The sequence below is a fragment of the Streptomyces sp. NPDC102462 genome, assembly GCF_044765425.1.
In the GTDB taxonomy this organism is placed as follows: Bacteria; Actinomycetota; Actinomycetes; order Streptomycetales; family Streptomycetaceae; genus Streptomyces.
In genome coordinates, this window is sequence record NZ_JBIWKB010000019.1 from 1 (window position 1) to 53,362 (window position 53,362).

Annotated in this window: 58 protein-coding genes, 1 tRNA gene, 1 pseudogene and 1 riboswitch; of the genes and pseudogenes, 23 read left to right on the forward strand and 37 right to left on the reverse strand. The window is 70.4% G+C overall.

The genetic code is table 11. The annotated features are described in order from the left end of the window. Nucleotides 1-235 precede the first annotated feature (235 nt). The 7 genes from ACIRFL_RS18235 to ACIRFL_RS18265 all read right to left on the reverse strand — a co-directional run bounded on the left by ACIRFL_RS18235 (nt 236) and on the right by ACIRFL_RS18265 (nt 6,993). Nucleotides 236-430, reverse strand: coding sequence for a hypothetical protein (locus ACIRFL_RS18235; RefSeq protein ID WP_404029474.1), 195 nt, complete (start codon nt 428-430; stop codon nt 236-238). A gap of 199 nt (nt 431-629) precedes the next feature. Further along, nucleotides 630-1,814 (reverse strand): helix-turn-helix domain-containing protein, encoded by a 1,185-nt coding sequence (locus ACIRFL_RS18240; protein WP_404029476.1) that lies wholly within the window; start codon nt 1,812-1,814, stop codon nt 630-632. A gap of 246 nt (nt 1,815-2,060) precedes the next feature. Continuing rightward, the gene (locus ACIRFL_RS18245) at nt 2,061-3,092 is read right to left on the reverse strand and encodes a glycoside hydrolase family 6 protein (protein WP_404029478.1); all 1,032 of its coding nucleotides are present in this window, start codon (nt 3,090-3,092) and stop codon (nt 2,061-2,063) included. 141 nt (nt 3,093-3,233) lie between these two features. Further along, nucleotides 3,234-3,947 (reverse strand): sortase domain-bontaining protein, encoded by a 714-nt coding sequence (locus tag ACIRFL_RS18250; protein WP_404029479.1) that lies wholly within the window; start codon nt 3,945-3,947, stop codon nt 3,234-3,236. Nucleotides 3,948-3,958: 11 nt separating this feature from the next. After that, entirely contained in the window at nt 3,959-4,507 is a 549-nt protein-coding gene (locus ACIRFL_RS18255; protein ID WP_404029481.1) for a hypothetical protein, read from the reverse strand. Between the two features lie 91 nt (nt 4,508-4,598). Beyond that, on the reverse strand, nt 4,599-5,378 hold the full coding sequence (locus tag ACIRFL_RS18260; RefSeq protein ID WP_404029483.1) for an HAD-IIA family hydrolase: 780 nt from the start codon (nt 5,376-5,378) through the stop codon (nt 4,599-4,601). Nucleotides 5,379-5,778: 400 nt separating this feature from the next. Further along, the gene (locus ACIRFL_RS18265; RefSeq protein WP_404029485.1) at nt 5,779-6,993 is read right to left on the reverse strand and encodes an ROK family protein; all 1,215 of its coding nucleotides are present in this window, start codon (nt 6,991-6,993) and stop codon (nt 5,779-5,781) included. Here ACIRFL_RS18265 and ACIRFL_RS18270 point away from each other — a divergent pair. From ACIRFL_RS18270 to ACIRFL_RS18280, 3 genes are all read left to right on the forward strand, one after another. After that, nucleotides 6,992-8,071: a Gfo/Idh/MocA family oxidoreductase gene (locus tag ACIRFL_RS18270; protein WP_404029487.1), complete on the forward strand. Its 1,080-nt coding sequence runs from the start codon at nt 6,992-6,994 to the stop codon at nt 8,069-8,071. The genes ACIRFL_RS18265 and ACIRFL_RS18270 overlap by 2 nt on opposite strands. Next, nucleotides 8,068-8,571 carry a heme-degrading domain-containing protein gene (locus ACIRFL_RS18275; protein WP_404029489.1) on the forward strand — a complete coding sequence of 168 codons (504 nt, stop codon included), beginning with the start codon at nt 8,068-8,070 and terminating at the stop codon, nt 8,569-8,571. The genes ACIRFL_RS18270 and ACIRFL_RS18275 overlap by 4 nt, the downstream gene beginning before the upstream one ends. Nucleotides 8,572-8,663: 92 nt before the next feature. Then, nucleotides 8,664-9,539, forward strand: coding sequence for an LLM class F420-dependent oxidoreductase (locus ACIRFL_RS18280; protein ID WP_404029491.1), 876 nt, complete (start codon nt 8,664-8,666; stop codon nt 9,537-9,539). A 143-nt stretch (nt 9,540-9,682) separates the two neighbouring features. Here the strand turns inward: ACIRFL_RS18280 and ACIRFL_RS18285 are convergent, their stop codons facing one another. From ACIRFL_RS18285 to ACIRFL_RS18300, 4 genes and pseudogenes are all read right to left on the reverse strand, one after another. Continuing rightward, the gene (locus ACIRFL_RS18285) at nt 9,683-10,393 is read right to left on the reverse strand and encodes a YidC/Oxa1 family membrane protein insertase (protein ID WP_404029493.1); all 711 of its coding nucleotides are present in this window, start codon (nt 10,391-10,393) and stop codon (nt 9,683-9,685) included. 144 nt (nt 10,394-10,537) lie between these two features. Beyond that, the gene (locus ACIRFL_RS18290; protein WP_404029495.1) at nt 10,538-10,846 is read right to left on the reverse strand and encodes a DUF6412 domain-containing protein; all 309 of its coding nucleotides are present in this window, start codon (nt 10,844-10,846) and stop codon (nt 10,538-10,540) included. A gap of 79 nt (nt 10,847-10,925) precedes the next feature. Beyond that, a pseudogene (locus ACIRFL_RS18295) lies at nt 10,926-11,141 on the reverse strand (transcriptional regulator); the annotation flags it as partial. A gap of 428 nt (nt 11,142-11,569) precedes the next feature. Beyond that, nucleotides 11,570-12,373 carry a class E sortase gene (locus ACIRFL_RS18300; RefSeq protein ID WP_404029496.1) on the reverse strand — a complete coding sequence of 268 codons (804 nt, stop codon included), beginning with the start codon at nt 12,371-12,373 and terminating at the stop codon, nt 11,570-11,572. Between the two features lie 146 nt (nt 12,374-12,519). Here ACIRFL_RS18300 and ACIRFL_RS18305 point away from each other — a divergent pair, with 146 nt between their 5' ends. From ACIRFL_RS18305 to ACIRFL_RS18325, 5 genes are all read left to right on the forward strand, one after another. Next, entirely contained in the window at nt 12,520-12,879 is a 360-nt protein-coding gene (locus ACIRFL_RS18305; RefSeq protein WP_404029498.1) for a hypothetical protein, read from the forward strand. A gap of 70 nt (nt 12,880-12,949) precedes the next feature. After that, complete coding sequence (locus ACIRFL_RS18310; protein WP_404029499.1) at nt 12,950-13,969, forward strand: hypothetical protein; 1,020 nt, start codon at nt 12,950-12,952, stop codon at nt 13,967-13,969. 239 nt (nt 13,970-14,208) lie between these two features. Then, nucleotides 14,209-15,171, forward strand: coding sequence for a NaeI family type II restriction endonuclease (locus ACIRFL_RS18315; protein WP_404029501.1), 963 nt, complete (start codon nt 14,209-14,211; stop codon nt 15,169-15,171). Between the two features lie 12 nt (nt 15,172-15,183). Further along, nucleotides 15,184-15,942 (forward strand): NgoMIV family type II restriction endonuclease, encoded by a 759-nt coding sequence (locus ACIRFL_RS18320; protein ID WP_404029502.1) that lies wholly within the window; start codon nt 15,184-15,186, stop codon nt 15,940-15,942. Nucleotides 15,943-15,956: 14 nt separating this feature from the next. Next, on the forward strand, nt 15,957-16,454 hold the full coding sequence (locus ACIRFL_RS18325) for a very short patch repair endonuclease (protein WP_404029668.1): 498 nt from the start codon (nt 15,957-15,959) through the stop codon (nt 16,452-16,454). Here ACIRFL_RS18325 and ACIRFL_RS18330 read toward each other — a convergent pair whose 3' ends face one another. Continuing rightward, nucleotides 16,455-17,672 (reverse strand): DNA cytosine methyltransferase, encoded by a 1,218-nt coding sequence (locus ACIRFL_RS18330; protein WP_404029504.1) that lies wholly within the window; start codon nt 17,670-17,672, stop codon nt 16,455-16,457. 164 nt (nt 17,673-17,836) lie between these two features. Here ACIRFL_RS18330 and ACIRFL_RS18335 point away from each other — a divergent pair, with 164 nt between their 5' ends. Next, nucleotides 17,837-18,586, forward strand: a complete 750-nt coding sequence (locus ACIRFL_RS18335) for an HNH endonuclease (RefSeq protein ID WP_404029505.1) — start codon at nt 17,837-17,839, stop codon at nt 18,584-18,586. Here the strand turns inward: ACIRFL_RS18335 and ACIRFL_RS18340 are convergent. After that, complete coding sequence (locus tag ACIRFL_RS18340; protein ID WP_404029508.1) at nt 18,583-19,086, reverse strand: ATP-binding protein; 504 nt, start codon at nt 19,084-19,086, stop codon at nt 18,583-18,585. The two genes, ACIRFL_RS18335 and ACIRFL_RS18340, sit on opposite strands and share 4 nt — an antisense overlap. Nucleotides 19,087-19,421: 335 nt before the next feature. Between ACIRFL_RS18340 and ACIRFL_RS18345 the strand changes: the two genes are divergently transcribed. The 4 genes from ACIRFL_RS18345 (at nt 19,422) to ACIRFL_RS18360 (ending at nt 21,529) form a co-directional block, all read left to right on the forward strand. Then, on the forward strand, nt 19,422-20,267 hold the full coding sequence (locus ACIRFL_RS18345; protein WP_404029510.1) for a helix-turn-helix domain-containing protein: 846 nt from the start codon (nt 19,422-19,424) through the stop codon (nt 20,265-20,267). Further along, entirely contained in the window at nt 20,268-20,480 is a 213-nt protein-coding gene (locus tag ACIRFL_RS18350; protein ID WP_404029512.1) for a DUF397 domain-containing protein, read from the forward strand. Between the two features lie 53 nt (nt 20,481-20,533). Then, nucleotides 20,534-21,076, forward strand: coding sequence for an MOSC domain-containing protein (locus ACIRFL_RS18355; RefSeq protein ID WP_404029514.1), 543 nt, complete (start codon nt 20,534-20,536; stop codon nt 21,074-21,076). 150 nt (nt 21,077-21,226) lie between these two features. Next, nucleotides 21,227-21,529: a hypothetical protein gene (locus tag ACIRFL_RS18360; RefSeq protein WP_404029516.1), complete on the forward strand. Its 303-nt coding sequence runs from the start codon at nt 21,227-21,229 to the stop codon at nt 21,527-21,529. Between the two features lie 97 nt (nt 21,530-21,626). On the opposite strand, the gene ACIRFL_RS18365 is transcribed toward ACIRFL_RS18360, so the two are convergent. Continuing rightward, nucleotides 21,627-22,601: a GlxA family transcriptional regulator gene (locus ACIRFL_RS18365; protein ID WP_404029518.1), complete on the reverse strand. Its 975-nt coding sequence runs from the start codon at nt 22,599-22,601 to the stop codon at nt 21,627-21,629. A gap of 151 nt (nt 22,602-22,752) precedes the next feature. Here ACIRFL_RS18365 and ACIRFL_RS18370 point away from each other — a divergent pair, with 151 nt between their 5' ends. Continuing rightward, the gene (locus ACIRFL_RS18370) at nt 22,753-23,208 is read left to right on the forward strand and encodes a hypothetical protein (protein ID WP_404029520.1); all 456 of its coding nucleotides are present in this window, start codon (nt 22,753-22,755) and stop codon (nt 23,206-23,208) included. Between the two features lie 340 nt (nt 23,209-23,548). Here ACIRFL_RS18370 and ACIRFL_RS18375 read toward each other — a convergent pair whose 3' ends face one another. Beyond that, entirely contained in the window at nt 23,549-24,883 is a 1,335-nt protein-coding gene (locus tag ACIRFL_RS18375; RefSeq protein WP_404029522.1) for an SGNH/GDSL hydrolase family protein, read from the reverse strand. Nucleotides 24,884-25,108: 225 nt separating this feature from the next. Here ACIRFL_RS18375 and ACIRFL_RS18380 point away from each other — a divergent pair, with 225 nt between their 5' ends. Together ACIRFL_RS18380 and ACIRFL_RS18385 are read left to right on the forward strand one after the other, a co-directional pair. Next, nucleotides 25,109-26,470 (forward strand): DUF445 domain-containing protein, encoded by a 1,362-nt coding sequence (locus tag ACIRFL_RS18380; RefSeq protein ID WP_404029524.1) that lies wholly within the window; start codon nt 25,109-25,111, stop codon nt 26,468-26,470. A gap of 71 nt (nt 26,471-26,541) precedes the next feature. Continuing rightward, a complete protein-coding gene (locus tag ACIRFL_RS18385) occupies nt 26,542-27,996 on the forward strand; it encodes an MFS transporter (RefSeq protein WP_404029525.1) in 1,455 nt (484 codons plus the stop codon). Nucleotides 27,997-28,157: 161 nt separating this feature from the next. Here ACIRFL_RS18385 and ACIRFL_RS18390 read toward each other — a convergent pair whose 3' ends face one another. Then, a complete protein-coding gene (locus ACIRFL_RS18390) occupies nt 28,158-28,631 on the reverse strand; it encodes a hypothetical protein (RefSeq protein WP_404029527.1) in 474 nt (157 codons plus the stop codon). Between the two features lie 15 nt (nt 28,632-28,646). Beyond that, nucleotides 28,647-30,029: a helix-turn-helix domain-containing protein gene (locus tag ACIRFL_RS18395; protein WP_404029670.1), complete on the reverse strand. Its 1,383-nt coding sequence runs from the start codon at nt 30,027-30,029 to the stop codon at nt 28,647-28,649. A 178-nt stretch (nt 30,030-30,207) separates the two neighbouring features. Between ACIRFL_RS18395 and ACIRFL_RS18400 the strand changes: the two genes are divergently transcribed. Then, on the forward strand, nt 30,208-31,149 hold the full coding sequence (locus ACIRFL_RS18400) for a hypothetical protein (protein WP_404029528.1): 942 nt from the start codon (nt 30,208-30,210) through the stop codon (nt 31,147-31,149). Nucleotides 31,150-31,565: 416 nt separating this feature from the next. On the opposite strand, the gene ACIRFL_RS18405 is transcribed toward ACIRFL_RS18400, so the two are convergent. The 4 genes from ACIRFL_RS18405 to ACIRFL_RS18420 all read right to left on the reverse strand — a co-directional run bounded on the left by ACIRFL_RS18405 (nt 31,566) and on the right by ACIRFL_RS18420 (nt 35,034). Then, the gene (locus ACIRFL_RS18405; protein WP_404029530.1) at nt 31,566-32,321 is read right to left on the reverse strand and encodes a DUF1707 domain-containing protein; all 756 of its coding nucleotides are present in this window, start codon (nt 32,319-32,321) and stop codon (nt 31,566-31,568) included. Between the two features lie 63 nt (nt 32,322-32,384). After that, complete coding sequence (locus tag ACIRFL_RS18410) at nt 32,385-33,380, reverse strand: ATP-binding cassette domain-containing protein (protein WP_404029531.1); 996 nt, start codon at nt 33,378-33,380, stop codon at nt 32,385-32,387. 3 nt (nt 33,381-33,383) lie between these two features. Beyond that, nucleotides 33,384-34,148: an ABC transporter permease gene (locus tag ACIRFL_RS18415; RefSeq protein WP_404029671.1), complete on the reverse strand. Its 765-nt coding sequence runs from the start codon at nt 34,146-34,148 to the stop codon at nt 33,384-33,386. Between the two features lie 85 nt (nt 34,149-34,233). Continuing rightward, on the reverse strand, nt 34,234-35,034 hold the full coding sequence (locus tag ACIRFL_RS18420) for an ABC transporter permease (protein ID WP_404029673.1): 801 nt from the start codon (nt 35,032-35,034) through the stop codon (nt 34,234-34,236). A 204-nt stretch (nt 35,035-35,238) separates the two neighbouring features. On the opposite strand from ACIRFL_RS18420, the gene ACIRFL_RS18425 reads away from it, so the two are divergent. Beyond that, the gene (locus tag ACIRFL_RS18425) at nt 35,239-37,644 is read left to right on the forward strand and encodes a transglycosylase domain-containing protein (protein WP_404029533.1); all 2,406 of its coding nucleotides are present in this window, start codon (nt 35,239-35,241) and stop codon (nt 37,642-37,644) included. A gap of 64 nt (nt 37,645-37,708) precedes the next feature. Here the strand turns inward: ACIRFL_RS18425 and ACIRFL_RS18430 are convergent, their stop codons facing one another. From ACIRFL_RS18430 to ACIRFL_RS18440, 3 genes are all read right to left on the reverse strand, one after another. Continuing rightward, entirely contained in the window at nt 37,709-38,029 is a 321-nt protein-coding gene (locus ACIRFL_RS18430; RefSeq protein ID WP_351736392.1) for a multidrug efflux SMR transporter, read from the reverse strand. Between the two features lie 37 nt (nt 38,030-38,066). Next, nucleotides 38,067-38,139: riboswitch (guanidine-III (ykkC-III) riboswitch) on the reverse strand. Between the two features lie 75 nt (nt 38,140-38,214). Beyond that, a complete protein-coding gene (locus ACIRFL_RS18435) occupies nt 38,215-38,517 on the reverse strand; it encodes a GroES family chaperonin (RefSeq protein WP_404029674.1) in 303 nt (100 codons plus the stop codon). Between the two features lie 104 nt (nt 38,518-38,621). Continuing rightward, nucleotides 38,622-38,951 carry a DUF3618 domain-containing protein gene (locus ACIRFL_RS18440; protein WP_388716794.1) on the reverse strand — a complete coding sequence of 110 codons (330 nt, stop codon included), beginning with the start codon at nt 38,949-38,951 and terminating at the stop codon, nt 38,622-38,624. A gap of 93 nt (nt 38,952-39,044) precedes the next feature. Between ACIRFL_RS18440 and bcp the strand changes: the two genes are divergently transcribed. Together bcp and ACIRFL_RS18450 are read left to right on the forward strand one after the other, a co-directional pair. Further along, a complete protein-coding gene (gene bcp, locus ACIRFL_RS18445) occupies nt 39,045-39,512 on the forward strand; it encodes a thioredoxin-dependent thiol peroxidase (RefSeq protein WP_404029536.1) in 468 nt (155 codons plus the stop codon). 902 nt (nt 39,513-40,414) lie between these two features. Next, nucleotides 40,415-40,499: transfer RNA gene (locus tag ACIRFL_RS18450), tRNA-Leu, on the forward strand. Nucleotides 40,500-40,545: 46 nt separating this feature from the next. On the opposite strand, the gene rdgB is transcribed toward ACIRFL_RS18450, so the two are convergent. The 4 genes from rdgB to ACIRFL_RS18470 form a co-directional block, all read right to left on the reverse strand. Then, nucleotides 40,546-41,148, reverse strand: a complete 603-nt coding sequence (gene rdgB / locus ACIRFL_RS18455; RefSeq protein WP_404029538.1) for an RdgB/HAM1 family non-canonical purine NTP pyrophosphatase — start codon at nt 41,146-41,148, stop codon at nt 40,546-40,548. Nucleotides 41,149-41,180: 32 nt separating this feature from the next. Next, entirely contained in the window at nt 41,181-41,588 is a 408-nt protein-coding gene (locus ACIRFL_RS18460) for a hypothetical protein (RefSeq protein WP_404029540.1), read from the reverse strand. Between the two features lie 124 nt (nt 41,589-41,712). Next, nucleotides 41,713-42,450 (reverse strand): ribonuclease PH, encoded by a 738-nt coding sequence (gene rph, locus ACIRFL_RS18465; protein ID WP_404029541.1) that lies wholly within the window; start codon nt 42,448-42,450, stop codon nt 41,713-41,715. A gap of 122 nt (nt 42,451-42,572) precedes the next feature. Next, nucleotides 42,573-42,806: a PTS glucose/sucrose transporter subunit IIB gene (locus ACIRFL_RS18470; RefSeq protein WP_351736374.1), complete on the reverse strand. Its 234-nt coding sequence runs from the start codon at nt 42,804-42,806 to the stop codon at nt 42,573-42,575. Between the two features lie 359 nt (nt 42,807-43,165). On the opposite strand from ACIRFL_RS18470, the gene ACIRFL_RS18475 reads away from it, so the two are divergent. Then, the gene (locus ACIRFL_RS18475; protein WP_404029544.1) at nt 43,166-44,416 is read left to right on the forward strand and encodes a PTS transporter subunit EIIC; all 1,251 of its coding nucleotides are present in this window, start codon (nt 43,166-43,168) and stop codon (nt 44,414-44,416) included. Between the two features lie 109 nt (nt 44,417-44,525). Here ACIRFL_RS18475 and ACIRFL_RS18480 read toward each other — a convergent pair whose 3' ends face one another. Continuing rightward, nucleotides 44,526-45,278, reverse strand: a complete 753-nt coding sequence (locus tag ACIRFL_RS18480; protein ID WP_404029545.1) for an MBL fold metallo-hydrolase — start codon at nt 45,276-45,278, stop codon at nt 44,526-44,528. Nucleotides 45,279-45,539: 261 nt separating this feature from the next. Here ACIRFL_RS18480 and ACIRFL_RS18485 point away from each other — a divergent pair, with 261 nt between their 5' ends. Continuing rightward, nucleotides 45,540-45,998 (forward strand): type II toxin-antitoxin system PemK/MazF family toxin, encoded by a 459-nt coding sequence (locus ACIRFL_RS18485; protein WP_404029547.1) that lies wholly within the window; start codon nt 45,540-45,542, stop codon nt 45,996-45,998. A 138-nt stretch (nt 45,999-46,136) separates the two neighbouring features. Here ACIRFL_RS18485 and ACIRFL_RS18490 read toward each other — a convergent pair whose 3' ends face one another. From ACIRFL_RS18490 to clpS, 8 genes are all read right to left on the reverse strand, one after another. Then, nucleotides 46,137-46,697 (reverse strand): hypothetical protein, encoded by a 561-nt coding sequence (locus tag ACIRFL_RS18490; protein ID WP_404029549.1) that lies wholly within the window; start codon nt 46,695-46,697, stop codon nt 46,137-46,139. A gap of 142 nt (nt 46,698-46,839) precedes the next feature. Next, nucleotides 46,840-47,790 (reverse strand): PLP-dependent cysteine synthase family protein, encoded by a 951-nt coding sequence (locus ACIRFL_RS18495; protein WP_404029551.1) that lies wholly within the window; start codon nt 47,788-47,790, stop codon nt 46,840-46,842. A 17-nt stretch (nt 47,791-47,807) separates the two neighbouring features. Beyond that, nucleotides 47,808-48,086, reverse strand: coding sequence for a MoaD/ThiS family protein (locus ACIRFL_RS18500; RefSeq protein WP_404029552.1), 279 nt, complete (start codon nt 48,084-48,086; stop codon nt 47,808-47,810). Between the two features lie 107 nt (nt 48,087-48,193). After that, the gene (locus ACIRFL_RS18505; protein WP_376523835.1) at nt 48,194-48,289 is read right to left on the reverse strand and encodes a putative leader peptide; all 96 of its coding nucleotides are present in this window, start codon (nt 48,287-48,289) and stop codon (nt 48,194-48,196) included. A gap of 90 nt (nt 48,290-48,379) precedes the next feature. Further along, entirely contained in the window at nt 48,380-48,802 is a 423-nt protein-coding gene (locus ACIRFL_RS18510; RefSeq protein WP_404029554.1) for a Mov34/MPN/PAD-1 family protein, read from the reverse strand. Nucleotides 48,803-48,961: 159 nt separating this feature from the next. Then, entirely contained in the window at nt 48,962-50,380 is a 1,419-nt protein-coding gene (locus ACIRFL_RS18515; RefSeq protein ID WP_404029556.1) for an amino acid permease, read from the reverse strand. A gap of 584 nt (nt 50,381-50,964) precedes the next feature. Further along, nucleotides 50,965-51,570, reverse strand: coding sequence for a DUF2017 domain-containing protein (locus tag ACIRFL_RS18520; RefSeq protein ID WP_404029558.1), 606 nt, complete (start codon nt 51,568-51,570; stop codon nt 50,965-50,967). Nucleotides 51,571-51,581: 11 nt separating this feature from the next. Further along, entirely contained in the window at nt 51,582-51,947 is a 366-nt protein-coding gene (gene clpS / locus ACIRFL_RS18525; RefSeq protein WP_351736352.1) for an ATP-dependent Clp protease adapter ClpS, read from the reverse strand. 8 nt (nt 51,948-51,955) lie between these two features. On the opposite strand from clpS, the gene ACIRFL_RS18530 reads away from it, so the two are divergent. After that, complete coding sequence (locus tag ACIRFL_RS18530) at nt 51,956-53,302, forward strand: nicotinate phosphoribosyltransferase (RefSeq protein ID WP_404029560.1); 1,347 nt, start codon at nt 51,956-51,958, stop codon at nt 53,300-53,302. Nucleotides 53,303-53,362 lie beyond the last annotated feature (60 nt).

The window sequence follows — 53,362 nt, forward strand, 5'->3', positions numbered from 1 at the left end:
CAGCAGGCGCCGATCGCCTACGAACAGCAGTCAGCTACCCTGACACTTGCCGCATAACGACACGAACAGGTGTCCACTCCTCGGGGACAAGGCCCGTACTCCGCCTTGAGGGCGTCCACCGGGTATGGAGAGGCCGCGTACCAGTGCGCCGTGGTTTGACCGTCCGGCTTCGATGAGAAGGAGGTCCACCCCTTCGGCAAGCACGGGCGCCCAGCCCTGCGTTGCTGGGTCCGGGTCACTGTGCCGCCTCCTTCGTGGCACAGCCCGTGTGCCAGTAGGCGACGGCGGGAGTGGCGTCCCGGCCTGCGAGCATTCCCCGGCGGCAGACCTCAAGGCTCTTGATCGGCTTCAGGCACGAAGGGCACGTTTCGCCCTTGGGCGCGTACGTCATGTATTCCCATCGCCCGGCGTCGGTGTCCGCCTTGGTCATCGGCTGACCCCCAGCTCGCCGGCTCAGCGTGGGGATTCTGGTTGTATGGGGCACGTCGTCAACCCTTTACCGGTTGGTGGCCACGCCCCCGGACCGGTCGCACGGTCGCGGGGGTCTTCTGACCCTGGCATCGTGCCGACAGACGAAGGCCGGAACTATCAGTCATCACTGATAGCTCCGGCCATTGCATGACGCTACGTCAAATATGAAGCCAAGCACCATAGTTGCCGAATGTTTCAGGCATCCTGCGCTTGGCTGCCTCCAGCCCAGCGTATGTCTCGCGCACCATGGGGTGATACCGCGTCTGCTGCGGTGCCAGCTTGCGTGCCGTCAACAGGCTTTTGAACGCGGCATCCGTACGTCCCGTCCACATCTGCGCTCGCGCCACCTCCGCGTGATGGTGTGCGAGTCGCGACGGAGGCCACCCGTCCGGGATCGTGATCTCCTGCGCGGAGTGCACGGCTTCCGGATACAGGTCCAGTTCAGCCAGCACGCTGACCCGGTGGACACCGACGTTCGTCGGTCCAAAGGACAGCCAATGCACCTTCTCGGCCGGACCGGTCCGCTCCGCGATGCGCTCTGCCTCGCTGAGGTGTCCTTCTGCCGCGGCCTTGTCCTTGTCCCGTCCAGCCAGCACGGCGGCGCCGAGGTGGAGCTGTCCCGTGACGGCATCCGTCACATGCCCCGGCTCTGCCTGCTGCAGGGTGGCCATGCCCAACTGGACCAGCCGCTTGCCCGTCCGGTAGTCGCTCGCCCGGAGATAGGCGAGTGCCCGCAGGTACTGACGCATCCCCCCCAGCACGGGGTCAGAGGCCCGCTGCGCCGCCCAGTCCATACGGTCGAGCGCAACTGTGCACAGGTCGGGGAACCCGAGTTTCGTCGTCACGTCGTACGCGGTCCGGTACGTGCTCGCGAGCAACCGCCAGCTGCGGGCTGCCGGGTCCCTGTGCGCAGTTGTCGTGGCCTCGTGGATCAGGCCGGGTAGGTCGGCGGCAACCTGCTTGATGTTCGTCGCGCGGACCATGGCGCACAGCCTGTCCGCGTGGGCCTCCAACTCCTCGACAGGGCGCGCAATCACGTCCGGGTCCGGGCCGAGATCATAGATGTTCAGGGCTTCGCGAATCGGGTTGATCAGGCCGTCCAGTTGGTCCTGCCTCAGTTCGTCGAGGTAGGGCTGACCGGTCAATTCGGTGACCGCAACGGACAAGGCGCGGGCGAGCGCGCCGATCACCGAGGGGCTTGGAGGTAGGACGCCCTGCTCCACCTTGGTCAGGGTGCTGTAAGAGACGTGCGAGAGGTCGGCCAACTCGCGTTGCGTCAACCGGCGGACTTTGCGCGTGTGCGCGATGCGCGCGCCTGTGTGCTCGTCAGTGTGCAGGGGCATACCGGTCTCCGTTCTGCATCGACACCAGAACGGTACCCCTGGCCCCGTGCCGGGGAACTGAGATCGGTCCCCGTCGCCCCTGGACGGGGGCCGTTTCGTCTGTGTGTGAGGTGAGGTGACGCCGAGCATGGACACGCCGCCGACCGCAGAGGCTCGCCGCACCGGCTGGGCGACTTGCTGCTGCCGGTTCGTTTCGGCTGGGCGCGCCCACGCGGCGGAGCCACATATCGACAGAGCCCCCAGCATCTAACGGGCCGATGACTTGGCCAAGTTGAGGGCGTAGGTGGGCCACCAGTTGCCTGCCTTGGGGCCGCCCTTGCATTCGCCGTCTGATTCTCCGGGGCGTTTGATCCACAGGTAGGCGTCGGCCAGCGGGTCCGCCGTCTTCGTCGTCGGCGGCTCGCCCAGCGCGCGGCCCGGCGGGTTGCACCAGCGTTCGTCCGGACTGCCGCCCGTGTAGGGGCCGTTGCCGTTGCGGCTGGTGTCGATGACGAAGTGCTTGCCGCCGACCTTCGCCGACAACTGCTTGCCGTAGGCGAGGGAGTCCTCGGTGGAGTAGAAGTTGGAGACGTTGACGGCGAAGCCGTCCGCCCGGTCGATGCCGGCCCACTGGAGGGGCTCGAAGATCTGGTCGGGGTGGCCCCAGCCGGCGTTGCCCGCGTCCAGGTACACCTTCGTGTTCTTCAGGGACTTCAACTTGCCGATGGCGCCCTTGAGAAGGTCGTAGCGCTCCTCGTGGAACTCGTCCGGGGTGCAGCCGTTGACCAGGTGGAGCACGGCGTCCGGCTCCAGGACCACCGTCGCCGCCCGGTCCCCGATGCCCCGGGCGACGCCGTCGATCCAGGCGCGGTAGGCGTCACCGTCGGCGGCGCCGCCCTGCGAGTACTGGCCGCAGTCGCGGTGCGGGATGTTGTAGAGGACGAGCAGCGCCGTACGGTCGGACTCGGCGGCGGCCTCGGTGAAGCCGCGCGCCTCCTGTTCCGGGTTCTCCGGGCCGATCCACTCCGCCGTCGGCTGCTCGGCGATCTTTCTGATCTGGTCGGCCTCGGCGTCCTTGCCGTCCTTCTCGTAGGCGGCGACCTGGCGGGCCGCGGTGCCGTCCGGATTCACCCAGAACGGGTCGGTGCCCTTGGGTTGTTGGGTGATCCGGGCGCCCGCGTCGCCCGGTTCCTTCCCGTCGTCCGACGACGAGCATCCGGTGACCAGCAGCGCCGCCCCCAGCAGCACCGCGGACACCCGTGCCCGTGCCGAAGCCGGGACCCCCCTGCTGACGTACATCCAACTCCCCCCTGGGCGCACTTCTTGCGAGGCTCAATCCTGGCATACCCGCCGTCCCGGTCACGAGGCCGCGACGGTCCTGCCTTCCCGGGCGGCGGCTTCGGGGACCGGGTCAGGCGGCGGGCGAGACGACGCGGCGCCTCACCGGCCGGTTCCGGTCAGGTACGCCGACACCAGCACGTTCGCGGCGCCCTCGCCCGCCCGGTCGGCGGCGCCGCAGGCGATCAGCCGCAGCTCGGCGCGGCCGGCCTCGCTCGGCCCGGGGGCCCGCCCGGCGTCGCAGCGGTCGCCGGGCAGCTCACGTACGTCGTCCACGGTGAACTCGGCGACCGTGCCGTCGTCGCGGGCCACCCGGACCGTCTCGCCGGGCCGCAGGGCGCCGATCCGGTGGAGTACGGCGGGCCTGGTCCCGGTGTCCGCCCGGCCCACCATGACGGCGGTCCCGGCCGACCCCGGCTTGGTCCCGGCGGCGTACCAGTCCACGGCCGCGGACCGGGTGGCCGACGGCGGTCCGGCGGCGTCCCTGCCGTCCTGCCCGTCGCGCCCGTCCCGCCCTTCCTGGCCGTCCTGCACGTCCTGGCCTTCCTGGCCGCGGCCGACGACGGATGCCCGCACCCCGAGTCCGGGGATCTCCAGGCGCTGGGGCAGCGCGACCGCCAACGGCTCGGCCGCCGGGGGCAGTTCGGTGCCGGCCGGGCGCCCCACCGCGGCCATGTCACCCGTGGCCGGCCCGAACACCCCGGGCGGCACCTCGGCCGCCTCGCGGCCCCACAGCCACAGCCCGAGCAGCAGCAGCGCCCAGAACACGCCGACGGCCAGCCGACCGGCCCCGGCGTGACGCACACGAGAGGACATGACGGGCGCTCTCAGTCCTTGCCTCGGCCCCGGCGGGCGCTGCGCAGCCCGACGACGACCGCGGCAAGGCCGACCAGAACGACACCGATGACCGCGTGCACCAGGCCGGGGCCCGCGGAGCGGATGGCGACGGAGGCGAAGTAGGCGGTGTCGCCGCCCGCCGCGTCGGCCGGGGCGGCGGGCGGGTCCCCGGGCCGTACGCCACCAGCCGGGAACCCGGTGCCGGGGCCGTCCCCGGCGACCGTGACCGTGCCGGTGATCCGCGCACCGCCGCAGGCGATCCGCACGTCGTGGGGGCCCGCCGGGGCCGCCGTACGGATCCGGGTGCGGCCGGTGAGGACGCCGGACGAGCCGGTGAGGATGCCGTCCCGGGTGAACGCGCCGGAGACCGCGGTGCCCGTGCTCGTGTCACATCCGGTGACCCGCAGGTCCACGTCGGCGCCGGGGACGGGGGCGGCCGGAGCCACCGAGACTCCGCCGCCGTCCGCCGCGTACGCCGACGGTGTGAGCGCCGCGGCGGCCAGGATGCCCGTACCGAGAGTGAGGGGTAGTGAGCCCATCGTGAAACCTCCAGTACCTGGAGGGTCCCCCGTGGACCGTGGGCCCGCATCTTCGACGGCGTCCGACTGCGCCGTTCGGGTCACAAAGGTTTCAGATGCGGTCGACGAGGTCCGCGATCGAGTCCACCACAAGGGACGGCCGGTACGGGTAGTCCTCGACGTGCTCGGGCCGGGTCAGGCCGGTGAGCACCAGGTACGTCTGCATGCCCGCCTCTATGCCGGCCAGCACGTCGGTGTCCATGCGGTCCCCGATCATGGCGCTGGTCTCGGAGTGGGCGCCGATCGCGTTCAGTCCGGTGCGCATCATCAGCGGGTTCGGCTTGCCCGCGAAGTACGGCTTGCGGCCGGTGGCCTTGGTGATCAGGGCGGCCACGGCGCCGGTGGCGGGCAGCGGGCCCTCGGTGGAGGGGCCGGTCTCGTCCGGGTTGGTGCAGATGAAACGGGCGCCGCCGAGGATGAGCCGTACCGCCTTGGTCATGGCCTCGAAGGAGTAGGTGCGGGTCTCGCCCAGCACCACGTAGTCGGGCTCGTGGTCGGTGAGGATGTAGCCGATGTCGTGCAGCGCGGTGGTCAGTCCGGCCTCGCCGATGACGTACGCGCTGCCGCCGGGCCGCTGGTCGCCGAGGAACTTGGCGGTGGCCAGCGCGGAGGTCCAGATGTTGTCCACCGGCACGTCCAGGCCCATACGGCGCAGCCGGGCGTGCAGGTCGCGCGGGGTGTAGATGGAATTGTTGGTGAGCACCAGGAACGGGCGGGCGGACTCACGCAGCTTCTTCAGGAAGGCGTCGGCGCCGGGGATCGGCACGCCCTCGTGGATCAGCACACCGTCCATGTCGGTGAGCCAGGACTCGACGGGCTTGCGGTCTGCCATGTGCTTCGGTCTCCTGGCATGCGTACGGTCATGGGCGCCGGAACCACGGCGTACCGACGCCCCCAGCGTAAGGGCTGCGCCGAACCGGCCGTCACGGGCGGTCGGCAACCGCACCAACATCGTGACCACCGCCCCGAACGGCACACGCGCCCGACTCCGCGGAGCGGTTGAGAAACGGGACCGACTGCCCGTGCACGCCTCCACCCTCCCCGCCCGGCTCTGTGCACGCGGGGCGAGGGAGACGGGGCCAACTGCCCGTGGCGGTGGGCGGTGGCGGCGCAGCCCGAGCGGGTCGGAGGCCCGTGGCGGGGTGGCGTCGGCGCGTGCCGAGGGGCGGCAGGACCGATGTCAGCCGCCGCGGGCAGCGCCGCCCCGATCCGTGCCCCGCCGGCGGCAAACGTCAGCCGTCGCGGCGGCCGAACAAGGGCGCCAGGACCAAGTGGGCCGCGCCCCGTGCGACCCCCCGGCTTCCGCCGGTCGCGAGGCGGACCGGGATCGCGTCGCCCGGCGTGCCCTTGCGGTGGGCCCGCTCCCCCAGTACGGCCGCCACCCCCGCTACGAACTCCCCCGGCGCCGCCGCCACGGTCCGCCCGCCCAGCAGCACCAGGTCGATGTCCAGCAACCCCACCAGATTGGCCGCCCCCGTGCCCAGCACGCGCGCCGCCTCCGCGAGGTCACCGCGGGCCACGGCCGCCAGGCACAGCGCCTCGACGCAGCCCCGTGCGCCGCACCCGCACACCGGCCCGTCCAGCTGGATGACCTGATGGCCGAACTCACCGGCCCCGGTGCGCGCCCCGCGGTGCACGCTCCCGCCGATCACCAGCCCGGCACCGAGCCCCGTACCGAGGTGCAGATACGCGAACGAGTCGCCCTCCCCGGCGACGGCCAGCCCGAGCGCCGCCGCGTTCGTGTCCTTGTCGACCACCACGGGCCGCCCGAGCCGCCGCGCGAGCGCGTCCCGCAGCGGGAATCCGTCCCATTCGGGGAACCCGGTCACCCGGTGCAGCACGCCCCGCGCATGATCCAGCGGGCCGGGCAGCGCGACCCCGACGCCGAGCAGCGCACCCGGCGCCCCGGGCAGCAGCTCCTCGACCTGCCGGGCGGTCCGCTCGACCACCGCGTCCGCGCCGGCCCCCAGATGCAGCGCGGACCGCGCCTCGGCCAGCACCGCCCCGGCGAGGTCGCAGAGCAGCACCCGCACCTCGTCCCGGTCCAGATGCACTCCCACCGCGTGTCCGGCCGCCGGCTCCAGCCGCAGCACCGTCCGCGGCTTCCCGCCGGTCGACGCGCGCCGCCCCGCCTCCGCGGCGAGACCTTCCGCACGCAACCGGGCGGTGATCTTGCTGACCGCCTGTGGGGTCAGCCCGGTGCGTTCGGCCAGTTCGAGGCGGCTGATCCCGGCGGTGCCCGCGGTGCGCAGCAGATCGAGCACGAGCGCGGTGTTGTGGCTGCGCAGGGCGAGCAGGTTGGCGCCGGCGGCCGCCCCCGCCGCGCTCCCGATGCCCGTCACGCCGCCGCCCGCCCTGTCCGCCGTGTCTGCTCTGTCCGCCCGGTTCACGCCCCCATTCTCTCCGACACTTGCACTTTGGCAACAGCGTTGCGAAAGTGGGCGCATGACAACTGGTACGACTGGCACCCCCCTTCGCGTGGGCCTGATCGGCTACGGCCTGGCGGGCTCCGTCTTCCACGCCCCGCTGATCGCCGCCACCGGGGGCCTCACCCTCGACACCGTGGTCACCGCGAACCCCGAGCGGCAGGAGCAGGCCCGCGCCGCGTTCCCGGACGTACGGCTCGCCGCCCGTCCCGACGAGCTGTTCGACCGCCCGGGCGAGCTGGACCTGATCGTCATCGCCTCGCCGAACAAGACGCACGTCCCGCTGGCCACCGCCGCGCTCAAGGCGGGCCTGCCGGTCGTGGTGGACAAGCCGCTCGCCGGGACGGCCGCCGAGGCCCGCGAGCTGGCCGCCCTCGCCGAGCAGCGCGGCCTGCTGCTGTCGGTCTTCCAGAACCGCCGCTGGGACAACGACTTCCTGACCCTGCGCAAGCTGCTGGCCGAGGGCGCGCTGGGCGACGTATGGCGCTTCGAGTCCCGCTTCGAGCGCTGGCGCCCCCAGCTCAAGGGAGGCTGGCGCGAGTCCGGCGACCCGGCTGAGATCGGAGGTCTGCTCTACGACCTCGGCAGCCATGTCGTCGACCAGGCCCTGGTCCTGTTCGGCCCGGTCACCCAGGTGTACGCGGAGTCGGACGTGCGCCGCCCGGGCGCCGAGACCGACGACGACACCTTCATCGCGCTCACGCACGCCGGCGGCGTCCGCTCCCATCTGTACGTCTCCGCGACGACCGCCCAGCTCGGGCCCCGCTTCCGGGTACTCGGCTCGCGTGCCGGCTATGTGAAGTACGGCCTCGACCCGCAGGAGGCGGCCCTGCGCGAGGGGCTGCGGCCCGGCTCCGACTGGGGCACCGAGCCCGAGTCCCTGTGGGGCCGGCTCGGTTCGGGCGAGTCCCCGCTCACCGGCGGCGGCACCCCCGTACCCACCCTGCCCGGCGACTACCCGGCGTACTACGCCGCGGTGGCCGACGCCCTCACCGGCGCCGGCCCCAACCCGGTCACCGCACGGGCCGCGGCCGACGCCCTCGACGTACTGGAAGCGGCCCGCCGGTCCGCCCGCGACGGCGTGGCGGTGACGCTGTGAGCCAGCACCCGCGCGTCACCCCGCGGTCCACACCCGAACTGACCCCGAGCGTAGAGGAGTTGGAGGCGCAGGAACGCCGGCTGGTGTTCCGCCGGTTCAGCTGCGAGGACGCCTGGGCGCTCGGCTCGCTCCTGGTGGAGCTGGCCCGGGAGCGGCAGGCCCCGGTGGCCATCGACATCCATCGCGCGGGCCAGCAGCTCTTCCACGCGGCGCTGTCCGGTGCCACCCCCGACAACGACGCGTGGATCGCCCGCAAGCGCCGCGTCGTGGAACGCTACGGCGCCTCCTCCTACCTGGTCGGCGCGCGCTTCAGGGCCAAGGGCACGACGTTCGAGGAGTCCTCCCGGCTCGACCCGGATGTGTACGCGGCCCACGGCGGCTCGTTCCCGATCACCGTCGCGGACGTGGGCGTGATCGGCGCGGTCACCGTCTCCGGCCTGCCGCAGCTCCAGGACCACCGCCTCGTGGTGGAGGCGCTGGAGCAATTCCTGCGGGATTAGCGCGCCCCGGGACTATCCCGAGGCTCCCTCCGGTTGAATCGTCGTAACGGACAGCGATCATGGAATGACATCCACCCGGAGGGAACGGAACCATGAGCACCGCCCTGAAGGAAAAGGTCGGCCGGTACGGCATCTGGAGCACGGGACTGCGCTCGGAGGATCCGGGCCTGCGCACCGAACTCGCCGAGGCCGCCGCCGAACTGGAACAGCTCGGGTTCGGCGCGGTCTGGCTGGGCGGCAACAGCGCCCCGCGGCACGCCCAGCCGCTGCTGGCGGCCACCTCCCGGCTCACCGTCGGCACCAGCATCCAGAGCATCTGGGACTACGACGCCGAGACGAGCGCCGCGGGCTTCGCCGAGGTGGAGTCCGCGCACCCGGGCCGTTTTCTGCTCGGCCTCGGGGTGAGCCACGCGAAACTCGCCGAGCAGTACCGCCGCCCGTACTCGGCCCTGGTCGCCTATCTGGACGCGCTGGACGCGTCCGGGGTGCCCGCCGGGCGCCGGGTCCTGGCCGCGCTCGGCCCGAAGACCCTGGAGCTGACCCGCGACCGGGCGGCCGGCGCGATCCCCTATCTGGTCACCCCCGAGCACACCGCGCAGGCCCGCCGGATCCTCGGCGAAGAGACCCTGCTGGCACCGGAGTTCAAGGTCGTCCTGGAGACCGACCCGGACCGCGCCCGGGCCCTGGCCCGGGACACCCTCGCCATGTACCTCGCCCTGCCCAACTACACCAACAGCTTCCTGCGGCTCGGCTTCACCGAGGACGACCTGCGAGACGGCGGCAGCGACCGCCTGATCGACGCGCTGTTCGCCTGGGGCGACGCGTCCCGGATCCGCGAGCGCATCGCCGCATTCCACGAGGCGGGCGCCGACCACGTGGCCCTCCAGGTGATCGACACCACCCCCCGCAACGCCCTCCCCCGAACCGCCTGGCGCACCCTGGCCACCCTCCTGAACCAACCCACCTGACACCCCCAGGGCCGCCGCCCCCGAAGGACCACGCGTTCCCCCACCCCCCCAGGGGCGCGGGGAACTGCGCGACCAGCCACACACAACCCGCACCCAACCAACCACCGCACACACTCACCCCAGGCCCCCGCCAACCGCCGCGCTCACCGGTAGAGCACAGCCCGTTCGACCGCGCTCCACGTCGTGCTGGTGACCACGTACAGCGCGGCGGCCAGCGGCACCACGGCCACGGTCAGCAACGTGAGGTACGACAGGAACGGCATGACCCGGCCGACCGCCGCAAGCCCGGGGACCGGCCCGTCCCCGCCCGGCACCGGCGCATCGGCCGCCGTCATCCGCTTCGCCCGCCGGTAGGTGAACGTCGCGACGGCGGCGACGACGGCGAACAGGACAAGGTAGACGGTGCCCGCCGCGCCGAACGGGCCGCCGTCGGCGAGGGCGTCCGCCCACCGTCCGCCGAGCGGCGCGGCGAACAGCTCGTGTGTGAGCAGCCCGTTGGTCCGTCCGCCGATCGTCGCGCTGGAGAACAGGTGGTAGAGGAGGAAGAAGGCGGGCAGCTGCAACAGGCCGGGCAGACAGCCGGACAGCGGCGACACCTTCTCCTCGGCGTGCAGTTCCAGCAGGGCCTGCTGGAACGCGCGCGGGTCCTTGCCGTGCCTCTCGCGCAGTTCGGCGATCCTGGGCTGGAGCGCGGCCCGGGCTCGCTGCCCGCGCGCCGCCGCCCGGGACAGCGGATGCACCAGCAGCCGTACGAGCGCGGTGAACAGGACGATCGCGGCGGCGGCAGCGGAGGCGTGGAAGAGCGGTTCGAGCAGTTCGGCGAGCCGCTCGACGAGGCTGGCGAAAACGGACATGGGTGAGCCCTCCGTGGGTCTCGTCGTGCCGGGGGATGGCTGTGCATGGCGGCATGACGACCCGCGCGGGGTCACGTACGTGGCCGGGTGTTCCGGGTGTCCCCGGTGTTCCGATTTCCCGGTGTCCGGGTGTCCGGGTGAGCCCTACGCGGTGGTCGCCGGGAGGGCGTGCCCGGGTGCCCTGGGCCGTGGCCGGCCCGGGGCGTCGGGGTCCCGCTGTGACAGGAAGGCCGTGCGGCGGGCCCGGTCACGGATGGCCGTACGGACCCGGGTGGGCGCTACGGCGGGGGCGCAACGGGCGGCTGTCAGGGCGCAGACGGCGAGCGCGGACGCGGCGGCGGTCGCGGCGAGCGCGACCGTGGCGGACAGCGCGCCGGTGTCGAGCAGGGCGACTTCCAGCAGCAGAAGCAGGAGGACGGCGGCGGGACGCAGGGCGGACCGGCTGCGGACCATCGATCACCCCTCCCCTCGCGCGCTCATGCGTGCCGTACTGCCGGTCGTACCCGATCCCTGCCCGCACGGGCTCTGCTGCCTACGCGGGCTCGCCCGGCTGACCGGGCTCGATCACCAGGGGCTCCAGCAGCCGTTTCGGCTTCAGGAGCGCCCGGCTCACCGGATCGGCCGGGTCGGGGTCGAGTCCGGGACCCGGCACGAGGACAACGTCCCCGACGGGCACGATGGTTCCGCAGGCCGGGCATTCGCCGTACGGCCCGAGTTCCGTACCGCAGTCCACGTGCTGGAACGCGCGATCGCACGGCGGGGGTCCGTGCCCGCCGCGGGGCGGTGCCTGGTGATTCGACGGTGACCGTCGCGCCCCAAAGGGGCGCGGGGAACGGCGCGAGCAACCACCGGCGCCCCGCAGCCGCGAGACGACCGAACCCGGCAGACGCCTAGGGCGCGTTTTGGCCGGGGGCGCCCGCGAGGACTGCGCTCGCCGGGGGCCGTACCCATGGCGGCTGCGCCCGCAGGGGCCGTACCTGCCCGGGGGCCCGCCGGCCGGGGTCCGTACCCGCAGAGGGCCATACCCGAGGGGGTCGTACCCGCAAGAGAGCCGTACCCACCGGGAGGCCCTACCCCCAGGGGAGCCATACCCGCCTCGGAGCCGTACCTCCAAAGGAGCCGTACCGCCAGGGGCCCCGGTCCCGTTGGGTAGCTCGCGGGTGTGCGACCCGTCCGTCACCCGGACCGCGGTCGCATCGACTGCAGCTTGCCCCACACCACCATCCGGTACCGGGATGTGAACTCCGGGGTGCACGTGGTCAGGGTGATGTAGTAGCCCGGCTCGGCATAGCCGTACCCGGGCCTCACGACCGAGCGCGGCACCGGCCGCAGGACGCCCGCGTCACGCGCCGACGTGCGCGGCAGGATCGTGTCGACGGCGTACGTGTACGTCGCCGCGCCCGTCTCCACCTGGATCGTGTCCGCGGCCCGCAGCCGGGGCAGCCGGCGGAACGGCTCCCCGTGCGTGTTCCGGTGTCCGGCGAGCGCGAAGTTGCCTGCCTGGCCCGGCTGTTGGGTGCCGGGGTAGTGGCCGACGTACCCCTTGTCGAGCACGCCCCGCCGGTCGACGCCCTCGGCGACCGGCACCCGCAGCCCCAGCCGCGGAATCGTCAGCACGGCGTACGCCTGGGAGCGGCCGGGCCGGGACGCACCGGCGACGGTGTACGACCGCTGCCGTTCCCCGGCGCCCGAAGGACTCGCTGACGGCGCGGACGACGCGGTCGGCGCCGCCGGGACCGTGCCGAGGTCCGCAAGGCCGCCGGCACCCCACTCCCGCTCCAGCGCCTGCGCCTTCCGCTCGGCCCCCTGTCTGGCCTCCCGGTTCGTCCACCACATCTGGTGCACGACGAGCAGCAGCAGGACGACCCCGACGGTCACCAGGGCCTCGCCCCCGCCCCACAGCACCCGCCGGCGCCGGGCACGCCGCCGCCGCGTGCCGTCGGCCACGACCGGCACTCCGCGCACACCGAAAGCCCGCATACGCCATCCGCCTCCCACCACGCCCACACCCAACGCCACGGCCCGCACCCGAACCCACCACCCACACCGCCGAAGCCACCGGCACCGCCCCCACGCCGCCCGCACGATAGGCGCACCCCCGCCAACTCACCAGAGCCACGCCCCCATTGCCCGCACGCACCCACTTCGTACACGGGTTTGAGAAAGGACTGGTACATCCCTCGACAACCCCGCGCGGCACACCCGACGCTTCCTGTCGGCACGCACACGGAGAACGGCACCGTGGCTTCGCCGCCGTACCCGGCCTGATCACCCGGGTCACCGACGCTGCCGGCGGGGCCCCGCTCGCCGCCAGTGCCAACGTCTCCGCGTCGAACGTCGGCAACGCCCTCGGCGCCTGGCTGGGCGGCCTGACCATCGGCGCGGGCCTCGGCTACCGGTCTCCGCTGTACGCCGGCGCCGCGCTCACCCTGGCCGGCCTGGCGGTGCTGACGTACGCGGCCCGCACCGCATCCCGCGCGGCATAGAGGCACCCCTCCCCGTGCCGGTGCCTGGGCGTCGCCCGGCCCGTCGGTCATCGGCAGTACGGTATCCCCCATGCGCCCCGACACGCCCGCCGAGAACGTCGACCACACCGCCGAAGCGGCACGCCTGGAACGGACCGCCGGCCTGTATCCCGAGGACGCCGAGGCCCTGCTCCTACAGGCCGCGGCCCACCTGGAACTCGCCGGCGACCGCCCCGCCGCGACCGCGCTCTACGACCGCCTGCTGTCCACCCCGGACGCCCTGGAGACCCCCCACCGGGTACGGGCCCTGAAGGCGGCCAACCTCTGGGAGTACGGCCACGAGGCGGAGGCCCGCGCGATCATCGAGGGGGTCCGCACCGCCGCCCCCCGCGACCCGGCGCCCTGGGTGATCGTGGCGGAGGCCCTGGAGTCCCACGACGAGCTGGAAGCGGCACACGACGCGTTCACGCAGGGCGCGACGCTGCTCCTGACGGACGTCCCGGAAGCCCCGTACGCCACGCACCCCCTCCTCTTCGGCCGCCACCGCGTCCGCCGGATGCTGGGCGCGGCCCACGACGACTGGGACACCCTGGCCGACACCCTCCACTCCTCCTCGGTGTCCCTGGACGAACTCCACGACCCCAAACGCGTATGGTCGCTCGGCTCGGACAACCCGGCGGAGCTGGAGGCCGAGATCTCCCGCCTCCGCGCCGAACTCGACGCCCACCGCGAGGCACTGTCCCGCCCGTTCCCGGTGGCGGTACTGCACTGGCCGGCCGCGGAACTGGCGGAGTTGCTGTCCGCCTACCCGTCCCTCGGCGCCGAGTACCCCTCCCACGAACAACACCTGACGACCATAGAGTCCGCCCTGCGCGAGCTGGCCTCCTCCGGAACGGCCAACCTGGGCATCGTCACAGGCACGGTCCCCTCCTACGAGGCCTTCGCGGCATCGGAGTCCACCTCCCCGACGGACCCCGCCCTTCTCCCCCAGTACGCAACCACCCTGGCAGCCCGAGGCCGAGCCACGGCGTGGCCCCCGGAGCACGGGTCAGCCTGCTGGTGCGGAACAACGAAGCCCTACGAGAGCTGCCACGGAGATTCCGCCGTCTGAGCCAACGTCACAGCGATGCGAGATGGCGGTATGGGCGATGTCGCGCGTGCCATCTTGCGGAACTGTACCCGTAGGGACATCCGCACGGCCCACAGCACCCCGTTTCATCAGTACAGCTGCATCCATGAGGCAGTTGCGCTGTGAGCGCCAGCCGTCGCACGGTCCGCTTCCGCACCAACAACTCGTGGCATCGCAACGACGATACGATTCCAGTTGGTTCGTCCTGAGGGGGATTTCGCTTGCTGCCTATAGACATCCACGCCGCGCAGAACCTCGCCCTGGCCGAGGTACTGAAAAGCGACGATGAGCTCCAGGCCGTACACAAGGAGCTGCTGGGCGCCGACCCCTCAGGGGAACGCTTCGCAACCGTGCTGCGGGACACTATCGATCAGCTGCTGAACGGCGAGGTCACCGGCCGTTACAACTGGGACACCTTGTATAAGACTGAGAGGACCCACGCTGGCACTCTCGTCGAAATCAATCTGCAGCGTGAGTTCAGGTTTGCGGACGGCGACACCATGGACTACCGGATCGCCGGCATCGAGGTGGACTGCAAGTACTCGCAGAGCTTCGGAGGCTGGATGATCCCACCGGAGGCCCGCGGTCATCTCTGCCTGCTGGTATGGGCCGATGACCGCGCAAGCCGCTGGAGCGCTGGCCTCTTCCGAGTACGGGAGGAGTGGTTGAACCAAGGATCAAACCGGGACGCCAAGCTCACCGTGAAGGCCATGCACCGGGACAAGATCCTCTGGCTCTGGCGCGATGCCGAACTTCCCGAGAACATCCTGCTCCACATGGATCCTTCCGATCGCAAAGCTGTCTTCGCACTGCGATCCGGGCAACAGCGTCTCAACGAACTGTTCCGCCGAGTACAGAAACGCCGCATAAGCCGCAATGTGGTACGGACGGTGGCTCAGCAGAAGGACTACATGAAACGCGTACGCGGTAACGGGGGTGCGCGCTCGGCGCTCAAGCACGAAGGAATTCTGATCATGGGCGACTACGACAGTCATCGCGCAGTGGCGGAGCAGCTTGGCCTGCCGGCACCACGCGAGGGCGAGTTCGTCAGCGTGCGCATCGCGAAACGCGGTCCGCACCACCAAGACAGTCCGCACGTGGTGCTGGACGGCGAAGCGTGGGTTGTCGCCACTCCTGACGATTTCCCCACTATGGCCCCGACCCTCCCCTCTCACACCAAGTAGGTCTGCCCAGATATGAGTGCACCGTTCGCGACACAGCTTCTCGGCTGGAAGAAAATCCAGAAATCAAAAGGGCTGGTGCCAAATAACGCCGACAGCAGCAGCACTCCTTCAAAAGCTCTGGCGAGCGAAATCCTCGGATACCTGGGTGTCCAGCCGGGCGTCACACTGCACGATATTCCTGAGCACCTGGGGCCCGCGTTGGAGCGGAAAGTCCGGGACGATCTAGACAAAACACTGCCGGAGTCCGATGCTTCCCGCATCTGGCACGTGGATCATAAGAAAATCATTTCAGACTTCTCTCAGTATGCTCATCTGGGGACCCTCAAAAGAGCCGTGAGCAAGAACGCTGTACTCAGCGCGGACCTTGGACTCGATTACCTGATCAAGCCTGATGTCACTATCGGCGTGACTCACGCTTCTACACTCGCGGGCAGTGACCCCTTTCTGCATGCCGCGGTCTCATGCAAATGGACCATCCGCTCTGACCGCGTGCAGAACATCCGCCACGAGTTCCTGCAGATGATCAGGCACAGACGCGGTCGGCTGCCACATCTGGTTACAGTGACAGCTGAGCCGATGCCCAGCAGGATCGCCGCTATCGCGAGGGGCACAGGTGAGGTCGACGCCGTGTACCACATTGCCTTCGATGCACTGAAGAATGCGGTAGAAGCCGTCGGCAGCAAGCAGCAGAAGAACGACCTGGCGGAGTGCATCGGCCAGGGACGCCTCCGTCCCTACGAAGCACTCACCGCCACATTGACCACGTGGTAGAAGATCAGAGAGTGATGAGTACGTCTTCGGGTTCCCCGGCTGAACCCACCAACCCGTGGTTTCCCCCAGAAGGTTCGTGGGCATCGTCTGCGGCACGTCGCCGAAACATGCAAGCCATCCGGAACCGGGATACGAAGCCGGAATGGCTCATTCGGAGGCTTGTGCATGCCCGCGGCCTCCGTTACAGGGTTGCCGCCAAGCCCCTGCCGGGCCTTCGCCGAACCGCCGACATGGTTTTCCGTCCGGCGAAGGTGGCTGTGTTCATCGACGGCTGCTACTGGCATGGCTGCCCCGAGCACTACGTCCCGCCGAAGACCAATCCGGGCTACTGGTCAGACAAGGTTGCCCGGAATGTGGCACGCGACCGGGACACTGACCAGCGCCTGGAGGAAGCGGGCTGGACAGTGCTCAGGTTCTGGGAGCACGAGGCTTCGGAAGATTGTGCCGTGCGCATTGCAGCCGAGGTCGAGAAGCGCCGGGACGCAACCCGAGAGACGAAAACAAGCGGGTAATCAGTGCTTCTTCTGCTCACGCTCCTGCGCTGCCTTCAGTACATCGATGATCGATTTACCGACCGCCTTGGCCACTGGCGGCGGGAATGCATTGCCCACCTGCCGGTACTGAGCAGTCTTTCCGCCCGCGAAATCCCACTCCATCGGGAAGCCCTGAATGGTGGCGGCCTGCCGTACCGTGAGCATGGGACCGTCGGGGCCGAAGAGGTCTCGGTCTTCGGTGCCTCGCTTTTCGCATGTGGCAATGTCATTGGCAACGCCCATGCCGGAGACTCCAAGCTGTTTCCAGGCCGCCTTTGCACGGCTGGGGCCGAGATCAGCACCACCGTGCTTCTTCGATCCGCCAACGAGCGTGGGCGCAATGCCCCCGCCCTTGCCCTTCAGTTCGGCATCGCGTGAACGCGCCTTCTTGAGCCATCGGTCGAAGGCCTCACGCGCCCGCTCCGAGTAGGCGCCTTCAAAGTACCGTCCGTAACGCTGACGCATGGAGGGTTCGAGTGCGTCCGCCACACTGACCGGATCCTCGTGCGTGGCAGTCGGCCATTCGTATTTGAGGTCCTTGATCACATCCTCGCGGAACGCAACGAGGATGGCGCGCGGGCGGAGCTGCGGTACCCCGAAGTCGCTGGCCTCCAGGATGTCCCACTTGCAGACGGTGTATCCAAGGCCCTCATCGGAAACCATCTGCCCGTCGTCGCCTCGGTATGTGCCGCCCTGAAGCCGCGCCATGATTTGATCGCGGTAGTCCGAGAACTTCGGGTCCATGATCCCTCGGACGTTTTCGATCATCACCGCACGCGGTTTCAGCGTGTCAACCAGCTCCAGCATGCGCGGGAACAGGTCTCGTTCGTCGTCCTTGCCGAGCTGCTTTCCCGCATGGGAGAACGGGGGACACGGCACGCCACCAGCCAGCAGATCTAGTCCCTGTTTCAGCAGGTCGGCACTCTTGCGGACATCGCGATCGGGGTTGAACTCCTTGACGTCGCCCGACAAGACGTCACAGTGCTCCCTCTCCCACGCCCACACCTCGTGGTCTTCGATGTTCAACGTCAGTGTTTCCACCGCGTGCTGATCGATCTCAACCAGGGCCAGGTGCCCGAAACCTGCCTGATGCAGACCGATGGCCTGCCCGCCGGCTCCAGCACAGATTTCGATCGACGTGAACTCGGGCCTCGCTTGCGCTTCGTTCACGCCTTCGGACTCCTTCGTGCGGGTCATGCCCCCTCCTTACAGCCGTACCGCGGCAGACTCACTTTGCAATCCGCCATCACCGAGGGTGACAGACCCCACTGACAACAAGACCCACCAAGTGTGCAGCACACCCCGCGGTTCGCTGGACACACCCTCCGACACACCGAACACTCATACGATATATATGGTTCATGCGGATCCCTGCGTGGACTGAGGACGAACTTGTGCTGGCCGGAGCCCTGGTCGTCAGGAACGGCTGGCGCGAGCTTCGAACCAAGGATCCGGAAGTACATGAGTTGTCCGAACTGCTTCGGTCGCTGCCGATCCACGATCCGGAGGCTCATGGCCTGCCGGGCTTCCGATCGCCTGACAGTGTCAGCCGCAAGACGACGGACTTCATGACGAACCACGAGCAGTACTCGGGCAAGCCGACTCGATGCGGCAAGCCGACGCTGCTCATGATCGAGGCCTTCACCAACCGTGAGGCCGAGATGCTCCAAGCCGCCCAAGCCATCGAGGACGGCATCGGCTCGGGTGAGCTGCATCTCATTCCGCCCCAGCCCGACGAAGTCGACAACGATGGCGTCGCTGCGGCGATCGAAGGGCGCCTTCTCGTCCGCCGCGCGCTGGCTCGCGAACGGGACCCGAAGCTCCGCAGGGCCAAGATCAAGAAGGTACAGGCGTTGGGGCGCCCCCTGGTCTGCGAGGTGTGCGGCTTCGATTTCGCCCGCGCGTACGGGGACCTGGGAGAGGGATACATCGAGGTGCATCACGTCACTCCCCTCTTCGTCTCGGGCGCCAAAGAAACCAAGCTCGCCGACCTCGCCTGCCTGTGCGCCAACTGTCATCGCATGTGCCACAAAAGCCGCCCCGGAGAATCCTGGCGCACTCCGGCAGCCCTTCGGGAACAGATCCGGAAGTCTGCCCAGCTCACCCACTAGGCCGCCTCCGCCTCGTAGTGCGTCTGGGCCCGGTCGAGGATGGCGTCTGGGTCGTGGCCGTGGGCGGCTGTCCAGTGGAGCAGGTCCGCGATCAGTTCGATCGCCGACTCTTCGAGGTCCGCGTCCCGCCTGCTTCGTGACAGACCAGCGCTCGCCCCTGGGTAGTTCGCCAGTGCTTCGGCAGCCCGTGCCAGGCGTTGGCATGCGCGGGTGCTGTCCAGCTGGATCTCGCACCAGACCGCCTTGCCGGCCGCGGTGAGGACCGTTCCCCAGTCGGCAGCCAGCGCGGAGAGGAGGTGCAGGCCACGGCCGCACTCCTCGTCGCAGTTCGCAGACCTGAGGACCGGAAGCATGCTGTTCTTGTCGTGCATCTCCAACCGGAGCCGCGCACCAGTCCATTCAAGGACCAAGGCCGCCGATACGCCCTCGCCAAGGTGCTTGAGGACGTTGGTCGCCAGCTCGGTGACCAGCAGTCCGGCTTCGTCAGTGGCGGCGGACATACCCCACCTGCCCAACTGCCTGACAGCCGCTCTCCGCAGCAGGCGGACTTCAGCCGGCACCGCCTCGAAGGGCAGCACACAGCGGAGTCGGGGTTCGGTGGCTTCGCAGTCGGACACGACCGCTCCTCCCTCCCATGCCACGCGCGTGCTGCGCCCGCCCTATCCGTACGGCTGCACTGCGTAGCGGCTCGGAGACCGAGCATGGCACAGAGAAATCTCTTCATGTAACTTCTCACGTGAACCCATCGAGTGAATCTGATGGTGGCTCCGCCCTCCTCCTGCCTAGCCTGAGTGGGATTTCCGGGGCGTTCCCCGGCGCCCGACGAAGGAGCCGAATGTCTGTACGCACGACAACCCGCCGTCGGCAACTGGGCGCCATGATGCGCAAGTTGCGGGCACGGAAAGGGATGACGCTCGAAGAGGCCGGGGGGCTTGTCGGCGTCTCGAAGGCCACCGTGAGCCGGTACGAAACGCAGGCGGGACCGGTCAAGTGGGTTGTCGTGGATGCGTTGTGCCGCGAGTACGGAGCAACGGAGGCAGAGCGGCGCGCGGTTGTCGCGCTCGCGAAGGACGCCAAACAGCAGGGCTGGTGGAGTTCCTTCGCCGACTCCATCCCCGAGAGCATGAACCTGCTGCTGACCCTTGAGGACGAAGCGGTACGGGAGAGTCATTTCTCCTGCGTCTACGTCCCTGGCCTTCTGCAGACCCGGGCTTACAGCACCGCGCTGCAGATGGCCAATGAAGTACCCCTGGAGCAGGCGGAGATCAAACGGCTGGTCGACATCCGGATGAAACGGCAGGAGATCCTGACCCGCCCGAAGCCACCGCGGTTGTGGGCGATCCTCGACGAGTCCGTCATCCGCCGCGCCGTCGGGTCTCCTCAGATCATGAAAGAGCAGCTGCATCGGCTGCTCACAGCGAACGGGGCTCCTCACATCACGCTTCAGGTGCTCCCCTTCTCCAAGGGTGCCCATGCCGCCGCGCTCGGGAGCTTCGTCATCATCGGCGGCCCCGAGCCGGCACTCGACGTGGTCTACGTCGACTTCCATACGGGCTCCCTCTTCCTTGAGAAGGACGAGGAACTGGACCGCTACAGACTTGCGTTCGAGTACCTACAGGCACAAGCGTTGGACATGGAAGCCTCTTCCGCCATGATCCATCGCGCCCTCAAGGAGCTGTGAATGTCCGCCGCGCCCCAGCCGGTCCCAGCGCCCAGGTGGTTCAAGTCGTCGTACAGCGGCGGCAACACGACCGAGTGCCTGGAGGCCGCTTTCGTCCCGACTCGTGTTCTCATACGCGACTCGAAGGATGCCAGCGGGCCCTCTCTCGTCCTCCCCAGCCCGGCTTGGCACGCATTCACCTGGGCCCTGCGGAGGGGTGAGCTAGGAGGCTGAAGTCCCGGCACAGCGGCGGAGGTAGGGTCTCGGTGACATGAGGGGGTCGGTTTATGCAGGGCACAGTCGTTGCTGTCAGTTGTAACGGGGTGTACTCGTTCAGCAAGCCGAAGCGGGAGAGCGTCACGTTGCTTGCTGGGCTTGGGGTCGAAGGGGATGTGCATTCCGGGGTGACCGTGAAGCATCGGTCGCGGGTCGCGCGGGATCCCACGCAGCCGAATCTCCGGCAGGTGCACCTCATGCACGAGGAGCTGTTCGAGGAGGTCGGCGCGGCCGGTTTCCACGTGAGGCCCGGGGAGTTGGGCGAGAACATCACCACCCGGGGCATCGACCTGCTGGGGCTGCCCGTGGGGACGCTGCTGCGGATCGGCGACGAGGCCGTGGTCGAGGTGACCGGGCTGCGCAATCCGTGTGTGCAGATCGACGCCTTCCAGGCCGGGTTGCTGAAGCAGGTCGTCGGGCGGGACGCGGACGGGAACCTCGTGCGCAAGGCCGGCATCATGAGCATCGTGAAGACGGGCGGCCTGGTGCGGCCGGGCGATGTCATCGAGGCGGAGCTGCCGGCGGGGCCGCATCGGCCGCTGGACCGGGTCTGAAGCGTCGTCGGCACACCTCCCGGCCACGGCGGCGGCCTCGCCCCTGGGACGCCTCCGACAGGGGGCTGAAGGTTGACACGCCCTGACTCAGGTTCGGGGTGGTGCGCGGGGCCGGGGTTAGCCTCGGGGCAGTGACACTAGGAGGCAGACATGGCCAAGGTTCCCAGCTCCGTGATCGCCGCGAGCGGGCTCGTCGGGGGGTACGGCGTCGCCCGCTGGACGAAGAAGCGGCAGCTCGGCGGGGTCGTCCTGGCCGTCGCGGGGGCCGCCGCCGCCCAGCAGTGGCACAAGGTGGCCGGGCCCAGGGCGGCGGGCGCGCTCGGTGCCGCCTACGTCGCCGCCTTCGCCGGGTCGCATCCGCTGGCCAAGAAGGTCGGCGCCTGGCCGTCCGTGTTCGGGGTCGCCGGCGCCGTCGCCCTGGCCTCCTGGGCCGTCGCCGACCGCCGCGCCTGAGCCCTGGCTCTGCCCCTGACCCTGACCCGCGGTACCTGTCCGGCGCGGCATCGCTCCGGACACACCCGTACGTACCCGTCCGGTCGGCCCTCGGTGGTCAGTTGGCGCCGACCCCGGCAGGGGCACCGCTCCGGGAGCGGAACGCTCGGCGGTAGGCCTGGGGGCTCGTCCCGACCACTCTTCTGAACCGTTCCCGGAACGCCGTCGGGGAGCCGAAACCCGCCTGGTGCGCGATGCGTTCGACCGGGTGCGCGGTCGTCTCCAGCAGGTGCTGCGCGCGCCGCACCCGCGCCCGGTGCAGCCACTGCAGCGGGGTCGTGCCGGTCTGCTCGCGGAAGCGGCGGTTCAGGGTGCGGGTGCTCATGCCCGCCTTCGCGGCCACCTCCTCCAGGGTGAGGTCCTGGTCGCAGTGGTCCTCCAGCCAGTCAAGGAGCGGTTCCAGGGTGGCTCCGGCCGGGGCCGGGGGCAGCTCGTGGACGATGAACTGGGCCTGGCCGCCCTCCCGTTCGAGCGGCATGACGCACATGCGGGCCGCGTGCGCGGCGACCGCGGAGCCGTAGTCCTTGCGGATCATGTGCAGGCACATGTCCATTCCGGCGGCGGCGCCCGCCGAGGTGAGGAACTGGCCGTTGTCGACGTACAGGACGTTCGGGTCGACGGTGATCTTTGGGTGGCGGGCCGCGAGATGGCGGGCCGCCGCCCAGTGCGTCGTGGCGCGCAGGCCGTCCAGCAGGCCCGTCGCCGCGAAGACGAACGCGCCGACGCAGATCGACGCGATGCGCGTGCCGTTCGCCGCCGCGGCGCGCAGCGCCTCGGCCACCCCGGGCTGCAGCGGCACCGTCGGGTCGGCGACCCCGGGCAGGATGATCGTGTCGGCGTCCGCGAGCGCTTCCAGACCGTACGGCGCCCGCACGCTGAACGCGCCCGCGCTCATCTCGCCCGGCGGTGAGCACACCCGGATCCGGTAGGCCTCGCGGCCGTCCGGCAGCCGGGCCCAGCCGAAGGTGTCGACCGGGACGGCGATGTCGAAGGGGATGACCTGGTCCAGCGCCAGTACGGCCACGGTGTGCATGGCAGAAACGTAGCGTACGACGGATTGTGGCCAGGCAGGTGGGCCGGGGGAAGCGGACCGGTTCGGCACGGTGGGGCGGGCGGCGAGAATCCGTTGGTCTCTGGCATTACTGCCGCTTCTGCCGGGCCGGCCGGCTGTCTAGCGTCACCCCGTGACCAAGTTCCTGCTCGCCGTCCATGTCCTGGCCGCCGTCGTCGCCATCGGTCCCGTCACCGTCGCCGCCAGCATGTTCCCGCCGGCCGCCCGCCGGGCCCTGGCCGCCCCGGAGGATGTCCGGGCCACTGGGACCGTGGAGCTGCTGCACCGGATCTGCCGGGTGTACGGCGTCGTCGGTGTCGTCGTGCCCGTGTTCGGGTTCGCCACCGCCAGCAACATGGGCGTGCTCGGCAGCGCCTGGCTGATCGTGTCGATCGTGCTGACCGCGCTGGCCGCCGTGGTGCTGGTGGCGCTGGTGCTGCCGCGGCAGAGCGCGCTGGTCGAGGGCACGGGCACGGGCACGCGGGAGACGACGGTACGGCTCGCCATGTTCACCGGAATCTTCAACATCCTGTGGGCGACGGTGACGGTACTGATGATCGTCCGCCCGGGTTCCACCACCGGCGCGTGACCCTCCGGGGGAAGGCGCGGACCCTCCGGCGGGGCGCGTCCCACCTCCGAGGCGCGCCTCCGACGGGCAGCCGCCTCTCCAGCCCCGGCGGCTCCGATCAGCGCCCCGAAGGGACGCGAGGCTGTATCAATATGCGGCTCCGCCGCGCGGGCGCGACCAGCCACAACGACGCCGCAGCCGCCCGACGGCACAGCCCGGCTCCGGACAGACATCGACCACCATCCGAGCCACACACCCCACCGCTCCGCTACGCCCACACCCGCCCCGCAGGACGCCCCCCGGACGACGGCTGAGCTGTCACGGCCCTGTCGCCGTCGGCCGGCTGTCGGTGCTGGTTCCGCTATAGCTCTGTCTGGCCCGCGCCCTTGAGGTCGTGCAGGTCGAACGCTTCGGCCATCTTGCGGTAGCCGCGGTCGCTGGGGTGCAGATGGTCGCCGGAGTCGTACTCCGGGCGCAGCCGCCGCGGGCTCCACGGGTCCCGCAGGGCCGCGTCGAAGTCGGCCACCGCGTCGAAGACCCGGCCCGCGCGTATCGAAGCGTTGACCTCCTGGCGGACGTGCTCGCGGGCCGGCGTCGAGCCCTGGTGCCCGGAGAACGGCATCAGGGTGGCGCCGACGACCTTGAGGCCGCGGGCGTGGGCCCGGTCGACCAGCGTGCGCAGTCCCGCGACGATGCGGTCCGGGTCGGCGAGCCGCGGATTGCGCAGGATGTCGTTGACCCCGAGGTCGATGACGACGACCTTGACGTTCGTACGGTCGAGCACGTCCCGCTCGAAGCGGTCGAGTGCGCTCTCGTTGTCGGCGGGCCGGCCAAGACCGTCCGCGAGGATCTGGTTCCCGCTGATGCCCGCGTTGACGATGCTGTAGCGGGGCATGTCCGCGCCGTCCGCGACGGCGTCGCGCAGCCGCCGGGCGAGGACGTCCGTCCAGCGGCGGTTGGCGTTCTCGGTGGAGGTTATGCCGTCGGTGAGCGAGTCGCCGAGGACGACCACCGTGCCGTCGGACTCGTTGCTCAGCACGTCGAGGGCGGTCAGATAGCGCCAGAACGACGTCCGCTCGGTGTAGCGGGCGCCGGCCGTGTCCTGGGTGCGGTCGCCCTGGGCGATGTACGAGGTCTGCCGCGCGTGCGGATGGTAGGTGACCGGTCCCGCGGCGGTCGGGGAGTACGTGGTGACCAGGATGTCCGCGTCGTGCGGGACGGTGATCCGCACGGCGTCGCTGACCATCTGCTCCCCGGGCGGTATCAGCACGCTGGTGCTGCCGCCGAAGGTGAGCCGCCGCATCGTGCGCGCCACGGCGGTCGCGCTGCCGTCACCGGCCGCGACCGCGAGGGACGCGTGCGCGACGGCCAGCGCCGACTGGCCGTAGAGGTTGGACAGGGTGATCCGGGCGCTGCTGCCGCCCACGCTCGTGTGCACCACGTTCCGTATCGAGCGGCCCGCCATGCCCTGTGTCTCCGTGCCGGGTTCGCCGCCGACCGGGGAGGCGGACCAGGTGCCGACCCAGGTGCCCGTGGACGCGGGGGCCGCCGAGGGGTCGTGGCGCGGGCGGTGGCTGGCGACGGCGGTGCGGGGCGTGCCGTCGCCGGCCGCCACGCCGGCGTAGATGGCGGCGGACAGTCCCAGCACCAGCGCGATGACCGCACTGAGCAGGACGTAGCCATGACGCCTGGTCATGCTTGTGTTGTTCTCCTCGGCGAGGGGAGCCCTGGCTCCGGTCCGACGAGCCCATGATGTGTCATGGGCCGGGGTGACCTGACAGGACCCTGTGCAAACCCCCGTCCGGACAGACGCCGGGAACTCTTGTTCCGTTCCAGGAGTCGGTCAGGTTGGGACAATGGGTGCGGGATCGCCGAACGGGTGGAGCGTATGGACGGCACGGACGAAGGCGCGGAAGGGCGCATGACCGAACGTATGGCCGAACGCACGATGGGGGCTGCGGCGGCGGGCACGGCGGCGGGCGCGGCGGCCGGGACCGCGGTGCCGCGCAGCTACCGCGCCATGACGTCGTTCACCCCGGCCGACGCGGAGCGGCAGCGCGGCGTGCGGCGCATGAAGCTCACCGCGGTCGGCCTGCTGCTCTTCGTGGCCGTCGTCTACGTCCTCGCGAAATGGGCGTCGAACGCGGGCGCGGGCCCCTGGGCGGGCTATGTCGCCGCGGCGGCCGAGGCCGGCATGGTCGGCGCGCTCGCCGACTGGTTCGCGGTCACCGCACTCTTTAGGCACCCCCTCGGCCTGCCCATCCCGCACACCGCGATCATCCCCAACAAGAAGGACCAGCTCGGCGTCTCGCTCGGCGAGTTCGTCGGCGAGAACTTCCTGTCCGAGGAGGTCGTACGGCAGCGGCTGCGCGCCGTCGGCATCGGCAGCAGACTCGGCGCCTGGCTGGCCGAGCCGGAGCACGCGGACCGGGTGACGGCGGAGCTGGCCACGGCGGTGCGCGGTGCGCTGACGGTGCTGCGCGACTCCGATGTCCAGGCGGTGGTCGGCGAGGCCATCACGCGCCGTGCCGACACCCAGGAGATCGCTCCCGGCATGGGGAAGATGCTGGAGAAGATCGTCGCGGACGGCGGTCACAGACGGTTCGTGGACCTGATCGTCGGCCGGGCGCACGACTGGCTCGTCCTGCACGACGAGCAGGTCATGGACGCCGTCCAGGGCGGCGCTCCCGGCTGGACGCCGCGCTTCGTGGACAAGAAGGTCGGCGAACGGGTCTACAAGGAGCTGCTGCGCTTCGTCACCGAGATGCGGGACATGCCGTCCCATCCGGCGCGCGGCGCCCTCGACCGCTTCCTCGGCGACTTCGCCTCCGACCTGCAGTCCGACACGGACACCCGGGCGCGCGTGGAACGGCTCAAGGGCGAGGTGCTGGGCCGTGGCGAGGTCCAGGACCTGATCGCCTCCGCCTGGACGGCCGTACGATCCATGATCGTCTCGGCGGCCGAGGACGAGCGCAGCGAGCTGCGGCTGCGGGTGCGCGCCTCGCTGCTGTCCCTGGGCGTCCGGATGGCCACCGAACCCAAGGTCCAGGACAAGGTCGACAGCTGGGTCGAGGGCGCGGCGGTGCACGTCGTGACGACCTACCGCAAGGAGATCACCTCCCTGATCACCGACACCGTGGCCGGCTGGGACGCCGAGCACACCACCCGGAAGATCGAGGCACACATCGGCCGTGACCTGCAGTTCATTCGCATCAATGGCACGGTGGTGGGTTCCCTGGCAGGGTTGTTGATCTACACGGTGTCGCGGGCGTTCGGCGCTTAGCCGGGCCGGTGGCGGGGAGTCGGCCGGACTCCTCGGCGACGCGGCGACCGACGACGAGGGAGCCCGCGCCCATGACCGCTGCCGAGGCCGCCACCGGCCGGACCGTCACCACCTCCGTACCCGCCCGGCTGGACCGGCTGCCCTGGTCCGGCTGGCACTGGCGGATCGTGTTCGGCCTCGGCACCGTATGGATCCTGGACGGCCTGGAGGTCACGGTCGTCGGCAACATCGCGAGCCGGCTGTCCGAGCCCGGCAGCGGGCTGCCGGTCACCTCCGGCGAGGTCACCGGGGTCGCCGCCGCGCTGTATGTCGCAGGAGCCTGCTCCGGCGCCCTCTTCTGGGGCCGTCTGACCGACCGCTACGGCCGCCGCAAGCTCTTCATGATCACCCTGGGACTCTATCTGGCCGCGACCGCGCTGACCGCGGCCTCCTTCGCCACCTGGTGGTTCTTCCTGTTCCGCTTCCTGACCGGCTTCGGCATCGGCGGCGAGTACGCGGCCATCAACTCGGCGATCGACGAGCTGATCCCGGCGTACTACCGGGGCCGGGTCGACCTGCTCATCAACGGCAGCTTCTGGCTGGGCGCGGTCGGCGGTTCGCTGCTGTCGATCGTCGCACTGAACACGGACCTGCTGCCCGCGGACGTCGGCTGGCGGCTGACGTTCGCGCTGGGCGCCGTACTCGCCCTGGTCATCCTCCTGGTGCGCAGACACGTCCCGGAGAGCCCGCGCTGGCTGCTCATCCACGGCCGGGAGCGGGAGGCGGAACGGATCGTCGCCGCCATCGAGCGGCGGGTCACAGAGGAGCGCGGCGCGCCGCTGCCCGAGCCACAGGGCGAACTGGTCATCCGCCAGCGCCGCGGCATCGGTTTCAGGGAGATCGCCCGCACCGTACTGAGCGACTACCGCAGGCGCGCCGTCCTCGGCTTCGCCCTCTTCATCGGGCAGGCGTTCCTCTACAACGCGATCACCTTCGGCTTCGGCGCGATCCTGACCACGTTCTTCGCCGTCCCCACCGGCCACACCGGTTACTACTTCGTCGTCATCGCGGCCGGCAACTTCCTGGGCCCGCTGCTGCTCGGCAAGCTCTTCGACACCGTGGGCCGCCGGGTGATGATCTCCTCGACATATCTGCTCTCCGGCCTGCTGCTGTTCGGCACGGCCTGGCTGTTCGACCGGGGTGCCCTCGGCGCGGGCACGCTGACCGCGTGCTGGTGCGCGGTGCTGTTCTTCGCCTCGGCGGGCGCCTCCAGCGCCTATCTGACCGTCTCCGAGATCTTCCCCATGGAGACCCGGGCGCTGTGCATCGCCTTCTTCTACGCCCTCGGCACCGCCGCCGGCGGGATCAGCGGCCCCCTGCTGTTCGCCGAACTCACCGGCACCGGCAGGGTCGCCGACACGGTCCTCGCCTTCCAGGTCGGCGCGGGCCTGATGTGCGCGGCCGGGCTGGTCGCGGCGGTCCTCGCGGTACCGGCGCAACGACGGGCCCTGGAGGACATCGCGCGGCCGCTTACGGCAGCGGACTAGGCTAAAACGCTCCGCTGGCGGCACCCCGTGACCCCGTGACCCCGGGCGCGGGCAGCCCCCTGACGGGGTCGGGTGGCGCCCCACGGCGCCGGGGGCTCGGCCATGCCGGCCCGTATGGACGCGTCCGACCTCGCCTCGCTGCTCGCGCGGCTCTCGACCGGTCAGCGGCTGGCGCCGTCCGGCCACACGATGCGCACGGGCACACCGGTCCGCTCCGCGTAAGCGACCACGTCCGCTGTCCCGCCGAACGCCCAGGCCGGTTTCCCGTCCCACACGGCGATCAGCTCGTCGACCAGGCCCACCAAGATCTCGCTTCCCGCCTGGTGCGCCTCGGAGGTTGACTCGGTCATGCCGGTTTCATGGATGTCGACCGCGCCGCCGTACAGCTCGTCATAGACGGGGTGATGCCACTCCGGAAGGCTCTCGCGGTACTCCGCCGCGGGAACGACGACTTCAAGCCGGCCGCCCCGCTTCAACACCGCTTCCGCAAACCACGAATCGGGACCATCGGCAATGCACGACACGGCCGTCAGGTCAGCGGTGTCCAAGCCGCGTACGACCTCATCGAGCATGGCGCGTACCCGTTGCTCCACCTCCTTGCTGAGCCCGCGGTGTCCGGTGATCCCTACACGCATCAGTGATCCCCTCTGCTATAGGTAAACGCCGTGAAGGCGCTCGTAGAAGTCTCGTACCACCTTTGGCGGTGAGGCGGTTGTGAGGGTTCGGCGTACGGCGCGGGCCCGCTCCACGATCCGCCCGGACCGGTACGTCAGACCGGTGTCGAGGGCGCGCGAGGCGAGAGCGAACGCGGCGTCCACTCTGCCGGCGGCCAGGTGGCCGGCGGCGATGTCCAGGACCAGTAGGGCGCGTTGCTTGGCGTGGCCGGTGGCCATGGCCCCTACGTCGTCTCTGATCACCCAGGTCGACAGGCCGAGCCGTGCGCCGCAGGTCACCCGGTAGGCGGCCACCTTCTCGGGAGTGAAGGAGAACACCCACGGCCACGGTGGCGGCTCCTCGGTCGCTTTCAACGCCTCGGCGGCGGAACGGCTCGCGGTCAGGGCGTTGTCGGCCGCCCGCCGGTCCCCGGCCGCTGCGTGGCCGAGGGCTTCGACGCTGGACAGCCATGCATCCGCGACGGGCGGACGCCGGTCCCCGAGTGCGCGCCGAGCTCGGAGGGCCTGGTTCAGTGCCTCCACGCCGTTTCCGGCGTGTGCCTCGAACTGGGCGAGCGTGCCCCGCTGGTAGGCGGCTAGCAGCGGGTTGCCAGCCCTCTTGGCGGCCTTGATCGCTGCACCGTACCAGGACCGCGCGGAGCCGTTGTCACCCTTGTCCCACGCGAGCCAGCCCGCGAAGGAAGCGGCTTCACTGCCCGCCGCGGCAAGCCGTTCCCGGTCGCCATCACTGCGCGCAGATCGGGTGATGCTCTGGATGAGCCGGATGTGAGCCTCGATGGTGTCATACAGGTCACGGGACGGGGTGGAGCCGTCGAGCCGCCTGTAGGCACTGGTGGCCAGGCGCAGTGCGGCGGCCTGCCCGCCGCCGCTATCGGCGGCATCAACGGCAGGAAGTGGAGATAGGACCGAGGTCGCCCCGGCTGCTATGACCCCGCCTAGAAGTGTCCTGCGGTGCATGTCGTCTGACCCGTCTTTCACCTGCGCCTGGGGACGGCCGCCCGCGAGGCCCACCAGCGCCGGCGGAATGGCGAGGTGTGCGGCTGCCGCCTTCAGGATGTTCGTGCTGTAGTCGCCTTGGCCCTTCTTCTCCAGGCGGGAGACGGCGGACTGCGACAGGCCCAAAGCCTGCCCCAGTGCCGTCTGCGTCATCTGTTGTGCCTTGCGGGCCAATTCGATGACGCGCCCGTAATCCCCGGCCCGGGACGCGTCCCGAACCGGCCCTGTCTGGAAGTCCACGGCGTACCCCCACGCTACGAGTCTCCACGACTTTGGGTGCCTACCCGCACCCGCTCGGTGCATATCCGTATGCGAGTGCCGCATGAGTGATGGTCGCATGGGCGCGGTTGATCGTTGACTCATGTCAGCACCAACAACCGCCTCAACGCGGCGTATTGGTGCGACGGAGGCCGTTCCCGCCACCGGGACGGACGGCCGCCGCCTCTCATTCCGCTCACCACGACGAGGCTCCGATGACAGAGATCAGAACGGCGCAGGCTTCCGCCGCCCATACACGCCCCGACTCGGCCGCCGCCACGCGGTGGCCGAGGCCTGGACGTACCAGGCGGCGCCGTCCCACGAAGCGACCGGTGAAGAGTGGACGACGCAAGGCATCGCCGTGCTGACCGCGGGCATCGTGTGGGACGCCGTACGCGTGCCGTACACACCGCTCGGCGCGGACCTGGACCGCCACGCCGACCAGGGCTGGCGGGCCCGGCCCGGCACACCCGGCCCCGTGATGTCCAGCGGTGTGCCGGGCCGTCACTTTCGTTTCGACAAAGGAAGGTTCTCGATCGTGTTGCCTCCGGCACCGCCAGGCGTTGTCCCCTACATCGCCGGATGGAGTGAGGAAAGACTCCTGAAGTGTCCGATCACCCGCCGCCGCGTGGCCCCCGGGATCGCGTACGTGGATGAGACGCCGTACGACCGCGACAGCTTCGGCGTGCTCTGGGCCCGCTACGCCCTGCGGCCCAAGCAGCGCCGGGGCACCCCACAACTGCGGAACGTCCATCCGTACCGGCAGCGCCGCGCGATGCTGAACATGATGTGCCAGGTCTGCTCCCGCACGCCGCCCGACCCACACGGCCCCCACCTCTTTCTCCTGCGGGACTCCTGCGGTGCGGTCCGGGAGGGGGAACGCACGACGAGCCCGCCGGTGTGCGTACCCTGCGCCGCGATCTCCATCCAGCTCTGCCGTGCCCTGCGGGGTGGGCGGTTCGTGGCGGCGTGGGCGAGACGCGTGCCCGCGTGGGGAGTCGTCGGTCCTCTCCATCATCCCGTGACGCTCCGGGCCGTCCCGGGGTGCCAGATGGAGCAGGTGAAGTACGGGTCCCAGTGGGCTCTGTGGGTCCGGGCCGCCCGCACGATGGGGGAACTGCGCGACGTGACAGCGGCGGACCTGGACCGGGAGTTCGCGGCCCTCGGACGCGACCGCCTGGAAGAGGAGTTCGCCCGGGTCGCGGAGCTGACGGCGGTCGCCTGACGGCCGCATAGGCCCCCCGGGGCGGCCAACCAACGCACCGCAACTCCCGAACGCCCGGTTTCGTTGCCTGGGCGACCACAACCCCGAACCCCGCCGGGCCCAAGGTCCGTCCCGAGTTGCGGCACCCGGCCAAGGCTCCGGCGCGGGCCAACCCCCAAGGGAGACCGCACCGGCCTCATAGACCCCGCCCGATGGCCCGGATGCCCCAGGCCGTGGCCATCGGGCGGACCAACTCCCGGCAGCGGGCCCGGACTCCGGGGGCGGCACCCCCCGTGCCCCGAGCGGCAGCACCCCAGGACCCGGAGAAGCCCGGGCAGCCCCCGTGCCCCTGGGGGGACAGCGCCCCAGGACCCGAGGACCGGACAGCACTCCAAGACCCGAGGGCCGGGGCGAACGTTCCTCCCGGTGGGTGTCGGTCAGTGCTCCCAGTGGCGGCGTCGTTCGCGTTCGTCGCGGATGCGGTCCCCGCGCCGGCCCTCGGAGAGTTCGCGGCGTTCGGACCGCCGGTCCAGCCGCTGCTGCCGGCGCTCCTCCTTCAGCCGCTGCCGTTCCGCGCGGGTGATCTTGCGTTCCACGCCGACGCCGCCCCAGAAGGCGAACCCGGTCACGATCACCCGCGGCGCGCCGGGGTCGCCGGGCACGCCCTCCTGCCGGTGGTCGAAGCCGCCCATGATGCCGATGCCACGCACCACGACCTCCACCCCGGGCTCCACGACGACCTGCATACCGCCCATGATCGCAACGCAGTTGACCACGACCTCGCGGTCCGCGAAGTCGGCCTCCCGCAGATCGATCTCCCCGCCGCCCCAGAAGGCGAAGCTGTTGAAGCGGCGCGGCACGGTCCAGCGCCCCTTGCGCTGGAACCCGGACATCACGGCGACCGCCCAGGACGAGGAGCCCTCGCCGCCGACGATCCGGCCGGCCCAACTCCCCTCCGCCGCGGGCTCCTTGTTCAGCGACACCGCGGGCGGCGGGGCCACCGCGCCGGCCGCGGGCAGGTCCCTGGTGATCGGGGTCAGCTCCCCGTAGGTGCGCGCCTTGTAGGTGGCGTCGAGGCGTTCGCCGAACTCCTCCATGTCGAGCCGCCCTTCCGCGAGGGCGTCCCGCAGGACCTCGGCGACTCGCTCGCGGTCGGCGTCGGAGGCGCGCAGTTCCGGGGCATCGTCGGTCATACCCAGCAGCCTACGAGTTCCGCACTCTCCCGTGCTACGAGGCGGCCCTGTGCCACCGGCCGGTCAGGAGACCGCGCTCTCGGTGTCGCCCGCGTACATTCTGGCGATCACTGTCTCGATGTCCGGTTCCCGCACGGACAGGTCGGCCAGCGGGTAGCTCGCGGCGATCCGTGCCACCAGCGGCGCCGCCGACGCGGACGCCGGGAAGGCGAGCCACTGCCGGGGCCCCTCCACCTTGGTCACCCGGGCCCCGGGCACCTCGATCGGCGGGACCTCCCGCTCCAGGTCCACCACGAGGGTCCGTTCGCTCTCCCCCGCCTCGTGCAGCCCGGCGAGCGGCCCGTCGTACACCAGCCGCCCGTGGTCGATGACCATCACCCGGGAGCACAACTGCTCGATGTCCTGGAGGTCGTGGGTGGTCAGCAGCACGGTGGTGCCGCGGTCGGCGTTCAGCGTGCGCAGGAACTCCCGCACCCTGGCCTTGGAGACGACGTCGAGGCCGATCGTCGGCTCGTCGAGGTACAGCACCTCGGGATCGTGCAGCAGCGCCGCCGCGATGTCGCCGCGCATCCGCTGGCCGAGCGAGAGCTGGCGCACCGGCACATCCAACAGGTCGGCCAGTTCGAGGAGTTCGACGCAGCGGTCGAGGTTCTCGCGGTACCGCCGGTCGGGGATGCGGTACATGCGGTGCACCAGCCGGTAGGAGTCGATCAGCGGCAGGTCCCACCACAGCGTCGTACGCTGCCCGAACACCACCCCGATGCGCTGCGCGAGCCGCCGGCGCTCGCGGGAGGGGTCGATGCCGGCCACCCGCAGCCGGCCGGCGCTCGGCGTGAGGATGCCGGTGAGCATCTTGATCGTGGTCGACTTGCCGGCGCCGTTCGGGCCGATGTAGCCGACCATCTCACCGCGCGCCACGGTGCAGGAGATCGAGTCGACCGCCCGCACCTGCCGCCGTTCCCGCCGCAGGAATCCGGTCTTCCTGCGGACGTCGAAGACCTTCTCCACGCCGTCCAGTTCGATGAACCGGCCCGGTTCGACGACGTCGCCGTCCGTCATGTGCTAACTCCCTGTACTGCGGTAGGAACGAAGCCCCGCCCGCCACGCGAGACCCGCCAGCGCGCAGCACGCCACCGCCACCAGCGGCGGCGCGAACGCGGTCCACCGCGGCAGGTCGAGCGGATACGGCCGGCCGAGCACATAGCTCGCGGGCAGCCAGTTGACGAAGGCGAGCGGCAGCACGAACGTCACCCCGCGCACCAGGTCCTTCCCGAACACGGTCGGCGGATACTGCAACAGCGTCGTACCGCCGTACGTGAACGCGTTCTGCACCTCGGCGGCGTCCTGCGCGAGGAACTGGAAGGCCGCGCCCGCCACGAACACCGCGCAGAAGATCGCCGAGCCGCTGACCAGTATCACCGGCACCAGCAGCGCCTTCGGCGCGGTCCAGTCGACGTCGGCCCGGCCGAGCGCGTACCCCAGCACCAGCACGCCCTGGGTGATCCGGCCGAGGCGGCGCAGCGCGAAGCGGTCCGCGCCGACCTGGGCGAGCACCGGCGCGGGCCGCACGAGGAGCGTGTCGAAGGAACCGTCGCGGATCCGGGCGCCCAGGGCGTCCGTCGAGCCGAACAGCAGGTCGGCGATCCCGAACGCGGTCACCGACAGGCCGTACAGGAAGGCGACCTCGGGCAGTGTCCAGCCGCCGAGCGAGCCGACCTGCGAGAACATCAGCAGGATCGTGACGAAGTCCAGCCCGGTCACCAGCAGGTTGCCGAGCGCCGTGAGGGCGAAGGACGTGCGGTAGGTCAGGGTGGAGCGGATCCACATCGCGGCGATCAGCCGGTAGGCCCGCAGGCCCTCCCTCACCCTGGAGGTCGCGACCGCTCCGGTTCTCTCAGCGGCCCCGGAGGTGTCAGCCACCCTGCACCACCACCCGCCGCGTCGCCGCCGACTGCACCACTCGCCCCGCCGCCAGCAGCGCCACCGCCCACGCTCCCTGGAAGGCGTACGCCGCCGGCGGGTCGGCCTTCCCCATCAGCACATCGGCCGGCATCTGGAGCTGCGCCGCCCACGGCAGCGCCTGGACGACGTCGCCGAGCGCGCCCGGGAAGGCGTTCAACGGCAAGGTCATGCCCGAGCAGAAGATCCCCGTGACCATCAGGACCTGCGAGACGCCCATGCCGTCCAGGAGCCAGAACACGCTCAGGGCCGCCAGATAGCGGATGCCGAAGCTGACGACCATCGCCAGCAGCAGCGCGAACAGGAACGCCGCCCAAGTGGTGACATCCTTCGGCAGGGCCGTCGGGAAGAACAGCGCGCCGAAGGTGAACGGGATCACGCCCCGCCCCACCATCTGAAACAGCGCCCGCCCCAAGTCGGATGCCAGCCACCACAGTTGGAGGTCGGCCGGCCGGTACAGGTCGATGGCGATCTCCCCCGTGCGGATACGGTCCATGAGGTCCTTCTCGACCCCGCCGCCCTGGATGGCGAGCGTCGCGTACAGGCACTGCCCGAGCCACACATAGGTGACCGCCTGTGACTGGTCGTATCCTCCGAGGTGCGGTCTCTCCTCCCACAGCGCCAGGTAGGTGTACACGAGGATCAGCCCGAAGGCCGTGTTCGTGAACACCCCGGCGGCGGTGGCCACCCGGTATGTCGCGTATCGTCGGAATCCCCCTGCCGCGACGGCCGCATACAACCGTCCCGCGCCCACTGCCACCGACCTCCCGGACCGCCCGACACCGAAGCGCAGGAGCCTACTGGGCGGGCAAGGCCGCGGGCCACGCATTTTTCCCGGTGGACGCGTGCCGGAATCCGGGAACGGAACGCTTGGTGCGAGAGTCTTCAACAGGGGGCGCAGAAGGCGTTACGAGGGCGTACGGGAACGTACGACGTAAAACAGGAGTCCGTGCACGAGATGAGCGACGAGCCACAGCCGCAGCAGCCGACCGATGGCTGGGCACCGACCACAGCACCGGGGGGACCCGGCGAACCGGGCAAGAAGCCCAAGCGCCCCAAGCGCACGGGCTGGCGCCGGCTGCTGCCGACCTGGCGCATGGTCCTCGGCACGTCCGTCATCGGCGTACTGCTGCTCATCGGGCTGTTCTTCCTCGGCTACTCCCTGGTGAAGATCCCCCCGGCGAACGCCCTCGCCACCAAGCAGAGCAACGTCTTCCTCTACGCCGACGGCACCCAACTCGCCCGCGACGGCGAGATCAACCGGGAGAGCGTCACCCTCGCCCAGATCTCCAAGGACGCCCAGCACGCCGTACTGGCCGCCGAGGACCGCGACTTCTACTCCGAGTCCGCCGTCGACCCCAAGGCCATGCTCCGCGCCGGCTGGAACACCGCCACCGGCAAGGGCAAGCAGTCCGGTTCGACGATCACCCAGCAGTACGTGAAGAACTACTACCTCGCACAGGAGCAGACCGTCACCCGCAAGGTGAAGGAGTTCTTCATCGCGATCAAGCTGGACCGCACCGAGTCCAAGGACCGGATCCTGGAGGGCTACCTCAACACCAGCTACTTCGGCCGCAACGCCTACGGCATCCAGTCCGCCGCGCAGGCGTACTACGGCGTGGACGCCACGGACCTCGACCCGGCCCGCGCCGCCTATCTCGCCGCGCTCGTCAACGCCCCCAGCGAGTACGACGTCGTCGCCCGCCCGCAGAACAAGCCGGCTGCCGTGGCCCGCTGGAACTACGTCCTGGACGGCATGGTCAAGAAGGGCTGGCTCAGCCAGTCGGAGCGGGCCGGCCTGAAGTTCCCGATGCCGAAGGAACAGACCGTCTCCACCGGGCTGTCCGGGCAGCGCGGCTACCTCGTCGAGGCCGTCAAGAACTACCTCACCGCGAACAAGATCGTCGACGCTGACGAGTTGGAGGCGGGCGGCTACCGCATCACCACCACCCTGGAGAAGGGCCGGCAGGACGCCCTCGTCAAGGCCGTCGACGACCGGCTGATGTCCAAACTGGACAAGAAGAACCGCAAGGTCGACAACTACGTTCGCGCGGGCGGCGCCTCCATCGACCCGAAGACCGGCAAGGTCGTCGCGATGTACGGCGGCATCGACTACGTCAAGCAGTACACCAACGGCGCCACCCGGGCCGACTTCCAGGTCGGCTCCACCTTCAAGCCGTTCGTGTTCACCTCGGCGGTGGAGAACGACTCGACCACCCAGGACGGCCAGAAGATCACGCCGAACACCTACTACGACGGCACCAACAAGCGGCCCGTACAGGGCTGGAGCGGCGAAGCCTACGGCCCCGAGAACGAGGACCAGGTCTCCTACGGCAACATCACCGTGCGCTCCGCCACCGACAAGTCCGTCAACGCGGTGTACGCGCAGATGGCCGTCGACGTCGGCCCGGACAAGGTCAAGCAGACCGCGATCGACCTCGGCATCCCCGCGGACACCAAGGACCTCAGCCCCGGCCCCTCCATCGCGCTCGGCACCGCCACCGCCAGCGTCCTCGACATGACCGAGGCGTACGCGACACTCGCCAACCACGGCAAGCACACCCCGTACACCCTGGTCGACAAGATCACCAAGGACGGCACCGAGGACGTCGAACTGCCCGAACGCAAGACCGAGCGGGCCGTCAGCCGCCAGGCCGCCGACACCACCACCTCCGTCCTGCGCAGCGTCGTCGACAACGGCACCGCCACCGCCGCCCAGGCCGCAGGACGCCCCGCCGCGGGCAAGACCGGCACCGCCGAGGAGGACAGGGCCGCCTGGTTCGCGGGCTACACCCCCGACCTCTCCACGGTCGTGGCGGTCATGGGCCAGGATCCGGTCACGGCCCGCCACAAGTCGCTCTACGACGTGATGGGCCTGCCCCGCATCAACGGCGGCGGCGCACCCGCCGAGATCTGGGGCCAGTACACCAGGGACGCCCTGAAGGGCGAGCCGGTCACCGACTTCGACCTGGAACTGGAGCCGGGCGCCGACCAGACCCTGCCGCCCAGCTCACCGCCCGCCTCCCAGCCCGGCACCGGCACCGGCAGCCCAGACACCGGCGGCACCCCCGGCACCGACGGCCAGAACGACCAGGGCCAGACCCAGGGGCAGACCTCCGGACAGGACAACGGCGGCACCGGCACCGGGGACAGCGCCGGCACCGGCAACGGCACCGACGGCGGTACCACCGACGGCTCCGCGAACGCCGGGACCGGCACCGGCACCACCGACGGCGGCGACTCCGGCGGCACACCCGGGAACACCGCCGACGGCGGCACCGGCGCGGGCGGCGGCACTCCCAGCACCCCGGGCGGCGGCGCCACGACGGGCACGGCGGGGCCACTGGCCGGGCTCACCGGGTAGCGACCGCGCCGGGCAGGCCACGACCGGTCAGTGACCGGACACCTGCCCGGCAGACCACGGACGGTCAGTGACCGGACGTCGCCTTCAGCCCCACCACGGCGACCAGCAGCAGACAGATGAAGAAGATCCGGGCGGCGGTCACCGGCTCCCCCAGCACCACCATGCCGAGCACCGCCGCCCCGGCCGCGCCGATGCCCACCCACACCCCGTAGGCGGTACCGATCGGCAGGGACCTCGCGGCGTACGAGAGCAGCACCATGCTGGCGACGATGCCGGCACCGGTGAACACACTGGGCACCAGCCGGGTGAAACCGTCGGTGTACTTCATGCCGATCGACCAGCCCACCTCCAGCAGACCGGCGACGACGAGCAGAACCCAGGCCATGACGGGCACCTCCGGGACAGACGCACGGACAGAACGGGGTGCGTCGTCTTTGCCTGCGTCCCGGTACGGCGCGTCTCGTCGGGCTCCCGCAAAACTAGCAACGAAACCGCCGATGGGGCCGGTGACCTTTGTCACCGGCCCCATCGGCCGTCGAAGAACAGGTGTGATCCGAGAACAGGTGTGATCTACAGGTACAGGCCGGTGGAATCCTCCGACCCCTCGAACCGGTCGGCGGCCACGGCATGCAGATCACGCTCGCGCATCAGCACGTACGGGATCCCCCGCACCTCCACCTCGGCCCGGTCCTCCGGGTCGTACAGGACACGGTCACCCGGCTCCACGGTCCGGACGTTCTGCCCGACCGCCACGACCTCGGCCCAGGCCAGCCGACGGCCCACGGCCGCGGTGGCGGGAATCAGAATGCCGCCGCCCGAACGCCGCTCGCCCTCGGTGGTGTCCTGCCGCACGAGGACCCGGTCGTGCAGCATCCGAATGGGCAGCTTGTCGTGACGGGGGGTGCTGCTGTGCTCGTTTCTGTTGGCGCTCACGCCTTCGAACCTACCTGCCTTTTACGTGCCCGTAAGCGACCGGGTCAGCCCTTGCGACGCCGGGAACCGAGGGCCAGCAGCCCCACCACCCCGACGGCGACCAGGGCCACCGGCACGATGCGCTCCGCACGCGGCGCGCCCTGCTCATCGACGAACTGCGCCCTGACGTCGCTGATCACCCGGTTGACCTGCACATAAGCCCGTCCGAGAGTGCGGTCGACGTTGGCGACGACCTTGGCCTTGGCATCCCCGACGACGGTCTTCGGATGCACCCGCACCCCGATCTCGTCAAGCGTCTCGGCCAGCACTTCACGGCGGCGCCTGATGTCCGCCTCGATCTGCGCCGGGGTTCTGGTGTCCGACGTGTCCGCCACCGTACGGCCTCCGAAGTCTGCTGGTGCTGTTTCGGACAGTCTGTCAGCTTCCCACGCCGCCGCACTGTCAGGACCCCCCGTTACGCTAGACCGATGAGCGAGCGACTCCAGCCCGGGGACGTGGCCCCCGCCTTCACCCTGCCCGACGCCGACGGCAACGAGGTGTCCCTGTCGGACCACAAGGGCCGCAAGGTCATCGTGTACTTCTACCCGGCGGCCCTCACCCCCGGCTGCACCAAGCAGGCGTGCGACTTCACCGACAACCTGGACCTCCTGGCCGGCGCGGGGTACGACGTGATCGGGATCTCCCCCGACAAGCCGGAGAAACTGGCGAAGTTCCGCGAGAAGGAGTCCCTGAAGGTGACCCTCCTCGCCGACCCGGACCGGCGGGTCCTCACGGAGTACGGCGCCTTCGGCGAGAAGAAGCTGTACGGCAAGACGATGGTCGGCGTCATCCGCTCCACGGTGATCGTCGACGAGGAGGGCAAGGTGGAACGGGCCCTGTACAACGTCAAGGCCACCGGCCACGTAGCCAAAATCATCAAAGACCTCGCCCTCTGACCGGCCCCGCTCTTCCCGCGAACGGGGGGGGCGGCTTAGGGGGCAGTGCGCACAGCGGGGAGCGGCCGGCGGAGGCGGACCTGTACAGCAGGGAACGGCTTGCGCCGGTCGTCGCCGAGTCCCGCAACTGGACAGACCTGATGAGACGGCTCGGACTTCGGGTGAGCGGCGGCCGGCGTCGGATGCTCGTCGTCGTCCCTGCGCGAAGTGGCCCTGAAGCTGGGCGCCACTCCGGCCACCGGGACCCTGTCCCACATCCGGCGCCGGATGCACGCGGCAGGGCTTGACGTCCGGCACTTTCGCGGGCTCGCCCAGCCCGACATGGAACTGCCCTTCACCGTCTCCGAGCTGAGGGCAGCAGCGACGACGGCGACCAGCTTCCGCGGCATGGCTCGCACCCTGGGAGTGCCTGACGACAGCCGCTCACGCGCGGCTCTGGCACGCATGGCGCGCGCCCACGGCATCGCCACAGCACACTTCTCCCACCAGCGAGTGCCGATTCCTGAGGACAGGCTTCGCGAGGTCGTGGCGTGTTCCACGAGCTATGCCGACGTGATGCGGGGCCTCGGCCTGGAGGTCAACGACACCAACCACCGGCGTGTCCGACGCGCCGCTGCCCGCCTCGGTCTGGACACCCATCACTTCGCACGCCGCTCCTGGGCTCGACCGGAACGCCCCGCGCCCGCCCCCATCGCCCATCGGGTCCGCCGATCACCTTGCAGATCGACCACGTCAACGGCGACTGGCACGACAACCGTCGGGAGAACCTGCGGTACCTCTGCCCCAACTGCCACGCCTTGACGGAGACCTGGTGCCGGCAGAAGGGGGAGGCCCCTCTCGTCGCAGAACGGGCCCTGCCTCTAGACTGAGCGCTGCCGGTCGAGCGCGATGACCGTTTTTGAGCGGCCGTGATGGAATTTGGCAGTCATGCTGGGTTTAGGTCCCAGTGGGTTCACACCCGTGTGGGTTCGAGTCCCACCGGCCGCACCGTCCCCGCACCTTGTATTCGAAGGTGCGGGGCATTTTTGTTTCGTCAGCCCAGTAGATCGCGTACCGCTGGTACCAAGGCGCGGAAGGCCTTTCCTCGGTGGCTGATGGTGTTTTTTTCCGTGGGGGTCAGCTCGGCGCAGGTTCGGGTGTCGCCGTCCGGCTGGAGGATCGGGTCGTAGCCGAAGCCGTTCGTGCCCGCGGGCCGGTGACGGAGGGTGCCCCGCAACTGGCCCTCGACCACCGCCTCGCGCCCGTCCGGCAGGGCGAGGGCCGCCGCGCAGGCGAAGTGCGCGCCGCGGTGTTCGTCGGCGATGTCGGAGAGCTGGGCGAGCAGCAGGTCGAGGTTGGCCTTGTCGTCGCCGTGCCGTCCGGCCCAGCGGGCCGAGAAGATGCCGGGGGCGCCGTTCATGACGTCGACGCACAGGCCCGAGTCGTCGGCGACGGCGGGCAGTCCGGTCGCGCGGGCCAGGGTGTGCGCCTTGAGCAGCGCGTTCTCGGCGAACGTCACGCCCGTCTCCTTGACGTCGGGGACGTCCGGGTAGGCGTCGGCGCCGATGAGTTCGTGGGTGAGTCCGGCGTCGGCGAGGATCGAGCGGAGTTCGGTGATCTTTCCGGCGTTGCGGGTGGCGAGGATGAGGCGGGTCATGGACGCCAGTATCCCCCTGTCCGTGGGCCGGTTTACGGGGTGCAGACCTTGGTCAGTTCGCCGGCGGCGTCGGTGACGGGGCCGATGTCGGGGGTGCTGTCGCCGTTCTTGATCGCGGTGCGGACGTTGGTGACGGCTTGGCCGAGGTCGTCGACGGCCTTGTTGACGTCGGTGTCGTCGGTCTTGTCGCCGATCTTGGTGAGGTTCTTCTCGATGGCGTCGAGGGCTTCGTCGGCGCGGGTGGGGTCGGTGGCCGCGTTCTCGGCCGCCTGCTGGAGTTCGGTGACGCTGTCGGCGATGGCGTCCGCGGTGCGGACGCAGTCCAGCGCCTTGTCCACGGCGTCGCAGCCGGTGGCGAGGCCGGTGGTGAGTGCGACGGCGGCCGTCACGGCGGCGACGGTGGTGATACGGGCGCGACGGTGGCGTCGGCTCGCGGCCATGGTTGGGTTCCCTCCCCGGTTCCGGCTGGCCGGGCGCACGGTGGTTGCCGTGCGCCCGTATTCATAGGGACGCCGGGGAGGCCGGTGGGGTTGCCCCGCGGATCACGCTGTTTTGGTGTTCCCTTTACTTTTCGACGGTGGCCCGCAGCGCGGTGTGCTGGAGGGCGGCGAGTTCGGTGCAGCCGGTGACGGCGAGGTCGAGCAGGGCGTTGAGTTCGTCGCGGGCGAAGGGTTCGGCTTCGGCGGTGCCCTGGACCTCGACGAAGCGGCCGTCGCCGGTGCAGACGACGTTCATGTCGGTCTCGGCGCGTACGTCTTCTTCGTAGCAGAGGTCGAGGAGTGGGACTGTGCCGACGATGCCGACCGAGACGGCGCTGACGGTGCCGGTCAGCGGTCGGCGTCCGGGGCGGACGAGTTTGTGGTCCTGGGCCCAGGTGACGGCGTCGGCGAGGGCGACGTAGGCGCCGGTGATGGCGGCGGTGCGGGTGCCGCCGTCGGCTTGGAGGACGTCGCAGTCGAGGACGATGGTGTTCTCGCCGAGGGCCTTGTAGTCGATGACGGCGCGCAGGGAGCGGCCGATGAGCCGGGAGATCTCGTGGGTTCGGCCGCCGATCTTGCCCTTGACGGATTCGCGGTCGCCGCGGGTGTTGGTGGCGCGGGGCAGCATGGCGTATTCGGCGGTGACCCAGCCCTCGCCGCTGCCCTTGCGCCAGCGGGGGACGCCTTCGGTGACGGATGCGGTGCAGAACACCTTGGTGTCGCCGAAGGAGACGAGGACGGAGCCCTCGGCGTGCTTGCTCCAGCCGCGTTCGATGGTGACGGGGCGGAGCTGTTCGGGGGTGCGGCCGTCGATTCGAGACATGGCGTTGAGCCTAAGCGCTCCGCTGGAAGCGCCGCGATATGCCGTCGGTCGTCTGCGGCACCGTCGTGGCTGGTCGCGCAGTTCCCCGCGCCCCTTCGGGGCGCTGTCGAACCGCAGGGGGCTTACATCATGTCTTCGATCTCCGCGGCGATCGGGTCGGCGTCGGTGCCGATGACAACCTGGATGGCGGTGCCCATCTTGACGACGCCGTGGGCGCCGGCGGCCTTCAGGGCGGCGTCGTCGACCTTGGAGGGGTCCACGACCTCGGTGCGCAGCCGGGTGATGCAGCCCTCGATCTCCTCGATGTTGTCGACTCCGCCGAGGCCGGCGACGATCTTCTCAGCCTTGCTGGCCATGTTGTTTCTCCCTGATCCGAACCGCTTTGTCGCAGTAACCCACAGTCGGCGCAGCTTCGCCAGCGGTCAGGTCGGGTGTGCCGCATGATGGCCGTCACGACAGCGGAGCCGTCCGCAACTGGTCTACACCAGGCATCGCGAGGTCGCCAAACCCGCTGCGAGTGTTCCGTTTCGCGATCGTACGGTTCGACCCGCGGGCCCCGGCGCGGGAGACGCAGGGGGAGGTAGGGGACGTCACAGAGGCGTGGCCGGGGGCGGCAGTACGCTTGTGCAATTCGCGGGTTCCTTGCCTGCCCTTCACCGTGCTACAACAGGTCTACACCACTGCGTGGTGTAGACCACCACCTGATGGAGGAAGCATGAGCACCGCCACCGCGTCGGCGGCTCCCGCGAGGAAGCGGGGGGCCGGCCTGTTCCAGGGCCTGCAGAAGGTCGGCCGCAGCCTGCAGCTGCCGATCGCCGTGCTGCCGGCCGCGGGCATCATGGTGCGGCTCGGCCAGCCCGACATCTTCGGCAAGGACGGGCTCGGCTGGGACAAGGTCGCCGCCGTGTTCGACAACGCGGGCAGCGCGCTGACGGGCTCCCTGCCGATCCTGTTCTGCATCGGCGTGGCCATCGGGTTCGCCAAGAAGGCGGACGGCTCGACGGCGCTCGCCGCGGTGGTCGGCTTCCTCGTCTACAGCAAGGTCCTCCAGGCCTTCCCGGTCTCCGGGGAAGTGGTCCAGAAGGGCAAGGACATAGCCGCCGTCTACAACGATCCAGGGGTGCTCGGCGGCATCATCATGGGGCTGCTGGCCGCCGTGCTGTGGCAGCGTTTCCACCGCACCAGGCTGGTCGACTGGCTGGGCTTCTTCAACGGCCGCCGGCTCGTGCCGATCATCATGGCCTTCGTCGGCCTCGTCGTGGGTGTCTTCTTCGGTCTGGTCTGGGAGCCGATCGGCAACGGCATCTCGCACTTCGGCGAGTGGATGACCGGCCTCGGCTCGGGCGGCGCGGCCCTGTTCGGCGCGGTGAACCGGGCGCTGATCCCGATCGGCATGCACCAGTTCGTCAACACCGTGGCCTGGTTCCAGCTCGGTGACTTCAAGAACGCGGCCGGTGACGTCGTGCAGGGCGACATCTCCCGGTTCCTGGCCGGTGACCCGTCCGCCGGTCTGTTCCAGTCCGGCTTCTTCCCGATCATGATGTTCGGTCTGCCGGCCGCCGCGCTGGCCATCGCGCACTGCGCCCGGCCGGAGCGCCGCAAGGCGGTGCTGGGCATGATGGTCTCCCTGGCGCTGACCTCGTTCGTGACCGGGGTCACCGAGCCGATCGAGTTCTCCTTCATGTTCGTCGCGCCGGTCCTGTACGTGCTGCACGCGGTGCTGACCGCGGTGTCGATGGCGGTGACCTGGGCGCTGGGCGTGCACGCCGGCTTCAACTTCTCGGCCGGTCTGATCGACTACGCGCTGAACTGGCACCTGGCGACCAAGCCATGGCTGATCATCCCGATCGGGCTGGTCTTCGCGGCCGTCTACTACGTGACCTTCCGCTTCGCCATCGTCAGGTTCGACCTGAAGACTCCGGGCCGCGAGCCCGAGGAGGAGGTCGAGGATCTCACCAAGGCGTGAGCCGCCGCACGGCACGGCACCGCCGCACGGCATGACGACGGCCCCGGAACCGCTCGGTTCCGGGGCCGTCCGGCCTTCTCGTGCGTACGGGCCTGAACCCCGTACGGACTCAGATCTCGTACGTCGCTCTCGGCGCCGCCAGTTCCACCGGGCCGTCGAAGACGGCGCGGGCGTCCGCCAGGTTGGCCTCGGGGTCGGTCCACGGGGGGATGTGGGTGAGGACCAGGCGCCCGGCACCCGCGCGGGCCGCGGTCTCGCCCGCCTCGCGGCCGTTGAGGTGCAGGTCGGGGATGTTCTCCTTGCCGTAGGTGAACGCGGCCTCGCACAGGAAGAGGTCGGTGTCCCGGGCCAGCTCGTCGAGCGCCGCGGTGACACCCGTGTCGCCGGAGTACGTCAGCGACGTCCCGCCGTGCTCGACGCGGATGCCGTACGCCTCCACGGGGTGCCGCACCCGTTCGGTGTGCACGGTGAACGGGCCGATCTCGAACGTGGACGGCTTGACCGTGTGGAAGTCGAAGACCTCGCTCATGGACGAGGCGGTGGGGGTGTCGGCGTAGGCGGTGGTCAGACGCTGTTCCGTGCCCTCGGGTCCATAGACCGGGATCGGGGCGGCGCGTCCGCCGTCGTGCCGGTAGTAGCGCGCCACGAAGTAGGCGCACATGTCGATGCAGTGGTCGGCGTGCAGATGGCTGAGGAAGATCGCGTCGAGGTCGTAGAGACCGCAGTGGCGCTGCAGCTCGCCGAGGGCGCCATTGCCCAGGTCGAGCAGCAGCCGGAAGCCGTCGGCCTCGACGAGGTAGCTCGAACAGGCCGAATCCGCGGACGGAAACGACCCCGAGCAGCCGACGACGGTGAGCTTCATGAAGCAGAAACCTCCGTTGGCGGTGAATCCGGCTGGAGCGATCCGGATGGAACTCTCCAGAAACGGTGAAAGGGGTTCAGGAAGGGGGCACACAGGGGTCGTGCGGTCCGTCGAGCGTAAGGCGCAAAAGCACGGGTCGCTCCTCCGCCAGGGGCCGTTGTGGGCGAACTCACCTGTGGTGTCACCGATTCGGCTGGACCGGATGCGGATGTCCGAACAGAGGGCGCGCGCGGGGTTGCACGCGCCGGTACCGTCAACGATATGGACACGTCCTGGTGGCTGGCGCTCGCGGCGGTGGTGCTGCTCGCGCTGGTCGCCACGCTCGTCGACGGCTGGGGACGCAGCCGTCGCCCGGCACGGCGCGGGAGGCGTCCGCCGGGGCGCGAGGAGCGTTCGCCGGCGCGCGCCGAGCGGCCGCGGCCGGGTGACATCTGGTGGGCGAACGTGCCCTACGGAAGCGGGCCGGGCACGTCGGACCGGCCCTGTCTGGTGCTGGCGGTGCACGGCAAGCGGGCGACGGTGGCGAAGATCACCAGCAAGTACCACGACGAGCGTGCCGGGGTGATCCCGCTGCCGCCGGGTTCCGTGGGCGACGCGCACGGCCGCCCGAGTTTCCTGGAGACGGACCAGCTGCGTCAGGTGCCGGTATGGGACTTCCGGCGCCGGGTGGGCGTGGTCGATCCGGTCCTGTGGGACCAGGTACGCCACCTGGCCACCTGAGTCCGCTGCGGTTCGGCAGCGCCCCGAAGGGGCGCGGGGCTGTATCGATATGCGGCTCCGCCGCGCGGGCCCGCCCAGCCACGACGGTGCCGCAGACGACCGACGGCATATCACGGCATCTGCAGCGGAGCGCTTGGGTCAGGGGACTCGTATCGTGACGGACCAGTTCTGGAGGCCCAGGCAGGAGACCTTGCCGGGGCCGGGTTCGGGGCACAGCGGGCGGGTCGAGGTGAGCCGTGCGGTGCCGGGGGTGACGGCCTCGTAGGCGGCGACCGCGTCACCCGGCAGGATGACGAAGCCCGGGTTGACGGGTTTCAGCGCGTCGCCGCTCGCGGTGAGCGGCTTCCAGGGGCGCTCGGCCGTGCCGTCCAGCGTGATCCGCACCACCCCGCCGCGCGCCAGGCACAGGCTGCGGCCGTTGTCGGCGGCGGTCAGCTCGGCCGTGGTCGCACAGCCGCCGGCCGTCGGCGCCGGGCTCGGCGGGCGCGCCGTGCCCGGTCCGGACGACGGGGCGGGAGCCGTGCGTGGGGCGGGAGTTGACCGCGGGGCAGGAGAGGAAGCCGGGGCCGAAGTGGACGCGGAGGCCGGGGAGGAGGGCGCCGTGCCGCCGCCCGCGCCCGTGCCCCCGCCGCAGCCCGCGAGCAGGATCGCGGCCGTCACGGCGGCGAGCGCCGTGCGGTGGATCGTCGTACCGCGCATGGGGTGACCGCCTTCCGCCGGGTGCCGGCCCCGGTACGGATGGGACGTGCCACCCGGGCGTGCGGATCCCGCGCGGTCCCCGGCCGGTGGACACCGGCCGGGGATGCCGCTCGGCGCTCTCGGCGGCGCCGGTGCGGCGGTGCTACGCCCAGAGCTGTCCCTGGAGCGTCTTGATGGCCTCTTCCGTCGTGGCCGCCGTGTAGACGCCGGTGGAAAGGTACTTCCAGCCGCCGTCGGCGACGATGAAGACGATGTCGGCGCTCTCGCCGGCCTGTACCGCCTTGCGGCCGACGCCGAGCGCGGCGTGCAGCGCGGCGCCCGTGGAGACGCCCGCGAAGACGCCCTCCTGCTGGAGGAGTTCACGGGTACGGGTGACCGCGTCGGCGGAGCCGACGGAGAAGCGGGTGGTGAGCACGGAGGGGTCGTACAGCTCGGGTACGAAGCCCTCGTCGAGGTTGCGCAGGCCGTACACCAGGTCGTCGTAGCGGGGTTCGGCGGCGACGATCTTCACGTCCGGCTTGTGCTCGCGCAGGAAGCGGCCGACGCCCATGAGGGTGCCGGTGGTGCCGAGGCCGGCCACGAAGTGGGTGATCGAGGGGAGGTCGGCCAGGATCTCCGGGCCGGTGGTGGCGTAGTGGGCGCCGGCGTTGTCCGGGTTGCCGTACTGGTAGAGCATCACCCAGTCCGGGTGCTCGGCGGCCAGTTCCTTGGCGACGCGTACGGCGGTGTTGGAGCCGCCCGCGGCCGGTGAGGAGATGATCTCGGCGCCCCACATGGCGAGCAGGTCCCGGCGCTCCTGCGAGGTGTTCTCGGGCATCACGCACACCATGCGGTAGCCCTTGAGCCTGGCCGCCATGGCCAGGGAGATGCCGGTGTTGCCGGAGGTGGGTTCCAGGACGGTGCAGCCGGGGGTGAGCCGGCCGTCCTTCTCCGCCTGCTCGATCATGTGCAGGGCCGGGCGGTCCTTGACGGAGCCGGTCGGGTTGCGGTCCTCCAGCTTGGCCCAGATCCGCACGTCGGCGGAGGGTGACAGGCGCGGCAGGCGGACGAGCGGTGTGCCGCCCACCGCGGCGAGCGGGGAGTCGTAGCGCATCGGGGACCAGCGGCCGTTCAGGCCATACCGCCGGCCACGGCCGGCAGGATCGTCACGGTGTCGCCGTCGGTCAGCTTGGTGTCGATGCCGTCGACGAACCGGACGTCCTCGTCGTTCAGGTAGACGTTGACGAAGCGGCGCAGCTTGCCGTCTTCCACGATGCGGGCCTGGATGCCCGCGTGCCGGGTGTCGAGGTCGGCGAACAGCGCGGCGAGGGTGTCGCCGCTGCCCTCCACCGCCTTCTGACCGTCGGTGTACTGGCGGAGGATGGTGGGGATGCGGACCTCGATGGCCATGGTTGCGGGCTCCTGTCGGAAGTGTCGGATCGGGGCGCACAGGGGGTCCCCGGGCTTTCGGCACCGGGGAGCGCCGCGGCTCAGGGCCGCACGGCGGCAGGGAAACGTCAACAGATGGCGCTGTTCAGCCTGCACAGATCGACGTGCAGCCGCGCCACGAGCAGCATGCCCGGCGCCTTCTCGCTCACGTCGTGGAGAACCATGGGGTCATCGTATCGATTCCCGGTCCGCTCCCTGGAAGACGATCTCACATCGTGGATGAATTCTGACCGAACTGTGGTCATGGGGCTCGGTCAGTACGCGTCGACGACCTTGACGTCCTCCTCGGTGACCTCGCCGTCGAGGATCCGGAAGGAGCGGAACTGGAACTCGCCGAGGCCGTCGGTGTCCGCCGTGGAGACCAGGACGTAGTGCGCGCCGGGCTCGTTGGCGTAGCCGATGTCGGTGCGGGAGGGGTAGGCCTCGGTCGCGGTGTGCGAGTGGTAGATGATCACCGGCTCCTCGTCGCGGTCGTCGAGGTCGCGGTAGAGCTTCAGGAGGTCCTGCGAGTCGAACTCGTAGAAGGTGGGCGAGCGGGCGGCGTTGAGCATCGGGACGAAGCGCTCGGGCCGGTCGGTGCCCGCGGGGCCGGCGACCACGCCGCACGCCTCGTCCGGGTGGTCCTCACGGGCGTGGGCGACGATCCGGTCGTACAGGTCCTGGGTGATGGTCAGCATGCGGGCAAGGATAAGCAGAGGGGCCGCTCCGTACCGAGGGTTGGTACGGAGCGGCCCATATGACGGACGCCCTGAGCGGCGGCCGCGGCGGGCGCCATGTGTGACGCGCCGCGGCCGGGCGTCCTCGGCGGCGGGGCCCCGATGCGGAGGCCCCGGCGGTCAGAGCACCTTCTCCAGTGCCGGTTCACGGGGCCCGGTGGTTCCCGGTGTGCGGTTCCTGAGGACCAGCCAGCCGATGCCGAGGGCCATCGCCCAGCCCGCCATCACATACAGGCAGATCCGGGAGTCGGCGTCGTAGGCGATCAGTCCGGTGACGAAGACCAGGAACGCGATGGCGATCCAGCTGCACACCGAGCCGCCCGGCGCCGGGAAGGAGGACGCGGGCAGCCGGCCCGAGACGACCTCGCGGCGGTAGCGGACGTGGCTGATCAGGATCATCAGCCAGGTCCAGATGCCGGCGGCGGTGGCGACGGAGGTGACGTAGCCGAACGCCTTCTCCGGGACGATGTAGTTGAGGACCACGCCGATGGCCATGAAGGCGACGGAGACCGTGATGCCGAGCGCGGGGGTCCTGCGGGCCGAGAGCCGGCCGAACGTCTTCGGGGCCTCGCCGTTGTCGGCGAGGGTGCGCAGCATGCGGCCCGTGGAGTACATGCCGGAGTTGCAGGACGACAGGGCCGCGGTGAGCACGACGAAGTTGACGATGCCGGCGCCGGCCGGGATGCCGATGACCGCGAACGCCTTCACGAAGGGGCTGACGCCCTCGGCGAACTCGGTCCACTTCACCACGCACAGGATGACGGTGAGCGCACCCACGTAGAAGAGCGCGATCCGCCAGGGCAGGGTGTTGATGGCCTTCGGGAGGGTCTTCTCCGGGTTCGCCGACTCGCCGGCGGTGACACCGACCAGTTCCACGGCGAGGTAGGCGAACATCACGCCCTGGAGGGTCATCAGGGACGAGCCGACGCCCTTGGGGAAGAAGCCGTCGAACTGCCACAGGTTGGAGACCGTGGCGGTGTCGCCCGCCGCGCTGAAGCCGAAGGTGAGCACGCCGAGGCCGATCACGATCATGCCGATGAGCGCGGTGACCTTGACCATCGAGAACCAGAACTCGATCTCGCCGAACAGCTTCACCGAGATCAGGTTGGCCACGAACAGGGCCAGCAGGAAGACCAGGGCCGTCACCCACTGCGGGACGGACGGGAACCAGTAGTGGACGTAGATCGCGGCGGCCGTCAGCTCGGCCATGCCGGTCACCACCCACATCAGCCAGTACGTCCAGCCGGTGAAGTAGCCGAAGAACGGGCCGAGGAATTCCCGTGAGTACTCGGCGAAGGAGCCCGAGACGGGCCGGTAGAGCAGCAGCTCGCCGAGCGCGCGCATGATGAAGAAGATGACGCCGCCGGCCAGGGCGTACATCAGGATGAGGCTGGGTCCGGCCTTGGCGATGTTCGCCCCGGCTCCCAGGAACAGACCGACGCCGATGGCGCCGCCGATCGCGATCATCTGGACCTGACGGCTGCCGAGCCCGCGCTCGTAGCCCTCTTCGGGTGCCTCGGTGACCTGCGCTGAGGTCATGTGCGGTGCGCCTTTCTCCATGCCGATCCGTGCCCTTCGTCGGGCCACGGACCGGGTCTCGATCCCCCCGGATGGATGGAGTGGGTGCCTGGCCGGTGGTCACCGGCTCGGTGGCGCACCCGGCCGAACATGGGTGGTGTTCGCCGGGCGGTCGTGAAGATGTACCACGACCACCCTGCTGATCACACCGGTGAACTGTGGCGCACACCACAGCAAAAAGGGGGCAAGCGACGCGCAATCACCACAAAAAGGGACGCATGGGTGACGCGATCGTTATCCGGATTTGAGCGTCCTCTGAGCGGACACGTCAAGGACGCGACATGGGCACATCCGGGTGCCGGCTCACCTCCTCGGCCGGCCGGCGGACGAGCCTGCGGGTCCGCGGGCCGCAGCGCGAGATGGTCCCGCGCGCCGGCGCGCCACCGGGCCGCCGACCCGGGCAGGGCGGTGCGCGCGACCCGGCGGCCCGGGCCGTGCCGGCGATCGCCCCGGCGGCGATTCCGGCCGCGGGCACGGCAGCCCGTGCCGGCAGCCGCGGCGCCGTGGGCAGCGCCGGCCCGATCAGGACGCGAGGAGGGGACGAATCAGGGCAAGAGTGTGGACACGAGGGTTTCCTGGAGCCCGCCCAGCCACAGGTACGCCATCACCATCGGCTTGCGCGGGTCCTCGTCCGGCAGCCGGTAGAGCAGATCCGTGTCGTCCTCGTCGGTGATCTCCAGCCGGGAGCCGATCGCCAGCCGAAGGTCGTTGAGCGCGCCCAGCCACTGCCGGGACTCCGCGGGCGACAGCTTGAGGACCGCGCCGCCCTCCCCCGCCGCGGCCAGCGCGTCCAGGGCGTGGATCACCGCGAGGGCGTTCTCCCGCTTGCCGGCCCGCAGGTCGTTCTCGGTGTAGCGGCGGAACTCGGCGGAGTACGCCTGTCGCTCCTCGGCCTCCTCGGCCGTGTCCGGCGCCCGCCCGGGGTCGCTGTAGGCGTCCGGAAAGAGACGGCGCAGCACCGGGTCGGCGGGCGGCTCGCTGGGGCCCTCGGTGAACAGCTCGGCGAGCGGGTCGGCTGGGGCGTCCGGGGCGGGTCCGGGGCCGATCAGCTCCAGCAGCTGGACGGCCAGCGACCGGATGATGGAGATCTCGACGTCGTCGAGCGCGACGGCGGCGCCGCCGCCGGGGAGCGGTTCGAAGTGTCCTGGCATCGGTGAGGTCGTTACTTCCGGTCCTGCTGGAGGGTGGCCCACAGACCGTAGCCGTGCATCGCCTGCACGTCGCGCTCCATCTCCTCGCGGCTACCGCTGGAGACGACCGCACGGCCCTTGTGGTGGACGTCGAGCATGAGCTTGGTGGCCTTGTCCTTGGGATAGCCGAAGTACGTCTGGAAGACGTACGTCACATAGCTCATGAGGTTGACCGGGTCGTTGTGCACGATGGTGACCCAGGGGACGTCGGGCTCGGGTACGGCGAAGACCTCCTCCGCCGACTCGGTGCGTTCGATCTCTACGGGCGCGGGTGACGTCACATGCCCATGCTGCCACGCCGGGCAAAAATCGTCACACTGACGAGATGGGGGTAGCATGCCACTCCATGGACACAGCAGACCTTGGGCTGCCGGTGGACGTTCCGTCGACGGCGCTCTTCACGGACCAGTACGAGCTGACGATGCTGCAGGCCGCCCTCAGGGCGGGCACCGCCGGGCGGCGCAGCGTGTTCGAGGTTTTCACCCGGCGGCTGCCGCACGGGCGCCGCTACGGCGTCGTGGCGGGCACCGGACGCGTGCTGGACGCGGTCGAGAACTTCCGCTTCGACGCGGGCGTCCTCGGCTTCCTGCGGGAGCGGCAGATCGTCGACGAGGAGACCCTTCAGTGGCTGTCCGGCTACCGCTTCGGCGGTGACATCTGGGGCTACCCGGAGGGCGAGGTGTACTTCCCCGGCTCGCCGCTGATGCGGGTGGAGGGGACGTTCGCCGAGTGCGTGCTCCTGGAGACGGTGATCCTGTCCATCCTCAACCACGACTCGGCCATCGCCGCCGCGGCCTCCCGGATGGCGTCGGCCGCCGGGAGGCGGCCGCTGATCGAGATGGGCGCCCGGCGCACCCACGAGCTGTCCGCCGTGGCCGCCGCGCGCGCCGCCTACATCGGCGGCTTCGCCACCACCTCGGACCTGGCCGCCGGCTTCCGCTACGGCATACCGACGGTGGGCACCTCCGCCCACGCCTTCACCCTGCTGCACGACCGCGAGCGGGACGCCTTCCGGGCCCAGGTGGACTCGCTCGGGCGGGGCACCACCCTGCTGGTGGACACCTACGACGTCGCCGAGGCCGTACGGACCGCCGTGGAGGTCGCCGGTCCCGAGCTGGGCGCGGTGCGCATCGACTCCGGGGACCTGCTGCTGGTCGCGCACCGGGTGCGGCAGCAGCTGGACGAGCTGGGCGCCGTCGACACGAAGATCGTCGTGACCTCGGACCTGGACGAGTACGCCATCGCCTCGCTCGCCGCGGCGCCCGTCGACGCGTACGGCGTCGGCACCCAGCTGGTGACCGGTTCCGGGCATCCGACCTGCTCGATGGTGTACAAGCTGGTGGCGCGCGCCGAGTCGGGCGACCCGCAGGCGCCGCTGCTGCCGGTGGCCAAGCGGTCCACCGGCGGCAAGACCTCCATCGGCGGGCGCAAGTGGGCCGCGCGGCGGCTCGACGCGGACGGGGTGGCGGAGGCCGAGGTCATCGGCACCGGGCCGGTGCCCGCGGAGCTGGCGGACCGGCAGCTCCTGGTCGAGCTGGTCAAGGGCGGCGAGGTGGTGGCCCGCGAACCGCTGGACGTCGTCCGCGACCGGCACGCCGCCGCCCGCGCCAATCTGCCGCTGTCCGCTACCCAGCTCTCGCGAGGGGAACCCGTCATTCCGACGGAGTATGTCCCGGGACGGTCGGGTAGCTAGAGCAGGACCGCACGCCCGCCCCGACGCCCCCCTCCCGGACCGCCGCCGAAGTCTCTAGGC

What these genes read in the sequence shown, in the direction of transcription:
- ACIRFL_RS18235 (WP_404029474.1), bottom strand. Translation starts at nt 430, where the DNA reads ATGACCAAGGCGGACACCGACGCCGGGCGATGGGAATACATGACGTAC.
- ACIRFL_RS18240 (WP_404029476.1), bottom strand. Translation starts at nt 1,814, where the DNA reads ATGCCCCTGCACACTGACGAGCACACAGGCGCGCGCATCGCGCACACG.
- ACIRFL_RS18245 (WP_404029478.1), bottom strand. Translation starts at nt 3,092, where the DNA reads ATGTACGTCAGCAGGGGGGTCCCGGCTTCGGCACGGGCACGGGTGTCC.
- ACIRFL_RS18250 (WP_404029479.1), bottom strand. Translation starts at nt 3,947, where the DNA reads ATGTCCTCTCGTGTGCGTCACGCCGGGGCCGGTCGGCTGGCCGTCGGC.
- ACIRFL_RS18255 (WP_404029481.1), bottom strand. Translation starts at nt 4,507, where the DNA reads ATGGGCTCACTACCCCTCACTCTCGGTACGGGCATCCTGGCCGCCGCG.
- ACIRFL_RS18260 (WP_404029483.1), bottom strand. Translation starts at nt 5,378, where the DNA reads ATGGCAGACCGCAAGCCCGTCGAGTCCTGGCTCACCGACATGGACGGT.
- ACIRFL_RS18270 (WP_404029487.1), top strand. Translation starts at nt 6,992, where the DNA reads ATGACAACTGGTACGACTGGCACCCCCCTTCGCGTGGGCCTGATCGGC.
- ACIRFL_RS18265 (WP_404029485.1), bottom strand. Translation starts at nt 6,993, where the DNA reads ATGCGCCCACTTTCGCAACGCTGTTGCCAAAGTGCAAGTGTCGGAGAG.
- ACIRFL_RS18280 (WP_404029491.1), top strand. Translation starts at nt 8,664, where the DNA reads ATGAGCACCGCCCTGAAGGAAAAGGTCGGCCGGTACGGCATCTGGAGC.
- ACIRFL_RS18285 (WP_404029493.1), bottom strand. Translation starts at nt 10,393, where the DNA reads ATGTCCGTTTTCGCCAGCCTCGTCGAGCGGCTCGCCGAACTGCTCGAA.
- ACIRFL_RS18290 (WP_404029495.1), bottom strand. Translation starts at nt 10,846, where the DNA reads ATGGTCCGCAGCCGGTCCGCCCTGCGTCCCGCCGCCGTCCTCCTGCTT.
- ACIRFL_RS18300 (WP_404029496.1), bottom strand. Translation starts at nt 12,373, where the DNA reads ATGCGGGCTTTCGGTGTGCGCGGAGTGCCGGTCGTGGCCGACGGCACG.
- ACIRFL_RS18310 (WP_404029499.1), top strand. Translation starts at nt 12,950, where the DNA reads ATGCGCCCCGACACGCCCGCCGAGAACGTCGACCACACCGCCGAAGCG.
- ACIRFL_RS18320 (WP_404029502.1), top strand. Translation starts at nt 15,184, where the DNA reads ATGAGTGCACCGTTCGCGACACAGCTTCTCGGCTGGAAGAAAATCCAG.
- ACIRFL_RS18325 (WP_404029668.1), top strand. Translation starts at nt 15,957, where the DNA reads ATGAGTACGTCTTCGGGTTCCCCGGCTGAACCCACCAACCCGTGGTTT.
- ACIRFL_RS18330 (WP_404029504.1), bottom strand. Translation starts at nt 17,672, where the DNA reads ATGACCCGCACGAAGGAGTCCGAAGGCGTGAACGAAGCGCAAGCGAGG.
- ACIRFL_RS18335 (WP_404029505.1), top strand. Translation starts at nt 17,837, where the DNA reads ATGCGGATCCCTGCGTGGACTGAGGACGAACTTGTGCTGGCCGGAGCC.
- ACIRFL_RS18340 (WP_404029508.1), bottom strand. Translation starts at nt 19,086, where the DNA reads ATGTCCGCCGCCACTGACGAAGCCGGACTGCTGGTCACCGAGCTGGCG.
- ACIRFL_RS18345 (WP_404029510.1), top strand. Translation starts at nt 19,422, where the DNA reads ATGTCTGTACGCACGACAACCCGCCGTCGGCAACTGGGCGCCATGATG.
- ACIRFL_RS18350 (WP_404029512.1), top strand. Translation starts at nt 20,268, where the DNA reads ATGTCCGCCGCGCCCCAGCCGGTCCCAGCGCCCAGGTGGTTCAAGTCG.
- ACIRFL_RS18355 (WP_404029514.1), top strand. Translation starts at nt 20,534, where the DNA reads ATGCAGGGCACAGTCGTTGCTGTCAGTTGTAACGGGGTGTACTCGTTC.
- ACIRFL_RS18360 (WP_404029516.1), top strand. Translation starts at nt 21,227, where the DNA reads ATGGCCAAGGTTCCCAGCTCCGTGATCGCCGCGAGCGGGCTCGTCGGG.
- ACIRFL_RS18365 (WP_404029518.1), bottom strand. Translation starts at nt 22,601, where the DNA reads ATGCACACCGTGGCCGTACTGGCGCTGGACCAGGTCATCCCCTTCGAC.
- ACIRFL_RS18375 (WP_404029522.1), bottom strand. Translation starts at nt 24,883, where the DNA reads ATGACCAGGCGTCATGGCTACGTCCTGCTCAGTGCGGTCATCGCGCTG.
- ACIRFL_RS18380 (WP_404029524.1), top strand. Translation starts at nt 25,109, where the DNA reads ATGACCGAACGTATGGCCGAACGCACGATGGGGGCTGCGGCGGCGGGC.
- ACIRFL_RS18385 (WP_404029525.1), top strand. Translation starts at nt 26,542, where the DNA reads ATGACCGCTGCCGAGGCCGCCACCGGCCGGACCGTCACCACCTCCGTA.
- ACIRFL_RS18390 (WP_404029527.1), bottom strand. Translation starts at nt 28,631, where the DNA reads ATGCGTGTAGGGATCACCGGACACCGCGGGCTCAGCAAGGAGGTGGAG.
- ACIRFL_RS18395 (WP_404029670.1), bottom strand. Translation starts at nt 30,029, where the DNA reads ATGAGTCAACGATCAACCGCGCCCATGCGACCATCACTCATGCGGCAC.
- ACIRFL_RS18405 (WP_404029530.1), bottom strand. Translation starts at nt 32,321, where the DNA reads ATGACCGACGATGCCCCGGAACTGCGCGCCTCCGACGCCGACCGCGAG.
- ACIRFL_RS18410 (WP_404029531.1), bottom strand. Translation starts at nt 33,380, where the DNA reads ATGACGGACGGCGACGTCGTCGAACCGGGCCGGTTCATCGAACTGGAC.
- ACIRFL_RS18415 (WP_404029671.1), bottom strand. Translation starts at nt 34,148, where the DNA reads ATGTGGATCCGCTCCACCCTGACCTACCGCACGTCCTTCGCCCTCACG.
- ACIRFL_RS18425 (WP_404029533.1), top strand. Translation starts at nt 35,239, where the DNA reads ATGAGCGACGAGCCACAGCCGCAGCAGCCGACCGATGGCTGGGCACCG.
- ACIRFL_RS18430 (WP_351736392.1), bottom strand. Translation starts at nt 38,029, where the DNA reads ATGGCCTGGGTTCTGCTCGTCGTCGCCGGTCTGCTGGAGGTGGGCTGG.
- ACIRFL_RS18435 (WP_404029674.1), bottom strand. Translation starts at nt 38,517, where the DNA reads ATGCTGCACGACCGGGTCCTCGTGCGGCAGGACACCACCGAGGGCGAG.
- bcp (WP_404029536.1), top strand. Translation starts at nt 39,045, where the DNA reads ATGAGCGAGCGACTCCAGCCCGGGGACGTGGCCCCCGCCTTCACCCTG.
- rdgB (WP_404029538.1), bottom strand. Translation starts at nt 41,148, where the DNA reads ATGACCCGCCTCATCCTCGCCACCCGCAACGCCGGAAAGATCACCGAA.
- ACIRFL_RS18460 (WP_404029540.1), bottom strand. Translation starts at nt 41,588, where the DNA reads ATGGCCGCGAGCCGACGCCACCGTCGCGCCCGTATCACCACCGTCGCC.
- rph (WP_404029541.1), bottom strand. Translation starts at nt 42,450, where the DNA reads ATGTCTCGAATCGACGGCCGCACCCCCGAACAGCTCCGCCCCGTCACC.
- ACIRFL_RS18470 (WP_351736374.1), bottom strand. Translation starts at nt 42,806, where the DNA reads ATGGCCAGCAAGGCTGAGAAGATCGTCGCCGGCCTCGGCGGAGTCGAC.
- ACIRFL_RS18475 (WP_404029544.1), top strand. Translation starts at nt 43,166, where the DNA reads ATGAGCACCGCCACCGCGTCGGCGGCTCCCGCGAGGAAGCGGGGGGCC.
- ACIRFL_RS18480 (WP_404029545.1), bottom strand. Translation starts at nt 45,278, where the DNA reads ATGAAGCTCACCGTCGTCGGCTGCTCGGGGTCGTTTCCGTCCGCGGAT.
- ACIRFL_RS18485 (WP_404029547.1), top strand. Translation starts at nt 45,540, where the DNA reads ATGGACACGTCCTGGTGGCTGGCGCTCGCGGCGGTGGTGCTGCTCGCG.
- ACIRFL_RS18490 (WP_404029549.1), bottom strand. Translation starts at nt 46,697, where the DNA reads ATGCGCGGTACGACGATCCACCGCACGGCGCTCGCCGCCGTGACGGCC.
- ACIRFL_RS18495 (WP_404029551.1), bottom strand. Translation starts at nt 47,790, where the DNA reads ATGCGCTACGACTCCCCGCTCGCCGCGGTGGGCGGCACACCGCTCGTC.
- ACIRFL_RS18500 (WP_404029552.1), bottom strand. Translation starts at nt 48,086, where the DNA reads ATGGCCATCGAGGTCCGCATCCCCACCATCCTCCGCCAGTACACCGAC.
- ACIRFL_RS18505 (WP_376523835.1), bottom strand. Translation starts at nt 48,289, where the DNA reads ATGGTTCTCCACGACGTGAGCGAGAAGGCGCCGGGCATGCTGCTCGTG.
- ACIRFL_RS18510 (WP_404029554.1), bottom strand. Translation starts at nt 48,802, where the DNA reads ATGCTGACCATCACCCAGGACCTGTACGACCGGATCGTCGCCCACGCC.
- ACIRFL_RS18515 (WP_404029556.1), bottom strand. Translation starts at nt 50,380, where the DNA reads ATGACCTCAGCGCAGGTCACCGAGGCACCCGAAGAGGGCTACGAGCGC.
- ACIRFL_RS18520 (WP_404029558.1), bottom strand. Translation starts at nt 51,570, where the DNA reads ATGCCAGGACACTTCGAACCGCTCCCCGGCGGCGGCGCCGCCGTCGCG.
- clpS (WP_351736352.1), bottom strand. Translation starts at nt 51,947, where the DNA reads ATGCTACCCCCATCTCGTCAGTGTGACGATTTTTGCCCGGCGTGGCAG.
- ACIRFL_RS18530 (WP_404029560.1), top strand. Translation starts at nt 51,956, where the DNA reads ATGGACACAGCAGACCTTGGGCTGCCGGTGGACGTTCCGTCGACGGCG.